We start from the raw sequence: 54,164 nt of genomic DNA, 5'->3' as shown, positions 1-54,164 counted from the left end.
TTGCATAGCAAAATAGCTTAATTATCAAAGAACTTCAAATGGTTACAGCTGGCAAATTTCAAATTGCTGAATTTGCCGTCACGGAGTCAGGGACCTTAAAGAACCCCGCCGCGTTGTTGCAGAATACACCAGCATCAGCCATAGAAGAAAATGATGGCAAGAGTTGGTATTACGAAGAAGATGGCAAAAAAGTTGGGCCAATACCTTCTTCAAAAATCAAGATGTTAGCAAAGAACAACCACACCATCTATCGATTTACAAAAGTCTGGCAAGACGGTATGCCCGAGTGGAAGAAAGCAGAAGAGACAGAACTTAGCCAATATTTTGAAGGACCGCCGCCTCTCATTGGAGACGGTGTAAACAACACATTCGTCTGGATTCTCGCTTTTGCTCCAATTATTGGAGCAATCATTGTATCGATTTTAACCGAACTGTTTCAATCCCATATGTTCTGGATGGTTAATGTGGGACTTAATATCGTGCTTGCACTTCTTGATGAAAGGAAATTAAATGCAGCAGGGCACAATACAAGGGCCTTGAAGCTCGGATCAGCGTGGCTCGTTCCAGTTTATCTTTACAAACGTTCTAAAGCATTAAAACAAAATTTGGCCTATTTCATCGTATGGATTGTGGCATTTATTTTATGCATATTCATTTAAAGCTCGGAGGACACATATATGAGTAACTCACCAGGTTCTGCTGCTTCTGCCACTTATCGTAAGGCGGTAAACGGAATAGCCAAGGCAACTAAACAAAAACCTAATCATTCGCGGTATCCAAGTTTGGATTTAGAAGAGGCACTTGAGTCAATTCCTGAAGCCATGAAACAGAAGGCAATCGAATGGTATATCAGGGGTATCAAGAGAGGTATGGCGAAGGCTACAGATCTTATGGCCGAGCAGGAAATCTATTTCAAAGATGCGGCGGTTTACGCACCCCAAAAGATCAATATATCAGTCCGTACAAAGTTCAAGGGAGAAGATTGGGAACGCCATGAATTAGCCGTTGAATCAAGTGAAATCGGTTTCGGAAAGTAACATACAGGGCACGTTTAACTCTATACGAACAAAAGGATGAAACGGCGAGAACACCGAATGTCCAACTTGCGGCTCGACCAGACCGCCCGGAAAAGCTGGGCGGGCTGGTCAGCTTTATGGCGTTGGAAAAATCAGAGAAGTAAAGGGGTCAACTCTCCAGAGAAGTAAAGCGAGTAAAGGGGTCAACTCTCCATTTTCCATTTTATGAGAGAGAAATGCCGAGATGACCCAACCAGACAGTTAGACGCCGCCGCGAATTCCGGCCGGCTCTGAGGCCGGGAGCCCTCCCCCCCCTTTCAGGCGGTCTCACAGGCCGGAACCAGCGCAACCCGGTCCGTTTCCTCCAGCACCTGCTGCTTCCATGCGTAGAGAGTGTTGCTCAGCTCGATCGATGTGGAGACGAATACGCCCCCCAGATCGGTCATCAGGGCAAGCGCCTCTTCCGGATTCCCCTCCAGCGCGAACTCCAGTATCCTGCCTGCCTCTTTGTGAAACAGTGCATGAAGTCTTTGCACCTTCCCCCAGAGCTCTGCCGGCCGTTCCGCAACAGGAATGGCATAAAACCACTTGCCGAACTCGCATGCTGTGTCAAGCGCTACCGATTCCGGCCGGTATTCGCTCGTCCCGCTCGTTATTGCCTCATGCAGACGCACTTTCCATACACCATGAGCAGCTATCGCCTTGTTGAGTTCCCTGGCTTTCATTTCATACCCTCCATCGTGATTACTGATATAAAGAAGATCTTAAACAGGGAATGCCTGGGTGTCAGGGAATGCCTGGGATCAGACCTACACTTTCAACAAAGCCTTTTCATGTCACGTGTGTAGGTCTGATACCTATGGCTACCGAAGGTCATGCAGCGATCTTGAACTGCCCCACTATATGCTGCAACTCTAGAGCGAGATGTGAAAGCTGTGATGCAGAGCTAGCCGTTTCGGTTGCGCCGGTGGCAGAGCGCTGAACGATGTTGGTTATCCCTTGCATATTACTACTGATTTCGCTGGTAGTGGCGGTCTGTTCTTCGGCTGCGGTGGCAATCTGATTTGCCTGTTGGGTCACCGCATTAATCTGCTCGAGGATCGCCTGGAGAGCCTGTCCCGATTTCGCCGCCTCCGTTGTTCCATTTTCCACCTCCTGGACACCCTCCTCCATGTCGGTGACGGCTACTTTTGTTTCCTCCTGGATCGATTTGATCATCACGCTGATTTCTCGCGTGGCTTTTGCGGTCCTCTCCGCCAGAGCCCGGACTTCGTCGGCTACGACAGCGAACCCGCGCCCCTGCTCGCCGGCCCGGGCGGCCTCGATTGCCGCGTTGAGGGCGAGAAGATTAGTCTGGTCGGCGATGTCCTCGATGGTGCCGATGATCTCACCGATCTGCTCGGACCGAATCCCGAGTCCGTCGACCGATTTCGCGACCGATTTTACCCGTTCCGCAATTGTTCCCATCACCACAACTGTGTTCTCCACCACCTTGACGCCTTCCACAGCAACCGTGTTCGCCTGATTGGCGCTCGTCGCTGTCATATGGCAGTTCTGCGCGATTTCCCCCGCTGTGGCGGCCATCTCCTCTCCCGCGGTGGCTACGGAACTTGCTTGGGCCACCACCTCTTCGGCCCCCTCCACCATCTGGCCCGAAGTCGCATGAAGCTGCGTCGCTGCTGAAGAGATATCCATGGAGGCCTTACTCAGCGTCGTAATGGTTCCCCTCAGGCTATCGGTCATGTGCTGCATCGCCATCATCAGGTACGCCGTCTCGTCATTGCCATCAGCATTTATCTCAACCGTCAGATCTCCTGAGGCGATCCGTTCCGCCACATTTACGCATCGGCGGATCGGGACGGTGATTACCCGGGTTGAGTACCCTGCGACGATAATGCTGAAAATAATTGCCAGAACACTGAAGACAATCGACACCATTTTCGCTTGCCGGTTACTGTTCACTGCGTCCGCATTGCTCGCCACCGACAACTTGTTGAAGTGCTCATATAGCTCCTTGCAGAGGGCGAAGATGTGTTCGTTTTTCGGGTTTGCCTCTTGTTGCCACAGCGTTATGAAACCCTGCCTGTCGTTATGCATTGCCATGTCTATCAGCTTGATACTGGTCTCTTTCCCCGTCGCAATCCCTTCCTGGAGTTTTTCAGCCAACTGCTTGCCTTCGGCGGTTTCCAAATTTTTGAGGAGGGCAGCCATGTCCTCCTTATAGGCTTTTCTGAACCCATCAATATCAGCCAGGACTTGCTTCTTTTGATCCACATTATCGAGAAGAATCAGGCTCTTTGTCGCGTCAACGATTCGGGTGATGTTGTTTCTAATGCTTGATGCATTCTCGGCCGCCTTCTGAGCGTTTCCGATTTCCACAAGGTGCTTGTCGTTACCTGCCAGCGATCGCAGTCCCACGGCGGTAGAGAGGATGAGTATCAATAATACGATCCCAAATCCCATGAACAGCTTGCCACCAATTTTCAAATTTTTCATATTTACACTCCTCATTAGTAAATGGTTATCCAAACTCCAACAGCGCCTGCCTCTCTTACCCTTGTTACCACGGAATTGGTTCCGCCATAGGATGTTCTATGTTGCATGCCACAAAGCAAAAACAAGAAAATTTGCCAAGACCACAACCATAGGCATCACCTCTCTTTCACCAGTAAAAACAGCGTATTAACAAATCAAACTCATATTTTATTTTCGACGGCAACGTTGAAATCTTTAGCAATTAATGAAAGGCGGAAAGATGCTACGGGAGGGGGGTACCCTGGCGGGGTCAGGAAACGGCTGGACAATATTTACATGTTGAACCTGACCCCATGACGAATACCTAGGGAACGTTTTTGCCGCTGACAGCCGCCTTTTAATGGGTGACCGCTGAAGACGGCAGGGGCGCATCTCACACTGTCAGTTGATCTGAAGACGATGACGGTTTAGGTCCGGGCACCTGTAGGACGTGGACAGGCGCAGCGAAAATTCGTCCGGGCTAAGATTGCCGCAGTGACGTTACTACGCAGAATGTAGGTTGTTTTTTCCACCGGATAAGGATAATCTCTCCAAAATTCTGTACACTCCCCTTCAACGAGGAACCTTATCCATGATGACCGTCGAAGAAGCGCGAGCATTCACTGACCGCTGGCTGCCCTGCTGGACAGGAAACAATCCCGAAAAACTGCTGGCATTTTATGCCAACGACGCGTTCTTTCTCGACCCCGGCCGTCCGGCGGGCATCAGGGGAATCGAGGAACTAACCGCGTATTTCGTGAAGGTGCTGGGGAATAACCCCACCTGGGTCTGGACACAGGTGGAACCGATCCCGATCGAAGGCGGGTTCATGAACCGGCTGCAGGCACGGATTCCGGTGGGAGAGAAGATCGTCGAGTGTTCGGCGCTTTGCTTCATGCAGTTCAACGAAGAAGGCAAGATTCGCCGCAACGAGATCTACTTCGACCGGACCGAACTGATCCGGGAGATCAACAAGTACCGGCAGTCCATCGCCCACTGAGCAGACATCCGGCGCTTCAGCCGTCAATGGTCAGATTGCGGCAATGGGTTTCCCTGATCCTGCTGGCTCCGACAATTGCGATTACCGCAAACCCGAGCATGAACAGAAATCCGGAGTGATAGTCACCGGCCGCGTACACGCGCAGGCCGTTCATTGTCCTGCCATCCCAGGCCAGATCCATTGCCCAGCCGAACAGCGGCTGCATCACGGCCGCTCCGAAGAACAGGCCGGTATTGACCATGCCGACCGCCATCCCGGACAGGGCCGGCGCCACCACCTCCTTGGCAGCGGCAAAGGTGACGATGAAGCCGCCGGTGCCGAACCCGAGCAGGGCGAACAGGACCAGCCCCGCCGGCCCGGGACTCCAGGGCGCGTACGCCAGGCCGAGACAGGCCAGGGTGTAGATCAGCGTGCCGGCGATGATGACCGGCTTGCGCCGCCCCATCCGGTCGGAAAACCAGCCGAACAGCATCGAACCGACGGCAAAGCCCGCCAGCGAAATGGTGGTGTACACGGCCGCTGACGAGCGCCCGAGGCCGTGCACATCGCGCAGGTACGGAATCGCCCACAACCCCACGAAGCCAAGCATCCCCCCCACCATCCCCAGATCGACCCACAACACCGGCCAGGCCGCCCCGGTCCTGACAACGCTCTTCAACGCCTGCCACCAGTGCTGGTGACGCGCCGCATGGCTGGCTTTCCCCTCCATCTCCCTCATTGACGGGAAACCGAGGTCTTCCGGTTGGTTGCGCACGAACAGCGCCGTCAGCAGGGCCAGGACGATGGTGACGATCCCCAGCACCAGGAAGACGGAACGCCAGGAGTAGGTCCGGAGCAGCCCGGCCAGGGGGCCGGCCGAGGCGATGGCGCCGATGTTGCCGAGCAGGAGGGTCAGGCCGCTGATCAGGCCGAAATTGCGCTCGCGAAACCAGACGCTGTTGCTCTTGAAGAGCCCGACGAAGACCACCGAAACACCCAGTCCCACCAGGGCACGGCCGGTGGAGACCCCGGCGAAGGTGCCGGCCAGGCCGAACAGCAGGGAACCGGCCCCGGCGATCAGGCTGCCGCCGGTCACCGTGACCCGCGCACCCAGGGTGTCCGCCAGCACGCCGGCCGGAATCTGCATGGCCGTGTAGATGTAGAAATACATGGCAGCCAGCGACCCAAGTGCGGCGCCCGAGGTGTTGAACGCTTTCATCAGGTCGGCCGAGATCACCGCCGGGGCCATCCGGTGAAAGAAGACCAGCATGTAGGTAATGACAAGGATGGTATAGATCGACCAGCGGGCAAGAAGGAAACGGTTACGGTTATAGGAAGGCATGGTCGGGGGCTCCGTCTCGTTTTCGGTCACACGAGCGTGATTCGAGATTTTTTGTGCTCTGCGGCCGCGGCAGAGCCGACATGGTCACCAGCCAGGCCCGACGCCCGGGCTCTCATCTGCCCACGGGGCGCTAGTGGGAGATCAGGACCGGGACCGTCATGTGGGCCATCAGGTGCCGGGCGATCGGTCCCAGCACGAAGGCACCGCGTCGGGTCGGGGCGAACGCCCCCATGGCGAGCAGGTCCATCGTCTGCTCACAGGCGTGATTGAGGAGCACGTCCCCGATCGGGAAATTCGAGGTAGTCAGAATCCAGTCGTGCGTGGCCGTTATGCCGTGCCTGGCCAGATAGGTACAGACGGACCGGGCATCGCGCTCAACGGAGTCATCCTGCTTACCCTGTGCCCCGACGGTCACGATGCTGACATGAGCCGCCTTCCGCAGGATCGGGAGCGAATCGTGGATCACGCGGGACGACTCCCGGCCGGTTTTCCAGGCAACCATGACCCGGTTGACTTCGGGGGAGAAGGTGCCGGCATAGGGGACCACCAGGAGCGGCCGGCCGATTCCCAGCCCCAGCCGCTCGGGAAGGTCGTCGGGGGTTCCGGCGTTCCGGGAGGCGAGATCCGGTTGGCCGACGATCAACAGGTCGGAGTAGTAGGCGTAGAGATCAACCACCTCGGAAACGCCGACGCCGACAACGGACCAGTCCACGTAGAGCCATTCGGCGGAAATGCCTGCCTGACCCGTCTTGTCGAGAAACTGTGCCTTGACCGCTTCGATCTGATCCGATTCGCCCTTGTCGTGGCGCGACGCGTAATAGGGGTGCGTCAATACGTAGAGCCCTTTCAGATGGGCTCCATGGCTGAGCGCCAGGTTGACGGCAAACTCGATCCGTGACGGGCAACTCGGCGAATTGTCCAGATGGAGCAGGATGTCCTTGATTGCCATGGCTGATACTCCTTATCGCATCACGTGCCCGGTACCGGCTTGTCAGGTTCAAGCTGGAACCGTTTGATCATCCGGTGCCGGTATTCGACGATCTCCTGCCGCAACGAGGCCAGCTTGGCCATCTTTTCATCCAGGTTGTTGATATGATGGTCGAGCATTTCGATCAGGCGGGGAATGATCCGGTCGGTTTCCTTTGCCTCGGCGTACACGGCGTCAAGCTCCTGCATCTCCTTGATGGTCAGACCCAGCTCCTTCAACCTGAGGATGAACTTGAGCTTGCGTACGTCACTCGGGGCATATACCCGGATGGCTCCCTCAAGACGCTGTGGTGGCGTCATGATCCCCATCTCTTCATAATAGCGAAGGGTCCTGGTCGTCAGACCGATATCCTTGGCCAGGTTGCCGATCGAAATGTATCCTTCGTTGTTGTCATGCATCATGGGCCTCACCCGTCGCGTCCTGTTTCTCCCGACGCATCCGTCGCAATGAGCAGAGCTGCGTGAACTGCTCCTTAGGTCATGTTCGGCCGTAGTGCCGGCTTCCCGTTACAGCCATCTTTTCCGGCGGCGATACTGCTTGAGATCCCGATAGCTCTTTTTCCCTGCCCCTTCTGCCATCCCCAGATAGAACTCCTTCACGTCCTCGTTGGCCTTCATCTGTTCCGTAGTGCCATTGAGGACGACCCTGCCCCCTTCCATGATATAGGCATAATCGCAGATGCCAAGCGCCACGTTGGCATTCTGCTCCACCAGGAGAATGGTGGTCTTCTCCTCGGTATTGATCTTCTTGATGAGCTGGAATATCTCCTGCACCAGAAGCGGAGCGATCCCCAGGGACGGTTCATCCAGGAGCATCAGCTTCGGCCGCGCCATGAGCGCCCGGCCGATGGCGAGCATCTGCTGCTCGCCGCCGCTCAGGTAACCGGAAAGCTGGTTCCTCCGCTCACGCAGCCGGGGAAAGTAGTCGTACACCAGCTCCCGGTCGCGCTTGAAACCGGCCGCGTCCGTGCGGGTGTGGCCGCCGACGGTGATGTTCTCCTCGACCGTCATGTCCTCGAATACCCGCCGCCCCTCCATGACCTGAAAGATACCCTTGCGGACGATCTCCTCGGGGTGCAGGTTGTTGATCGACTCCCCCATGAACTCGATGGTCCCGTCGGACACCTCCCCCTCTTCCGACCGGAGCAGACCGGAGATGGCCTTCAGCGTCGTGCTCTTGCCGGCACCGTTCGCCCCGAGCAGGGCAACGATCCGTCCTTCGGGCACCTCCATGGTCAGCCCTTTGAGGACGAGGATGACGCGATTGTAGATCACTTCGGCATTGTTGATACGCAGCATGTCGATCCCCTCGCGGCCGGCGAAGAGCGCTGCAGGGAGTCGCCACCTGCAGCGCCGTGATGGTCCTGGTTACAGCCCCAGCCACTCTTTCCTGCGCGGGGTCTCCTGGTCTTCGACCTTGGCCATCTTGCCCCCCTTGATCACGTAGATCGTGGTCTTGGTGGTCGGCCGGTGGTCGGCGGCGGTATAGGTCACGGGCGGGGTCAGACCGCCGGTGTCGAAGTTCTTCAGGGTTTCCAGCGCCTTCTTCACCCCTTCGCCGGTCAGCTGCTTGTTCTTGTCGGCGATCCTCAGCCCTTCGGCCCAGGTGAGGCCATAGGCCCAGCCACGGATATACACGGTGTCGGCGCTGTTGGCCGGGTTTTTCTTGTTGAACTCCAGAATCTGTTTCATGCCGGGAACATTGGCGCCGTAGGGGACATGGGTTGCCATGCCGTACACCCCTTCAGCAGCATCTTTCGCCAGAGCGGGCAACGCCTCGGTCATGCCGTAGTTGCCGAGGAAGAACACGGTCTTGATCCCCAGTTTCTTGGCATCCTTGAGCAGCACCGCACACCAGGAAACCGTGGTCTGCACATAGGCATAGTCGGGTGCTTTCTTCTGCATGTTCAGCAGGTTGGAGGTGACATCCTGGAAGCTGGCAGGGATGATCTCCTCATGCACCAGGTCGATCCCCAGCTCCTTGGCATACTGCCTGCCTGCCTCGATAGGGGCCTTGCCAAAGCCGTGATTCGGATAGATGAAGGCGACCTTGGGGGCACGGGACTTGTCCTTCCAGTTCTTCTTGACATGCTGGAGAAAGCCGCGGATCTGGTCCGAGTAGCTGGCGCCGACGAAGAAATTGTACGGGGTCTTGGCCGGATTGGTCAGATGGCCGGAGAACGAGGCGGAAAAGTACGGAATCTTGTCCTTGGAGATGGTGTCTTTCAGCGCCTCGGTGTCGCCGGTTCCCCAGCCGTTGATCATGACGACCTTGTCCTGCTCCACGAACTTCTTGTAGGTGGCATTGGCCTGGGGAATCTTGTAGGCGTAGTCAACGTTGATCAGCTCGATCTTCTTGCCGTTCACCCCCCCTTTGCTGTTGACGTGGGCGATGGCATCCTGGACCCCTTCGGCGAACGGCTTCCCCACATCGGCGGTGACACCGGTCAGATCCCACAGCCCGCCAACCTTGATCGACTCCGCTCCCCACGCCGGGAGAGCCAGCAGCAGTGCTGCCGCCATTGCCAACATGCCGGTGTACTTTTTCATCTGCTCCTCCTTTTCTGGTTGATACTGCCCACGCTACTGCATCGCCAATCACTGCTCCGTGTCCATGCCTAATACTGTCTTTGTCACATTCGGTTCCGTCCCATCGGGACAGAATGCCTGTAGCCGGGGGATTCATCCCCCGGTAATGGATCAGACTTCCCCTTCAGTCACGTACGTGACGAAAACCATATGACAATCCACGGGCCCCGGCGATAAATCGCCGGGCCACAGGCATTCTGTCCCTACGGGACGGAATCTACTAATGGGAAAACGGGTACAGCTTCCAATAGTTCTTAATGCTGTGCCACCGTGCAGCCATGCCGGCTGGCTCGAAGATGAGAAAGACGATGACCAGGACCCCGAACACCAGCTCCTTCAGGGAGGAAAACACCGTGACCAGTTGCGGATAACTGGCCGACATGGAGGTCGTCACCAGCCGCAGGAGTTCCGGCAGCAGGGTGATGAAGACGGCGCCGAAAATGGAGCCGAGGATGCTCCCCATGCCGCCGATGATGATCATCCCCAACTGGTCGATGGCCACGGTGATCGGGAAGGTTTCCGGGGAGATGATCTTTGCCTGGTAGGCCATCAGGGCGCCTGCGGTGCCCACGAAATAGGAGCTGATGCCAAACGACATCAGCTTGTACTTGAGGAGGTTGACCCCCATGACCTCGGCGGAGATGGCCTGGTCGCGGATGGCGATAAACGCCTTGCCCGGCTTGGTCCGGAACAGGTTGCGACCGAACAGCACGGCGGCAACAACGACAATGTAGATCAGGTAGAAGATCTTCCGGTCGTTGTCGAGGGCAAGGCTCCCCAGTTTCGGGGTCGGCATGGTGAGACCGGCGACCCCGCCGGTGACCGATTCCCATTTTATGATGAGGAATTCGACGATGAAGTGGGCGGCAAGGGTGGCCATTGCCAGATACAGCCCCTTGATCCTGAGGGACGGGATGCCGACGACCATCCCCAGGATGGCGGTCACCATGCCGGCCAGCGGGATGCAGAGATAGAACGGCAGCCCGAACCGGATCCCCAGGTAGCCGGCCGAAAATGCGCCGATGGCCATGAATGCCGCATTGCCGAGGGAGATCAGGCCGGTGAAGCCGGTCAGGATATTGAGGCCAATGGCAGCGATGATGGCGATACCGATCCGGTTGCCGACATCGAGGAGATAGCTCGTCGAGTAGAACGGCACCGAAAATACCAGGCAGACGAACAGGAAGACCATGATCCGGGTCGAGCGGGTCTCGAAGATGGTCATGTCCGCTGCATAACTCGTGTTGAAATCACCGCATTGCATATCAGACCCTTTCTATTTTGCGTTTGCCGAACAGGCCGTACGGTTTGAACATCAGGATCAGGATCAGGGCGATGTACGGGGCGACCTCCTTGATGCCGCCACCGACGAGCGGGTCGAGATAGCCGCCGGAGAGGTTCTCCAGGACGCCGATGATGACCCCCCCCACGATGGCGCCGAGGATGCTGTCGAGCCCGCCCAGGATCACAACCGGCAGGACCTTGAGCCCCATGAACGCCAACGACATGTCGACCCCGCCACGGATCGTCCCCAGCAGGATGCCGCCGACGGCGGACACGACGGCCGAGATGCTCCAGGCAAGGGCAAACATCTTCTTGACGCTGATCCCCATGGAGAGCGCCACCTGCTGGTTCGACGCGGTCGCCCGCATGGCCACGCCGGCCTTGGCGTACTTGAAGAAGAGCGTCAAGAGCGCCACCAGGATCGAGACGCAGACCAGTGCGTAGAGATAACCCTGGGAAACGGGAATCGGGCCGATCTGGACCGGCGTGGTGGGGAATACCTCCGGGAAGGGGATCGTGCTCGTGCCGTAGGCCATCTGCAGGAGCGCTTTCAGGATGCTGCCCAGACCGAGGGTGACCATGATCACCGAGATCAGGTGTGATCCGATCAGCGGCCGAAGGATGGTCCGCTCGATCAGGAGCCCGAGCAGAGCGGAAAATGCCAGGGTGATCAGGAAGGACTGAAAGAAGGGAACGTTGTGCCTGGTCAGCATATCAAGGCAGATGTAGGCGCCGACCATCAGGAACTCGCCCTGGGCCAGGTTGAGCGCGCTGGTTGCCTTGTAGATGATGACAAAACCGGTTGCGACCAGCGAATAGATGCTGCCCACCACCAGGCCGTTGATCAGCAGCTGCAGCAGGAAGGTCATGTCCATCTGGTTTTCCCCTTGGGAGTCGTAAATGAATCAGCAGTTGTCAAGTTAGGTTCTTGCCTACGTCCCGTAGGGACAGAGTGCCTGTAGCCGGGGAATTTATTCCCCGGTCATCTTGGCAAAATGCCACTCCCGTCACATACGTGACGCAGGGATATATCGGCAACGCATCCGGGGGATGAATCCCCCGGCTACATGCGAGCGCCCCTAACGGGGCTTCAAAGCTGTGCAGCCGGACCACGTTGTAAATGAATCGGTTTCGCTCCTTAACTCAAATTCCTGAAATGGACCGTGGAGACGATCCTGGCGCTCTTGCCGTCCTGCAGGTCGATGGTGACATCGATGGGGAGCTGTTCCACGTCCGTATTGAGGGCCTCGATAATCTCCCGGTACCGCTCCGCCACCACTGCCCGGCGCACCTTGCCGGTCCGGGTGAGCTCATCCTCGTCGGCATCGAGGTCCTTGTAGAGCAGGGCGAAACGCTTGATGCGGGAGGCTTCGGGCAGCTCCCGGTTCGCCTTGGCCAGCTCGCCGGCGATGAAGTCCGCCACTTCCGGCTTGGCGACGAGATCGCTGTAAGTGGTGAAGGCTATCTTGTTGTCGCCGGCCCATTTGCCGACGATGCGCCCATCCATGCAGACGAGTGCCGTCAGGAACGGATTCCCCGAGCCGATGACTACGGCCTCCTTGATGTAGGGGGAGAACTTCAGCTTCCCTTCCACGCTTTGCGGCGCCAGCACTGAGCCGTCGGCAAGCGTGAGCACGTCCCGGAGCCGGTCGATGACGACCAGGTGGCCGCGCTTGTCCAGGTAGCCCGCATCCCCGGTGTGGAGCCAGCCATCCTTCAGCGCTGCCGAGGTCGCTTTGCTGTCGTTGTAATACCCGCTGCAGATGCCGCTCCCCTTCAGCAGGATCTCCCCGTCAGGGGCTATGGCGACTTCGGTGCCCTGCAGCGGAAGGCCGACGGTTGCCCCCTGGATGTCGCCATCCCGGTGGATGGAAACAATCCCGGCAACTTCGGTCAGGCCGTAGACCTGCTTGAGGTTGACGCCAATGGCATGAAAGAAGGTGAAGATATCCTCCCCCAGGGCTGACCCGCCGGTCATGGCCGATCGGACGCGGGAGAGGCCGAGACGGTCCCGCAGTGCCCGGAAGAGGCAGACGTGGGCAAACCCGCGCAGGATGCGCGCGGCCAGGGGGACCGGTTTGCCGGCGAGCCGCAGCTCGGCGACCTTTTCCCCCATGGGCATGAAGGTCCGATACATGAACCGTTTGAAAGGGGTCGTCTCCATGATCCTGACCTGGACCGACGAGGCGAGCTCGGCCCAGACACGGGGCGGGAAAAAGATGACCTGCGGACCGATCTCCCGCAGGTCGGCCAGGGCGGTTTCCGGCTTTTCGGGGAAATTCACGGTAAAGCCGACAATCAGGGCACTGGCCAGTGCGGTCAACTGCTCGCCGAACCAGGCCAGGGGCAGAAAGGAGACGAATTCATCGGTGGGCCGCCTGGCATCCACCTGATTCAGGCTTTGGGCCATGCTGAGCATGTTCCGGTAGGTGAGCATCGCACCGCGGGGGGGGCCGGTGGTGCCCGAGGTGGTGCAGATCATGGCGGGGTCGTCGCCGGACCCCGTGGCAATCCTCTGCTCGAAGGCCCCGGGATGCTCCTTGACCGCTACGCTGCCGATTTCCAGCAGCTCGGCGAAGGGGTGCAGGATCTCCTCCCGGTAGCGGCGCATCCCGCGCGGATCGCAGTAGATGATCTTGGCCAGCGCCGGCAGCTCGCTTCTGACGTCCAGGATCTTGTCTACCTGCTCCTGGTCTTCGGCAATGACATACTTCACACTGAAGCGTTTCAGGAGCGCCGCCACTTCCGCCGAGGTGGCGTCATGGTGCAGGCAGATGGCTGCGCCTCCGGCCGCCTGGGTGCCGATGACCGCATACAGGGAGGTGGCCCGGTTGTTTCCGATGATGGCGGCCACATCTCCCTTCCCGAGCCCGAGCCCGGCGACACCCAGGGAAAAGTGCTTCACCTGTTCGTAATACTGTTGCCACGAGGTCGTCTGCCAGATCCCGCGACTCTTTGTCCGCACGGCGGCCTTTGTGTCGCCGAATCGTTCGGCGTTGGCCTTGAGCAGTTTGACGAATGTGGCCTCATCCAGATTGATAGTCAACGGCACCCCCCTTCCCGACCGCACTCACCCCTCGTCACCCAGATAGGCCTTGATGACCTGCGGATCCTGCTGCACCTCTTCCGGTGTGCCGCCGGCGATTTTCCTGCCGAAGTCGAGCACGCAGACGGCATTGGAGATGTCCATCACGACACCCATATCGTGCTCGATCATGATCACGGTAACGCCCCGCTCTTCGTTGGTGTCGAGGATGAAGCGGGACATGTCCTCTTTCTCGCCCAGATTCATGCCGGCCATCGGCTCGTCGAGAAGCAGGATCTTCGGTTCGAGGGCCAGTGCCCGGGCCAGTTCGACCCTCTTCTGGAAACCGTACGGGAGTGTGCCGACCACCTTTTTGCGGATGCTCTGGAGGGAAAGGAACTCGATGATCTCTTCGACGAACTCCCGGTTGACGATCTCTTCCCTGCGGGCCGGACCCAGGAAGATGCCCCCCTTGACAAGGCCGGCATGCTGATGCAGATGGCGACCGATCATCAGGTTGTCGATAACGGTCATCCCCTTGAAGAGGGCTATGTTCTGGAATGAGCGGGCAATGCCCATTTGGGACCGCTGGTAGGGGGGATGACCGGAGATATCGGTGTCTTCGAAAACGATCTTCCCTTTTTGTGGCTGGTAAACGCCGCTGATGCAGTTCAGCATGGAGGATTTGCCCGCGCCGTTCGGTCCGATAATGGCAAATATCTCGCCCTTGGTGACTTCGAACGAAACCCCGGACAAGGCGCGCACGCCGCCAAAATTCAACTGGATATCGGTGCAGGAAAGCTGGGCCATCGTTGCAGTCTCCTCCGATCGAAATAGAACGTATTAAAACGCCGTTAAACCTATTTCTACAGTTACGACTACCCCGGCATCCGCCGCCCAGCGTGCCCCATAAAGCTAACGTAAACCGCAGACAATTGGTCAAATGCGAGCTACCATCAGCATACATGGACATGCCATCCGGTCCAGTTGCGACGAGTATATATCAGATATAATAGAAGTTACAACCAATTTTCGATATAGATAAAAAAATGTTCTACAAATGCTTGACATGTACGTAAACGAAGTATAGTCTAGCAACCATATAAATCTTCTGAATAGCAGATAAGAGCGCTTCGCACACCGCTTACCGAATTAATTGGCACCGTTTAATATAAAATACAAAACAAGGGTTTATTAATTCACACACAACAAAACCATGTAAACAGGAGGGATTTTTAATGCATCAGACGAATCCTCAACCTTACAAGACCACCCACAAGGTCCGCTTTGTGACGGCAACAAGCCTCTTTGACGGACACGACGCCTCCACCAACATCATCCGCCGCATCCTCCAGTCCTCCGGTGCCGAGGTGATCCACCTGGGGCACAACCGCTCCGTGAGCGAAATCGTCACCGCCGCCGTCCAGGAGGACGCCCAGGGGATCGCCGTCAGCTGCTACCAGGGCGGCCATATCGAGTTCTTCAAGTATATCCACGACCAGCTCCGGGAGCAGAATGCCGGCCACATCAGGATCTTCGGCGGCGGCGGCGGGGTGATCATCCCCGACGAGATCCGTGAACTGGAGGAGTACGGCATCGCCAAGATATTCTCTCCCGAGGACGGCCGCCGTATGGGGCTTCAGGGGATGATCAACCTCATGCTGGAGCAGTGCGACTTCGCCCCCAAGCGCGATATCCGGGCCGAGCTACAGAAGCTCCCCGAAGGCGACCTGCGGTCGGTTAACACCCTGATCACCGCCTTTGAGGAGGCTGTCCACGAGGCCACCGCCGAGGTCAGGGAGCTGCGGCATGAGATCCGGAGAATGGCGCGGGAGGTCCCGGTCGTGGGGGTCACCGGCACCGGCGGCGCCGGCAAGAGCTCGCTGAACGACGAACTGGTCCGCCGCTTCCTCAAGGATTTCCCGGACAAGAGGGTGGCGATCCTCGCGGTCGACCCTTCCCGCCAGCGCACCGGCGGGGCGCTCCTGGGAGACCGGATCAGGATGAACGCCATCAACACCAGCCGGGTCTACATGCGCTCCCTGGCGACGCGGGATTCCCGCTCCGAGCTCTCCGCCGCCATCAAGGACGCCATCGACACGGTCCGGGCCGCCGGTTTCGACCTGATCGTGGTGGAGACCTCTGGCATCGGCCAGGGGGACGCCGCCATTGTGGAGATCTGCGACCTCTCCCTGTACGTCATGACCTGCGAGTTCGGCGCCCCGACCCAGCTGGAGAAGATCGACATGCTCGACTTCGCCGACCTGGTGGCCCTCAACAAGTTCGAACGCAAGGGGGCCGAGGATGCCCTGCGTAACATCCGCAAGCAGTACCGCCGCAACCGGCAGCTGTTCGAGCAACCGGACGAGGCGCTCCCCATCTTCGGCACCATTGCCAGCCAGTTCAACGATCCCGGCACCAACGTCCTCTATGGCAGGCTGATCGAGATCCTGAACGGGAAGAAGGGACTGGGCTGGCAGTCAACTCTGCTGTCCACCGGCAGTGGAAGCCGGCAGAATAACGTCATCCAGCCTGACCGTATCCACTACCTGGGGGAAATCGTCCATGCGGTCAGGAACTATAAGAAACATGCGGCCGATCAGGCGCGGGCTGCCCGCTCACTGTTCCAGCTGAAAGGGGCGCGGGAGCTCGTTGCCGGGGCAGGAACGGTGGCCGAACTGGACGACAGCATCAGGCAGCACGATGCCCGGCTCTCGGAGGAGACCCGCGGGATACTCACAGGCTGGCCACGCCTCAAGGAAAGCTACCGTCAGGACCAGCTGGTCACCAAGGTCAGGGACAAGGAGATCCGGACCGACCTCTACACCACCACCCTGTCCGGCACCCGCATCCCCAGGGTCGCCCTCCCCGACTTCGAGGATTTCGGCGAGATCGTGAAATGGAGCTACCGGGAGAACCTGCCCGGCCTCTTCCCCTACACCGCCGGGGTCTTCCCCTTCAAGCGGGTCGAAGAGGACCCGAAGCGCCAGTTCGCCGGCGAAGGGACCCCGGAGCGGACCAACCGCCGCTTCCACTACCTGTGCAAGGACGACGACGCCAAGCGTCTCTCCACCGCCTTTGACAGCGTCACCCTCTACGGCGAGGACCCGGACTACCCGCCCGACGTCTACGGCAAGGTGGGGGAGAGCGGGGTCTCCATCTGCACCCTGGAGGATATGAAGAAGCTCTTTGCCGGCTTCGACCTCTGCGCCCCCAACACCAGCGTCTCCATCACCATCAACGGCCCGGCCCCCATGATCCTGGCCATGTTCTTCAACGCAGCCACCGACCAGCAGGTGGATAAATTCCGCCAGGAACAGGGGCGTGAGCCGTCTGCAGAAGAGTACGGAGAGATCCGGGAGTGTACCCTGCAGACCGTGCGGGGAACGGTGCAGGCCGACATCCTCAAGGAGGACCAGGGGCAGAACACCTGCATCTTCTCCACCGAATTCGCGCTCCGGATGATGGGGGATATCCAGGCCTATTTCATCGACCACAAGGTGCGCAACTACTACTCGGTCTCCATCAGCGGCTACCACATCGCCGAGGCCGGTGCCAACCCGATCTCCCAGCTCGCCTTCACCCTGGCCAACGGCTTCACCTACGTGGAGTACTACCTCTCCCGGGGGATGCAGATCGACGACTTTGCCCCCAACCTCTCCTACTTCTTCTCGAACGGCCTGGACCCGGAATACACGGTCATCGGCCGGGTGGCGCGCCGGATCTGGGCAGTGACCATGCGGGAGAAGTACGGTGCCGGCGAGCGGAGCCAGAAGCTCAAGTACCACATCCAGACCTCCGGCCGGTCGCTCCATGCCCAGGAGATGGACTTCAACGACATCCGGACCACCCTGCAGGCCCTCATGGCCATCTACGACAACTGCAACTCCCTGCACACCAACGCCTTTGACGAGGCGGTCACCACCCCCACCGAGGGCTCGGTACGGCGGGCCATGGCGATCCAGATGATCATCACCAAGGAGCTGGGGTTGGCCAGGAACGAGAACCCGTATCAGGGAGCGTTCATTATCGACGAGCTCACCGACCTGGTGGAGGAGGCGGTGCTTGCCGAATTCGAGCGGATCGACCAGCGGGGCGGCGTGCTGGGGGCAATGGAGACCCAGTACCAGCGCTCGAAGATCCAGGACGAATCGCTCCTCTACGAGCACAAGAAGCACTCCGGCGAACTCCCGATCATCGGCGTCAACACCTTCCTGAACCCGCGGGCCGACGAGGAGGGGTACCAGGTGCCGGGCGAACTGGCCCGGGCCACCAAGGAGGAGAAGGAACAGCAGATCAGAAACCTCCGCGCCTTCCAGGAACTAAACCGGGACAAGGCGGCGCCAGCACTGGCCAAGCTCCAGCAGACCGCCACGAGCGGCGGCAACATCTTCGGGGAGCTGATGGAGGCGGTAAAGCATGCCTCGCTGGGGCAGATCACCCATGCGCTTTACGAGGTCGGGGGGCAGTACCGCCGGAACATGTAGGAGCGGCAGCGAGGTTTCGGCCACCTTGCCGTCCGTCCTCAGAGTTTCCTTGTGCGGCGTAGCGCTGCTACGCCTCCGCGGAACTCCTGCGGGTGACGACAATCTGGCCGAAACCTCGCTGCCGCAAGTACAACCCATCTGCCCTACTTTCCCTGAATCCTTGAGGCCTCAAGGATTCGGCTCTTTACGAATGAGCTGTTCGGTGTAAAATTACCCGGACCGTATTTCATTAAGCTCAGGAGTCATATCATGACAACCCCGCACGAGACCTCTTTCTATCAGACCCTGTCGCTGTCCGACCCGGCGCTCCGCCGGCGCTTCATGGTCATCGACGAGCCGCTCCAGGGGAATCTCCGCTTCGGCCTGCTGCTGGAGATCCTGGACAAGGTAGCCGAGGAGACCGCCCTCAACTACGTCAACCGCTTCTACCCCGAGGCGAGGGTGGTGACCGCTGCCATCGACAACATCCTGGTGCGCCATGCCGCCGATGTCACCAAAGACCTGGTGTTCGAGGCAAGGATCAACCATGTGGGCCGTTCGTCCCTGGAGATCGGCATCCGGGTGGAACAGCCGGGCGAGCCGGCCAACCATATCGCCTCCTGCTACTTCACCATGGTCGCCCGCTCCGGCATGGGGGACAATGCGGTCAGCGTGGCGCTCCCGCCACTGGAGTACCATGAAATGACCGAACAGGCGCGAGCTCGCAAGGCCCTGGAGCGCAGGGAAGAGTACAAGCAGCAGCAGGTGGCCCTCCACGAACCGCCGACCCGCGAGGAGTTCGAGCTGCTCGCCTCGCTCCATGCCGCCCAGGAGGATTACGACTTTCGGGGGCTCCTGACCGGGCGGCTGGGGGCCGATGCCTGGGAGCGGATGTATCCGGAACAGGAGAACGTGCCGAAAAAGATCTTCGGCGGCTACCTGATCCGCCGGGCCTACGAGGTCGCCTCCATCTGCTCAGAGCTGGTGGCGCCGGACCGCTCCATTATCGCCGCCGTGAACCGGATAAACTTCTTCCACCCGGTCAGGATGGGGGACAAGCTCCACCACACCAGCCGGGTGGTCTACACCAACGGCAGTTTCGTCTGCGTGGAGGCGAGCATCGAGCGAATCAGCCGCGAACGGACCGCCAAGGCCCTCTCCAACTCCTGCCTGTTCACCTTTGTGAACGTGGACCGGAACCTGGTCCACCGGCCGGTGCCGCCGGTCTACCCAACCACCTATGCCGAGGACGCCCGCTATCTGGCAGCACACCGCAGCTACCAGGCGATCGTGGCGCACCACGAGATCATCTGAGCTGAAAAAGCTTTTGAAACACGGAGCAACGGAGTTGGATCTTGTAGAAGGTTAACTCAAGACGATTTTGGCACACACCTGGAGAGGAGCAGTACTTTTTTATTCAACTTCCTGATTTCTCCGTTGCTTCGTTGCTCCGTGTTATTCTGACTGCCGTTTTTCAGATTCACTACTCAGGGAGGGAGAACAATGCTTACCAAAATGGAATCGGAACAGCGGATCATCCGCCTGCAACAGGAACTGCGCGCCAAGGGGATCGACGGCGCGCTCATCATCCATGCCATCGATGTCTACTACTTCAGCGGTACCCGCCAGACCGCCACCCTCTGGGTTCCGGCCGACGGCAACCCGCTGCTCATGGTGCGCAAGAGCCTTACCCGCGCCGTAAAGGAGAGCATGATCGAAAAGACCGTGCCCTTCCCTTCCAGCAAGGAGTTCCCGGCCCTGTTCAGCGACACGGTGAAGAAGGTCGGCATCACCTTCGATGTGGTGCCGGTGCAGCAGTACAACTACTTCGCCAAGCTCCTTCCAGGCCGGGAATTCGTCGACATTTCCGGCATCAACCGGGAGCTCCGCTCGGTCAAGACGGCCTGGGAACTGGAGCAGATGCGCCGCTGCGGGACAAAGCTCGCCGCTATCTTCCGGCAGGTGCCGGAATTCCTCCGTACCGGCCTGCGGGAGATCGACGTGGCAGCCGAGTTCGAGGCTCGGCTGCGCAGGATCGGCAGCGAGGGGAATGTCAGGATGCGGGCCTACAACCAGGAGCTGTTCCACGGGTTGACGGTCTCGGCAACCAGCGCCGCCGAGCCCGGGTTCTTCGATGGTGCCGTCACCGGACAGGGGCTCTCCAGCGCCTTCCCCCACGGCGCCTCCACGGCTGAGATCCGGCGGGACACGCCGGTAATGCTCGACTACACCGGCACCTTCAACGGCTACATCGTCGACATGTCCCGCTTCTTCGTGATCGGCACCCTGGCCCCGGAGCTGCGGCACGCCTTCGACACCGCCCTGGCCATCCAGCAACAGATCGTGGAGAACCTGAAGCCGGGCGTCATCTGCGAAGAGCTGTTCCTGAAGTCGCTGGAACTGGCCGAACAGGCCGGACTGGGCAAGAACTACATGGGAGTGCCGGGTGAAAACGCCAGGTTCGTCGGTCACGGCGTCGGGCTGGAACTGGACGAATTCCCGGTCCTGGCCCAAGGGTTCAAGGTACCGCTTAAGGAAGGCCAGACCATCGCCGTTGAGCCGAAGTTCGTCCTCCCCGGTTTCGGCGTGATCGGCATCGAGAACACCTTTGCCGTCACCCCCCATGGCGGTGAAAAACTTACCGACCTGCCGGACGACATCGTCAGCCTGTAACGGGGCTTCTCCGCCAGCAGCCCTTGCAACACGGGGCGGTCGACGGGCCGCCCCTCTTTCCCCAACGTCCTATTCCGCCTGCAGGCACCTCCTGTAGCAACGCCGCAACGGCATCAGACATACCAGGCATCCTCTCGCGGATGTCACAAAGAATACGAAGCAATCAAACAGCTTTAAAAAAACATGTCATCTCTGAAACGTGACATGTCAGTAGTTCCAACCCCTTCTATTATTCCGCGGCCGTTGCGCCTTCGCGCGAGCCAATGTCTTTAGCTAGTCATTTTATGCTCTTCACTGCCACTTCTTCGCGACAGTGCATGCACGAAACATTTTCGCATCACAATAATTGCGTTTTAAAATTGCTTGACTTGTACGTAAACGACGCGTATATTCAACCCCAAAATCAACCCGGAGGAGCAGGATGAACGAACTCTTTGTGGTGGAAGCGTTACGAACCCCGTTTGGCTCGTTTGGCGGCATGTTTGCCGACGTCGAGGCTCCGCAACTCGGTGCGACCGTAATCCGCGGCCTTCTGCAGAAGACCGGACTGGCGGCCGACCAGGTGGACGAGGTCATCGTCGGCCAGGTCCTCTCCGGCGGCTGCGGCCAGGCCCCTGCCCGACAGGCGATGCGGGCTGCCGGCATTCCCGACTCGGCCCACGCCCTGACCATCAACAAGGTCTGCGGCAGCGGCCTCAAGGCAATCATGCTCGGTGCCGACAGCATCCGGCTCGGCGAATCCAGCGTGGTCATCGCCGGCGGCATGGAGAACATGTCCCTTGCCCCCTACATCCTGCCCAAGGCCCGGACCGGCTACCGGATGGGACACGGCCAGCTGCTGGACCTGATGATCTACGATGGGCTGCAGGACCCCTACACCGGCCGTCACATGGGCGATATCGGCGAGGCGAGCGCGGAGCGGGGCGGTCTTACCCGGGAGCAGCAGGACGCCTTTGCCGTCCGTTCCTACGAACTGGCGCGGGCAGCGGTGCAGAACGGCACCTTTGCCGATGAGATCGTACCGGTGGTGAAGAAGGGGAAAAAGGGGGAGGAAACCCTGGCCCTGGACGAGGAGCCGCTCAAGGGGGACCCGGCCAAGCTGCCGCAGTTGAAGGCGGTCTTCAAGAAGGACGGCACCATCACCGCCGGCAACGCCTCCAGCATCAACGACGGTGCCGCCCTGGCACTGTTGACCGACAGCAGCGGACTAAAAAAACATAACCTCACCCCCAAGGCACGCATCGTGGCCACGGCCACGGAAAGCCGCCATCCCGACAACTTCCCCGAGGCCCCCATCGGCGCCATCGAAAAGGTCTGTGCCAGGGCCGGTCTGAAGCCGGCCGACATCGACCTGTTCGAGATCAACGAGGCGTTCGCCTCGGTGGCACTGCTGGCGATCAAGGGGCTCGGCCTGCCGCTGGACAAGGTCAACGTCAACGGCGGCGCCTGCGCCATCGGCCACCCCATCGGCGCCAGCGGCGGCCGGCTGGCGGCAACGGTCATCCGCGAACTGCACCAGAGGAAACAGCGCTACGGTCTGGCCACGCTCTGCATCGGCGGCGGCGAGGCGGTGGCGGTCATTTTCGAACGGACTTAAGAACCATTTTAAACACAGAGCAACTGAGCAACGGAGCAAGACTCTGCCCCCGAATCTTGAATCGCGATTTCTCTGTTGCTCCGTGTTATTCCCTCTTTTAAACGTTATTCGGGAGGTAATTCATGATCACGACAGTCGGGGTGCTCGGCGCGGGACAGATGGGAAACGGCATTGCCCACGTCTTCGCCCAGTATGGGTACCGGGTTTTTCTCTACGACATCTCCGAGGCACAGCTTGAAAAGGCGGTCAATACCATCCGCCAGAACCTGGAGCGCCAGGCCAGGAAGGGTGCCATTGCCGAGTCTCTGGTGGGTGAGACGGTCGGCCGGATCACGGCCACGAAGAATATGGCCGACCTGGCCGGCTGCGACTTCTGCGTCGAGGCGGTCACCGAGCACGAACCGCTGAAGCTGGATATCTTTCGCAAGCTGGACGAGATCGTCCAGCCGGGTGCCATTCTCGCCTCCAACACCTCCTCCATCCCGATCACCAAGATCGCCTCGGTCACCAAGCGGCCCACCAAGGTGATCGGCATGCACTTCATGAACCCGGTGCCGGTCATGAAACTGGTGGAGGTGATCCGCGGCCACGCCACCAGCGACGAGACCTTTTCCCTTACCGCAGCGCTGGTGGCCGGGCTGGAGAAGGAGATGGCGGTTTCCCAGGACTATCCCGGCTTCATCGTCAACCGGGTGCTGATCCCGATGATCAACGAGGCGATCTTTGCCCTTTACGAGGGGATCGCCACGGCCGAGGACATCGACAAGGGGATGAAGCTCGGCACCAACCAGCCGATGGGACCGCTCGTGCTTGCCGACTTCATCGGCTTGGACACGGTGCTGGCCATAGCGGGCGTCCTGTACGACGGCTTCAAGGACCCGAAGTACCGCCCCTGCCCGCTGCTGGTGAAGATGGTCAATGCGGGGGACCTGGGGAGGAAGTCGGGACGGGGTTTTTACACCTATTAACGTCGGACACTGTAGGGGCGAATCTTGTATTCGCCCGCTGCATGGGCGATCACAAGGATCGCCCCTACGGGAGGATCATATGGAATACAAAACCCTGTTGATCGAAAACAATGCCGGTGTTGCCACCCTCACGGTCAACCGGCCGGAGAGTCTGAACGCCCTCAACAGCGAACTCCTGGGAGAGCTGGCCTGCGCCCTGTACGAGCTCGAATACGACCCGGCCGTCAAGGTGGTGGTGCTGACCGGGGCCGGCGAAAAGGCGTTCGTGGCCGGGGCCGACATCAAGGAGATGGCTCCCATGACCTCCTACGAGGGACACCGGTTCGCACTCAAGGGACAGCATGTCATGATGGCCATGGAGAAGATGAAGAAGCCGGTCATTGGCGCAGTCAACGGCTTTGCCCTGGGGGGCGGCCTGGAACTGGCGCTGGGGTGCGACTTCATCTATGCCTCCACCAGGGCCAAGCTCGGCTTCCCGGAAGTGACGCTGGGGATCACGCCCGGCTTTGGCGGCACCCAGAACCTGGCGCGGCTGATCGGCAAGAGCAGGGCCAACGAGCTGATCTTCACCGGCAGGATGATCACGGCCGACAAGGCCCTGGCCTGGGGGATCGTCAACGAGCTGTTCCCCCCGGAGGAGCTGCTGGCCAAGACACAGGAGACGGCCGCCGCCATTGCCGGCGCAGGGGCGCTCGGCGTTTCCTACGCCAAGGACGCCATTGCCAACGGGCTGAACATGACCAAGGAGGACGGCTTCCGCTACGAGGCTTCCCTGTTCGGGGTCCTGTTCTCCACCGAGGACCAGAAGGAAGGGATGGGGGCGTTCGTGGAGAAGCGGAAGGCAGCATTCAAAGGAAAATAATGTAGGGGCGCGGTCGCCGCGCCCTAGGCGGGGAAACCGGGCGGGGAAACCCCGCCCCTACGCACATACGGAGGAGAGACCGATGAATTTCGAACTGAGCCAGGACCACAGGGTATTGCAGGACAGCGTACGCGACTTCGTCAACAAGGAGATCAAGCCGCTCGCCATGCAGATCGACGAGGAGCATATGATCCCCGACGCCTTGGTGAGAAAGATGGGGGAGATGGGATTTCTCGGCAGCTACTTCCCCGAGGAGTATGGTGGAGCCGGCCTGGACATGCTTTCATACTCCATTGTTGTGGAAGAGGTCTCCAAGGCGTGCGGCTCCAGCGGCGTCCTGATCTCGGCCCACACCTCCCTTGCCTGCGGCCCGATCTACACCTTCGGCAGTGAGGAGCAGAAAAAGCAGTGGCTTCCTCCCCTGAACCGGGGCGAGATCATTGGCTGTTTCCTCCTGACCGAGCCGGACGCCGGAAGCGACGCCGGCGCCATTGCCACTACCTACAAGCGGGACGGAGACCACTTCGTGGTCAACGGCTCCAAGATCTTCATTACCAACGGCGGCTACAAGGGAACCGGCGTGCTGTTCGCCACCCATGACAAGAGCCTCAAGCACAAGGGGGTTTCCGCCTTCATCATCGACCTGAACAGTCCGGGCGTGGAGATCCTGAAGAACGAGAAGAAGCTCGGCATCCGGGGGAGCTACACCACCGCTTTTGCCCTGGACAGTGTCCGTATCCCCGCGGAAAACCTCCTCGGCCAGGAGGGACAGGGGTTCAAGATCGCCATGGACACCCTGAACGGCGGCCGGATCGGCATCGCCTCCCAGGCGCTCGGGATCGCCGAGGGGGCCTTTGAGCGGGCACTGGCCTACTCCAAGGAGCGCAAGCAGTTCGGCGCCCCGATCTGCGACCTGCAGGCGATTCAGTTCAAGCTGGCCGACATGTATGCCCGGATCGAGACCAGCAAGCTGATGACCTACAAGGCCGCCTGCCTGAAGGACAGCAAGAAGAACTACACCATGGAATCGGCCATGTGCAAGATGCTCGCCTCGGAAGCTGCCACCTACGTCACCAAGGAGGCGATCCAGATCCACGGCGGCTACGGTTTCATCTGCGACTACGAGGTGGAGCGGATGTACCGCGATGCCAAGATCACCGAGATCTACGAGGGGACCAATGAGGTGCAGAGGGTGGTCATTTCCAAGCTGCTGTTGTCGTAAGGTCTGATGGTTTTTGTAGGGGCGAATCTTGTATTCGCCCGCTGCGTGGGCGATCACAAGGATCGCCCCTACAAGGAATCAATCTATGGAATCAACCCGCGAGATCTACTGGAACGTCGGCCACGGCGTGGTCATCCCCATGTACATCCTGAGCTTTGCCGCCGTGGCACTGCTGGCATGGGGCTTCTGGAAGCGCCTCCCCATGTACCGCCTGGGAAAGCCATTGAATCGCTTCGACCGGTACGAGGAGCGGGTGAAGTTGCTCATTGCCGACGTCTTCAGCCAGGAGAAGATCCAGCGGGTCAAGGACGGCGGCATCCCCCATGCTCTCTTCTTCTGGGGGTTTCTCACCCTGTTTGCCGGCACCACACTGGTGATGTTCCAGGCCGATTTCTTCACGCCGCTGATGCAGGTAAACATCCTGTCCGGCCCTTTCTACGAGGCGTTCTCCCTGGTGCTGGACATCGCCGGCATCGTGGCCATCCTGATGCTGGCCGGCCTCTTCATCCGCCGCTTCATCATCAAGCCGCCGGGACTTGAGACCATCGACCAGGACTACATCATCCACCTGCTCCTGTTCGCCATCCTGATCACCGGCTTCCTGATCGAAGGGGCGCGGATGGCCGTGACCGAACTGCAGCAGAACCCCCGCCTGGCTCACTTCTCTCCCGGCGGCTTACTCGTGGCCCAGCTCTTCACGAGTTTCACCCCGGAATCGATCAGAACCACCCACAAAATCCTCTGGTGGCTCCACTTCGCCCTGGTGCTCGGCTTCTTCTACGCCATCCCGTATACCAAGCTGCGCCACATCTTCACCACCAGCATCAACTCCTTCTTTGCCCCGTTCGAGGACAAGGGATTCATCCCCACCATCAACATGGAGGAAGAAGGGGTCGAACAGTTCGGCGCGGCCAGGGTCACCGACCTCACCTGGAAGGACATCTTCGACGCCGATGCCTGCACCACCTGCAAGCGGTGCCAGGACCGCTGCCCGGCCTGGGCCACCGACAAGCCCCTCTCCCCCATGAAGGTGGTCAAACAGATCGGCGAGGCAGCCCTCGGCAACCCCGCAAGCGACCTCTGTCAGGTGGTGAGCCAGGACGTCCTCTGGGCCTGCACCACCTGCCGGGCCTGCCAGGACATCTGCCCGGCCAACATCGAGCACGTCAACAAGATCCTGGAGATGCGCCGCAACCTTACCCTCATGGAAGGCGCCTTCCCCGGCGACGAGGTAAGGACCGCCACCGGCAACACCGAGGTGAACGGCAACCCGTTCGGCCTTGCCTATGCGAGCCGGGGCGAGTGGGCCGAGGGGCTCGACGTCACCCTCATGGAGAGCGGCGCCGAGGTAGATATCCTCTACTTTGTCGGCTGCTACGCCTCCTTTGACAAGCGAAACCGGGAGGTGGCCAGGAACTTCGTCAGAATCTGCGCCAGCGCCGGGATACGGGTCGGCATCCTCGGCAAGGAGGAGAAGTGCTGCGGCGAGCCGGTCAGAAAGCTGGGGAACGAGTACCTGTACCAGATGGTGGCGGCTGAGAACATCGAGCTGATCAAGGGATATGGCGTGAAGCGGATCGTCACCACCTGCCCCCACTGCTTCAACACCCTGGCCCGCGACTACAGGGACCTGGGGATGGATCTGCCGGTGGAGCACTACACCACTTTTATCCACGCACTGCTGAAAAAGGGAGAGATCAACCTCAAGGCGGCCGAAGAACCGTTCAGCTACACCTACCACGACTCCTGCTACATCGGCCGCTACATGGACATCCTCGACCAGCCGCGGGAGATCCTCGCCCGGGCCGGCGGCAGGCTCACCGAAATGGCCCAATCCGGGTACGACAGCTTCTGCTGCGGCGCCGGCGGCGGCCGGATTCTGGCCGAGGAGAAGATCGGCACCAAGATCAGCGAAACCAGGGTCAGGATGGCCACCGACACCGGAGCACCGCTCCTGGTCTCCAACTGCCCCTTCTGCCTCACCATGTTCGAGGACGGCATCAAGACCGGCGGCGCCGAAGGGGCGATCGTCGTCAGGGACCTGGCGGAGATCGTGGCGGAAAGAATCGCGTTTTCGTAGGGGCGAATCTTGTATTCGCCCATTGAAAGGGCGATCACAAGGATCGCCCCTACCCATCAGAATTAACAGGAGAGTCCATGAACCTTCTTGACGGCATAACGATTGTCAACCTCTCGGTCAACCTGCCGGGCCCGGCAGCGGCGCGGCGGCTGGCGGAGCTGGGAGCGGCCGTGATCAAAGTGGAGCCGCCCACGGGCGACCCGATGGTTCTGTACCACGCCGACTGGCATCGGAACCTGGGCACGGGCTCGACGATCGTCACCCTCGACCTGAAGGCGGCCGAAGGGCGTGCCCAGATGATGGCGCTCCTGGCCGATGCGGACCTCCTCATCACCTCCAGCCGACCGGCGGCCATGGAGAGGCTGGGGCTGGACTGGACAACACTGCACGAAAAGCTCCCGCGGCTCTGCCAGGTGGCCGTTGTCGGTTATCCCTCCCCCCGCGAGAACGAGGCCGGCCACGACCTCACCTACCAGGCCACGCTGGGGCTCCTGAACCCGCCCCATATGCCACGCTCCCTGCTGGCCGACATGGCCGGCGCCGAAAAGACGGTCAGTGCCGCCCTGGCGCTGCTTTTGGCCCGTGAACGGGGCCATGGCGGCGGCTATGCCGAAGTGGCCCTGTCCGATGCGGCCGCAGCCATGGCCGAACCGCTCCGCTTCGGCACCACAGCGCCGGGAGCCATCTTCGGCGGCGGCATTCCCGAATACAACGTGTACCGGACCATGGACGGCTGGGTTGCCGTGGCAGCCCTGGAACCCCATTTCAAGACACGGCTGGAGGAGGCACTGGCTGTGCGAACCAGAGACGAGTACCAGGCCGCGTTCCTGACGAAAAGTTCCGCGGACTGGCAGCAGTGGGGACAGGAGCGGGATGTGCCGATCGTTGCCGCCCGGATGTAACCAACCACCAGACTGGAGGAGAGCAATGTTTCTCGATCTGACGGAAGAGCAGAAACTGATTCAGGACACCGCCCGGGAGTTCGCCAAGGCCGAGCTGGAGCCGGTGGCGGCCCAGCTTGACCAGGGGCACGACCGGGCACCGATGCTCGCCAACCTGAAAAAGCTGGCCGAGCTCGGCTTCATGGGGCTGAACGTCCGCGAGGAGTTCGGCGGCACCGAAGCCGGCACCATCGGCTTCAGCCTGGTCATGACCGAGATTGCCCGGGCCTGCGCCTCCACGGCCGTGACCGTGTCGGTCAGCAACATGGTCTGCGAGGTGATCCAGGCCATCGGCAACGAAGCGCAGAAAAAGGCGTACATCCCGAAGATCTGCTCCGGCGAGTATGCCGCCGGCGGCTTTGCCCTGACCGAGACCGGCGCCGGCTCCGACCCGTCCGGCATGGTCACCCGGGCGGTTGACGACGGGGATAGCTATGTGCTGAACGGCACCAAAATTTTTATCACCAGCGCCCCCTACGCCGGGGTCTTCGTGGTCTGGGCGGTAACCGACAAGGAGGCCCCCAAGGGAAAGGGGATCAGCTGCTTCCTGGTGGAGGCGGGCACCAAGGGGCTGGTCATCGGCAAGGAAGAAAAGAAGATGGGGCAGCACGCCTCGGCCACCAACGAGGTCATCTTCGACGACTGCCGCATCCCGAAATCGGCACTCATGGGGAAACTGAACGACGGCTTCCGCACCGCCGTGGCGGAACTGGCCGGCGGCCGGATCGGCATCGGGTCGCTGGGACTGGGTGTGGGTCTGGCAGCCATGGACCATGCCACCCGCTACACCACGGAGCGGTCACAGTTCGGCCAGAAGATCAGCAACTTCCAGGCGATCCAGTGGATGGTTGCCGACCACTACACGGAACTTGAAGCGGCCCGTCTGCTGCTGATGAATGCGGCCTTCCGCAAGGACAGCGGCAAGACGTTCGCCAAGGAAGCCTCCATGGCCAAGATGTATGCCACCGAAGCGGCCAACCGTGCCTGCTTCGCCGCCGTACAGATGCTCGGCGGTTACGGCTACACCCAGGACTTCCCGGTGGAACGGTATGCCCGCGACGCCCGCATCACCGCCATCTACGAGGGGACCAACGAGATCCAGCGGGTGATCATCTCCCGGGAGATACTGCGGAACTTCAATTGAACGAATATCAGAAAAGAGTTTACCCCAAGCCGGAACCAAACAGAAAAAACCAAAGGCTATTCAACACGGATCAACGCTGATAACAGCGGATCAACGCGGATAAAAGCGAAACAGAAATAGATTTTTCAAGTCCGCGTAAATCCAGTCAATCCGCGTCCATCCGCGTTCAATTGCAGTTCAGGTTTGCTCACTTCTTGTGAAGTCTTACGTCGTAAGCGCCTAAAAGGAGGAATACATGGGCAACAGCAAGCGCATCACCCTGCAGCAGGCCGCCGAGATCGTCAAGGACGGCTCCAGTCTCACCTTTTCCGGCTTCACCATCTGGCGACGCCCCATGGCCCTGGTCTATGAACTGATCCGCCAGGGACGAAAGGGGCTCCACCTGATCGAGGTGAACGGCGGCCCCCATACCGAATTCCTGGTCGGCGCCGGCTGCGTCGATATCTGGGAATCGTGCTGGGTCGGCCACGAACTGTACGGCAAGTATGGCGCCAACCTCTCCCGCCGGGTGGGGAACAAGGAGATCCTCGTCGAGGACTACAGCCACGCGGAGATGATGTTCCGGTTCGCCGCCGCGGCCAGCGGCGCCCCCTATGCCGTCACCCAGACCTCGCTGGGAACCGACATCCACAACCCGGCGTACGACACCCTGGGCAACGCCGGCAGGCGCGACGGCAAACGGATCGCCAGCCAAAAGTACGTCTTCACCGAGGACCCGTTCTTCGGCGCCGGCTCCCAGGTGCTGGTGCCGGCAGCCAAGGTGGACATCGCGATCATGTGCGTGCAGCAGGTGGGGGAAGAGGGGACGGTGCGGGTGAGTGGCCAGTACTATTCCGACCCGGAAGCGGCCCGGGCCGCGGACATCACCATCGTCATGGCCGAGGAGATCGTGCCCGAGGAGTACCTGCGGCGCAATGCCGACCAGAACACCATCGTCAGCTTCGAGGTGGACCACATCCTTGAGTGTCCCTTCGGCGCCCACCCCACCGGCATGTTCGGCCGCTACGACGTGGACGGCGCCTTCCTCAAGGATTTTTACGGCAAGACCCGCACCCAGGAAGGGTTTGACGAGTTCGCGAAGGAGTGGATCTTCGGCCTGGACCAGATGAGCTACCTGGACAAGCTCGGGTGGCCGCGAATGCTGAATCTCAAGGCCAATACCGCGCTCAACTACTCCACATCGGTGAAAAGGGGGCAATGAAATGACCACGAACTATGCGAACCCGGAAGAGTACGGGCTGGCCGATCTGCTCTGCTGTGCCGCCTCCCGCGAGGTGCAGGACAACGAGATCGTCTTTGCCGGCACCGGCCTCCCCATGGTGGCGATCATGCTGGCCCAGAAGACCCATGCCCCGAATCTGAAGCTGATCTTCGAGGCCGGCACCCTGGACGGGCGGCCGCCGGAGATTCCCACCTCCGTGGGGGATGCCCGCTGCGAGATGGGGGCATCCCGCGCCTCGGGGCTCTATGACGCCTTCAGCATCGCCCAGCGGGGGTACGTGGACCTCGGCTTCCTCGGCGGCGCGGAAGTGGACGAGTACGGCAACGTGAACACTACGGTCATCGGCGACTACCTGAATCCGGAGCTCCGCCTCACCGGCAGCGGCGGCAACCCGGACATCAACTCCTTTGCCAAGCGGACCGTCTTCATCATGGTCCACGAAAAAAGGCGGTTCACCCCCCACGTCAGCTACATCACCAGCCCGGGGTGGCGGGTGAAGAAATGGCCGGGCGGCGAGTTCGTCCATCGTCGGGAGCTGTACGGCGCCGCCTTCCGGGGGGGACCGTCGGCGGTGATCAGCACGGCCGGGGTCTTCCGGTTCGACGACGAGACCGGCCGGATCTACCTGGACAGCTGCCACCCCGGCAAGAGCCCGGCAGAGATCCGGGAGATGTGCCACTTCGATCTGGACATCTCCCGCGTCAGCGGCGAAACCCTCCCCCCGACCCGGGAGGAGCTCCGCCTGATCCATGAGGTGCTGGACCCGGAGCAGATCTTCATTCCCAAGGTGAAGAAGGGGTAACACACGGTACCCTTGATGCAAAAAGGCCCCTGTTGCGAACCGACCGCAGCAGGGGCTTGTTGTCGCCCGGACAGCCCGGGAATAAGGGCCCGCTCAACAGAGAGGGAGCCTACTCTGCCACCAGATAGGGGAGTTGGAAATTTCCGGCGACAATGCCGGGCACCGTAATATCTTCATCAAGCGATTCCCAGCGCAGGGCATAGCCATTGAGCCGCAGCGTGACTTCAGCCAGTTGCTCATCGGTGGCAACGGCCAGCAGTTTGAAACGTGCCGCAGGAAAACCGATTATCCTGCCGTCGGTAAGCTCGACAAAGACGGTCCGTTGTTCCGTCCAGGCTCTTATTGCTGCCGGTTCGGTCAGTTCATTTTTTCGTGCCGTGGATTTCATCCCATTTCTCCGTGAGCAGAGCCGCATGCTCATAAACAAGCCATATCATAACGAAACAACCCACGAAACATTCATAAATCAAAGCGCGATCTTCAATAAAGGATCATCCCCTGGCGGGAAAGTTCCTTGCCAGGTACAGCCGGAGCGTGTCCGCGAAATCGGTCTCCTGGTCGCCGCGGTAGACCATGGACGAGGCGATTTCCGCGGCCAGGATGGCAAAGAGGTATTTCCTGGGCATCCGGCCGATCCGCTTGCGGTACCGGGGCTCCTCGCGGATGATCCGCGGCAGGTGGGAGAGAATCGCCCGCCTGAACAGCGGCTGGTCACAGAGGTCGGGCTGCCCCTGGAAGAAGCGGAACAGCCGGGCGTAATGGCCGTTTATTTCACTGCTCAGGCTATCGGATATCTCGGTACAGAGAAGTGTGGGGTGCTCGCGGCGGCGCTTCAGGATCAGCCTGGCCTCGTCCTCGGCCCGCTTCTCCAGGATCGTCAGCACATCCCCCACGTAGTGCTCCTTGTCGGCCAGGAACTCCTGTTCGCTCAGGAGCAGGTTGGCGATGATCTCGTAGGAGGAGGAGATGACGCCGCACTTGTTGGCCGAGGCGTCGCGCATGATCAGGATACCCTTCTTCTGCAGCTGGACGCGGGCCTCGGGGGTGATGAAGGAGTTGGCCCCCTCCACGATCGCCTTGGCCGACGGTGTGCCGTCCGGCTGAAAGAACCGCTCCCAGTTGTCGCTGTCGATGGTCTCGGGACGGCCGCCACCCGGGATGAACAGGTCTGCCGGTACACTGAAGACCAGGTCGCCGTATTCCCGGGAGAACTCGTCAATGGAGATCCATTCCTCCTGCAGGACCGACCCTCGCTTCGTCACCTTCCGGTAGAGCTCCCGGAGCCCTTCCCGGCGGCTGCCGGTGCGAAAGAGCATGAAGCCGCCCGGGTGGAGTGCCTCAGGATCAAAGGCGTCCAGATCCTGCTTGAGCAGAATCCGCTTGAGCGCGCCATGATCGGCCCCCTCCAGGTCGCACACGGCAGCGGTACCGTCCAGGATCAGCCGGATCCGCACCTGGGGACAGCGCTCCAGGATCAGCCGCATGGCGTTCCCGGCCACGTCGCCGTTGGGCCCGCCGGTGAACTTCATCGAGAACGGCTCGGTCCGGATATCGATCCCCAGCTCCTTCATGGTGATCTCGGCGAACTTCACCACCCCGGTGGAGGTGACCCCGTACTCCTTGTGGTTGATCCCCACCTTTTTGCTGGAGATGATGCCGATTCCCAGCAGGTAGCCCCGCTGGCTGGAAAGCTTGGCAATCGCCTCGATCATGCTGTCGTGCATGTTCTCGTCCGGCCCGAGCTCGATCGGCTCCTCCTCCCGGAAGTAGTCCACCACCGCCGGATGACTGGCCACACCGTCTGAAGTGGTGAAGATATCCAGAAAGGCGCTGGTGACGCCGTACTGGAGCTTGAAGAGGCGCCAGTTTTCCATCTCCCGCTCCCGTTCCCGCATCATGTCCGAGGCGTCCAGGATCATCACCAGCTTGGAGCCCCCTTCATAGATATCCTTGTTCTTCAGGTGCTGGGTGTGGGCCAGGACGAAGTTCTCCCGGAACAGGGTATTGGCATTGGTGATGAAGTCATCGGCGTTGCGGGCGATGACCGTCCGCCACCCCCCCCGGGCGATGTCCGAGAAGCCGATGTGATAGCCGAAACCGTACCGGCTGAAGAAGAAGGTGATCCGAAAAGGCACGACCTGGGGGAGGTCGGCAATGAATTCGTGGCCAAGTCCGGCCAGGTAGGCCGGGTCGAGACGGAAGGCCAGGGCCTGCTTCTCGACGACGAAGAAATTGGTCTTCAGGGTGTGGGTAATGAAGGCCAGGCAACAGCGGAAGATGGAGCGCCGCACCTCGTCCAGGTAGCGGTGCCCGGTGTTGTACTCAACGACGGCCCGCACCGTTTCGTCCAGCAGCCGCTCATAGAGCGCGGTCCGGTCGGCAATGGCCGGGTCGAAACGGGCCCGGAAGAGCTGCGCCAGCTGCAGAGAGATCTCGGGATGGGAAAGGAACGCCCCCCGCACATCGTCCAGGCCGAAGCGGTCCGGCTGGTTGTGGGCCAGGTTGGTGTGGCAGAAGGCGATGAAGGCGTTGACCAGCGAGGCGTCCTCGCCGGCCATGAGGCCGGTGGTCACCAGTTCCCGGTAGGCCTGGGAACGGGTGGCCAGGATCTGGGTGTTGGACAGCTCCTGCTGGAGCGCGGTGAACGACCGGTCGCACTTCCCCAGCACCCCGCCATCCCGGCAGCGCACGTAGAACGTTCCCAGGAAGTACGGGTGGATGCCGTTGGAGATGGTGAGACAGTAGGCCCGGTTCACCGCCAGATCGAGCCGGTTGAACACCTCCATCACCTGGAGGAGGAAATCATACTGGGGTGGGTTGCCGACCGCGAAAAAGACCCGCGACTCCCTGACCGCACCGCTGTTTTCCATCTCCTCCACATCCAGGTAGAGCCCGCCCCGCCGGTTCGCCTCCTGGTAGAGGCGGAGCAGTTGTGCCACCCGGCGGGGGGGTGAGATCCGGACGTAGTTCTCGTTGTTCAGCCAGATGATCCTGAGGAGTCGGTCCAGGTTCTTCAGGTCGAATTCGGGATAATATTTCCGCAGCGCCGTTGCCACCTGCCGCCTGATCCGGGAAGGGACGACCACCTCTTTGCCGGCGAGGATATCTTCGTTGCACTTGCGGTCGAACTCGAAACGCTGGATCTCCAGCACCTGGTCGAGCCCCGGGATCTGATCGTCCGAATGGGCGATCATGGCGTAGGAGATCTCCCGCTCCTGCACCCGGCGCAGGGTGTCGTACAGGGTCCCGGGCTGATTGACCAGGGCCATGATGAGGGAGTTGTCCCGGTCGGCCAGGAGAAGGCGGCGGTTCCTGTGCAGGCTTCCCAGCTCCCGGCCCAGCATGGCGAGCGCTTCCGGCTCGTCTTTCATGGCAATGAAGAAATAGGGGTTCATCTGTTCCCGGAGCCAGCGGCGGTTTGCCGCCCGCTCGGAGGCCGGGGTGGAAGCTGCGTTCATAGTGAAGAACTCCTCTCGCTGTTCATATGGCTTACCCAAGTATACACATTTTCCGCGCAAGCATAAGTGAGGAGGCGCCGGTGAACCACACGCCCCAACAGCAATGCAGCACCTGAACCTTGACATAAAAAGAAATGTTCCAAAAGAACGATAAGAGGACAGGTACCAAATTGAGACGAAAGAGCCAAGATCAGTCCGATCGCGGGAGGGGAACTTGCGGAGTGATACAGACTTGATTTCAGCTCCACCCTGGGCTATTATGCGTTCGCTCCAAAACAGTTTCATTGGTATACGATAATACTAAACCATCCGCGAGGATGGGGCGGAAAGCCTACAGGGTCTCACCGAGACAGCCGGGTTGCCGAAATACTCCAGATTTCGGCCCCGGCTTTTTTGTTGCCGCTGGCTGGGGCCAGAGAGGAGGTGATTCCACGTAAAGCGGCATGCATTTCAAAGCCTTATACTATTTCCGGAGGAAGAGATGAAAAAAATAGCCGTATGTGCATGTTTCGCCCTTATTGTGTCCATGGCATCCACTGCCCTTGCAGACAGCATCCAGAACAGGTTCGGCGTCACCGGCCGCATCGGGTTCCTGGTCCCCGCGGACAGCGAATTCAACGACTTCCCGCATTATCGGAAGTCTGATACCGACACGGGCGTGATCGGGGGGGGCGGTTTCATCTATGGTATCGACAAGAACTGGGCAGCGGAGCTGGATATCACCCACACGGAGTTCCGTGCCCATGACGGTTTCGGATTCGAAGAAGGCGATTTCGCCACCACCGACATCTCCCTGGGAGCCCAGTACCGCTTCATCAACCTGCCCGTGAAGAAGCTCGTACCCTATGCCGGTGCCGGCCTCGACATCCTGGTCAACGATTTCTCGCCGGTTGACGGTTCCGGCGGGAGCGCGGACAGCGTCGTGGGGGTCCACCTGTCGGGCGGGGTCGACTACTTCGTGCTCAAGCAATTGGCCGTAACCGGCCAGTTGAAGGGAGTGTTCGCGCCCGATGCGGACATCAGGGATTACCGCGGCGTCAAGGTCGGCAACTTTGCCCCCTCCAGCCTCTCCGTAACGTTCGGCGTCCGATATTTTTTCAACTGACGAGCATCGGCCCCACAGAACGAAGAAAGCCCCGGGTTCCGGGGCTTTCTTTCAGGAGAAACCTGCGGGTCACATCTGTTGGCACCCCGGGGTCATGGCTATCCCGTTATCACTACCAGGTCTGAGTAACGGAATCAAGGGAAACAGCCAATGTGGCGCGCAACCAATCGAATTTTGACTTCATAAGATCAAAGTCCGGTCCGGAGGTTATAAATGTTGCTTTGCCCTTGATCAGGAAACCGGCGCCTGCTCCATGCAAGCCCTGCACTTTGCTGCTCCCCAGGGTAATCAACACCTCAGGGTTGAAGGCAATATTCGCCTCGGTACGATGCATGTATCCGGCAGGGATCAGCAAACGGCCGTCGGGGGAGATGCGCAGGTAACTATTCCAGGTATTGACCATATGCGGCCCATCCTGGCCCAACGTAGCGATGGCAACCACGCCATCTTGTTTCATTATTTCCAGCAGTTTTTCGGGAATCATTGTTACTACCTCCTGTGATTTGATGGTCATGCAGCCTTACACTATGAATTGCATCGGAGCCGACGACAGGCCTTTTCAGGCGACGCTGCCGTTCAGATAGGCATTGATCTCCGCCTCGACCGCCGCCTCCTGCTCCGGCGAGAGGCCGTGGATGCTTACCACGTCCTTGAGCAGACAGATCCCCACCTTGCAGGTGACACAGCCGATGTCGTAACGACCGAGAATCTCCCCCACCGTCGGGTGCTGCGCGATCACATCCTGTATGGCCATCTCCCCTAATCCGTTTTGAAAGGTCATGTGCGTTCTCCTGTTGTTGTTTGTTAGGGATACGCTACACTCTTGCTACGGACAAACAGATGACCAAGGTCAAAAACAGCCGTTTTCCCGGCCAGGCCGGCGATCTGCCGGAACGCACGTCAGCCCGGAAGCTCTACAGTTTTTCCCGGATCTGCCGAAGTAAATGCATACCCTTTTCACCAGAACAGAAGAGCGCGCCATGTTCTATCTTTTCCTTTGCACCGCCATCATGATCAACACCTTCATCGACCTCAGCGTGGTGGAGTCCGCCCTGCTCTGGCTCACCTTCTTCTGTGGCTACCTGGTAACCAGTTACCTGGGGATCGTGCATAACACGGAGCGGTACCGGCGCCGGCTCGGTAACGAGTATCGCAGCCAGCTAAATGAAGTCCAGCAGGAGCTTCTGACCGTCAAGCCCGTCAAAGGGAAAGCAGCAGCCCACTGATTTTCTACCGCAGGATGACCACCGTAACTCCATCCCCCCCCTCGAACGCTTCCCCCGGCCGCGCTCCCTCCACCAGAGGATGGCGCTCCAAGATCTCCCGGACGGCCCGCATCAGGGCACCGGTCCCCTTGCCGTGAATGATCCGCACCTCTCCACGCCCCTGCAACGCCGCCTGATCGAGGAACTTCTCCACGTGGGCCAAGGCAGCATCCACCCGCTGACCAATGATATTGAGATCCGAAGGGAGTTCGGCCGGAGCCTCTGCCGTCCTCCGCCGCTCCCGCGCCGGTGCATCGCGCCGCTGTGAGGGGGCAATATCGGCGGCAGCCACGGCCAGCTCCAACTGACCGGCCCTGACCCGCAGCCGCTTCTGTTTGCGATCCACGCTCAATACGGTCACGTCGTAGCCGAGCGGCCGGACAAAGACCGTATCCCCTTCCCTGACCCGGTCAAGGGACAGGGTCTCCTCCGGATGGAGCGCCTGCATCTGCTCGGTAAGCTGTTCTTCCATGGCAGTCAGCCGTTCCCTGGATGTCCGGCTTCGCTCCCGCCTCGCCTCCTCCAGAATGGCATTGATCTCCCGCCGGGCCGCCGAAACCAGCTCCCGTGCCTCGTGCAGCCCCTTTTCCCGGCTCTCCCGGAGTCTCCGTTCCGCCTCTGTCCGGCGCTCGGCAAGGAGCGTCTCCTGCTGCACCAGCTCCCGCTCGCGTCGCTCCAGATCGGCCAGGAGCGCTTCGTGACGCTGGCGCTGCCCCTTCAGGTCGGTCAGCAGGTCGTGGAACTCGGCCTCCAGCCTCCCCACCATCCCTTCGGCCCGCTCGATGACCGATTCGGGGAGGCCGTAGCGCCTGGCCGTGGCCAGGGCATGGGACTGGCCCGGTTCCCCGCTCTTCAGGCGGTAGAGGGGGGTGAAGGTCCGGGCATCGAACTCCATGGCCGCGTTGACCATCCCGGGCACCCGCTGGACATGGGCCACGATGTCGATCAGGTGGGTCGTGGCCAGGACCATACTCCCCCGCCTGTGCAGCTCCTCCAGCACCGCACAGGCGATGGCCGCTCCCTGGTTCGGATCGGTGCCGGTCCCCAGTTCGTCCAGGAGGACCACGGTACGGTTGTCGGCCCGCTCCAGTATCCGGCTGATGGTCCGGATGTGGGCCGAAAAGGTGGAAAGGCTCTCCTGGATGGACTGCTCGTCGCCGATATCGGCGAGGAGATCGCTGGTCACCGGAAAGACCGAGGTCGCGGCCGCCGGTACCGGCATGCCGGCCTGGGCCATCAGGAGCAGGAGCCCGACCGTCTTGATGGCAATGGTCTTGCCGCCGGTATTGGGGCCGGTGATCAGCATCACCCGGTCCGGCGCGCCGTCGCTGCTGCCACCGAGTGTCAGATCGAGGGGGACCACGTTCTGCCCGCCCCGCTCCCGCTGTAGCAGCACCAGGAGCGGATGGCGGCCGTCCCTCACCATAAGCCTCGGCTCTTCGGTGATCTCCGGCGCCTCGGCCCCCAGCAGGTCGGCCCCACGGGCCAGACTGGCCAGCAGGTCCAGGGCGACCACGACCCGGAACTCCTCGCTGATCCGCTCCGACTCCTCCCGAACCCAGCCGGTAAGCTGGCGCAGGATGCGGATCATCTCCCCCTTCTCCTCGGCAACGAGGTTCTCCAGCTCGTTGGCCAGCCCGATGATCTCCAGCGGTTCCATGAAGGCGGTTTCGCCGGTATTGGAAACGTCGTGCACCACCCCCGGCACCATCCCCTTGGAATCCATCCGGACCGGGATCACCCAGCGGCCGTTCCGTTGGGTGATGAAGTCGTCCTGGAGAAAGATGGCGGTCTGCCGCTCCCGGACGATCTCCTCCAGCCGCTTGCGTATCCGGGCGGTGAGCTGCCGCTTCCGGGTCCGCAGGTCGAACAGTGCCCGGGAAGCGCTGTCCAGCAGCCCCCCCTCCGAGTCCAGGGAGTTTTCCAGCGCCTCCAGGATCTCCGGACAGCCGGTAAGCTGTCCGGCCAGTGCAGTAAGGAGCGGCAGGTCGTTCCGGCTGGCCAGCTGCCGCGCCACGGCTGCGCCGACCCGCAGGAGCGGCAGCAGCACTGCCAGATCCACCGGGTTCAACACCGCCCCGTCCGGTCTGGCCAGGTCCAGCACCGGCTCCACGTCCTCGAAGCCGGCCAGTGGCAGCCCCGTGTCGAAACGGGCAAGTCTCCGGACCTCCTCCACCAGCCCCAGCCGCTCTTCTATCTCCCAACGCCCGGCAAACGGCCTGATCTCCTCGATTGCCGCCACCGTCGCCGGACAGTGGGCAAAGGTGGCGAGCCAGGCCAGAATACGGTCGAACTCCAGTATCCTCAATGTCTCAAGACTCATGGTGCATCGTTCTCCCCCGGACTGCCGCCCTGCTTGACGGCCGTCCGTCGTTTCCTGCGCGCCTTCCGGCGCCTGATCCGCTCCCGTTCTGCCATGGCCGCCGTCGGCAGACCGGCTTGGTCGGCGATCTTTTCCAGGAGCTCCCGCCTGGCCAGGAACCGGTTCACCGACTGGCTCCGCTCCCGCATGCACTTCACTTCCAGGCCGGTTGGCCGATGCCGCAGGACCACGCAGGTGGAGCTCTTGTTCACGTGCTGCCCCCCCTTGCCGGAGGAACGGACGAACTGCTCCTCCAGGTCCTCTTCCCTGACCCCGAGTTCGGCCATTCGGGCGGCCAGCCAGCGGTTCTTCTCGTCACTCACGGCAAAATCGGGCATGGCAATCCGTCACCAGGGTTATTGTAGTGGCAGCCTGACGGCTGTCTCTCAGGTCACCGATTACCACAGATAGAGCGGGATGGAAACAAAAACTGCGGCCTAATATTCGGTTCAGGCTCCCCCACTTAGTGATAAGAGGGGGTTGGGGGGGGGATTGCTGCGATGGGTGCGGGAGGTGCTCAGTTATTTTGCATGCGGGTCAGACAGGCGGGGAGCTTTCGTGCCCGGTGCGCAGGGTTGCCCTCGCTGATCATGTCGGTCACGAGGCGGTCGATTTTCTTTCGATCCCGCTCGTCGATCAGTGAGAACCGGAAACCGGTGATGTAGTTGCCACCCGCCGGCGCGGGATGCGAATAGACCGATGAAGAAAGTACCGGCACCACATGTTCGCTCTCGTCAGGGTAGAAAAACACGGCTATCGCCATGGTGTCCGTTTCGATCCGGAAGGGTGTCTTCACCTTGAACCCGCCGGCGCTCAGGCTCAGATCCGTATTCACATGCCTGCCGTTCACCTTCCTGCCGTCATGAATGACCCGAAAGGCGCCGGTATCGTCCACAACCGAGCAGTACATCGGCAGGTTGATCGAAACACGCCGATGTTGGCGCTTCTCAAGGGCTGGCACACGCTCGAACACCTTGACCGTCACAAAGGGCCGGTCCTTGTGGCTCGCGATCATGCCGTTGTAGGCATAGATCTCGCCGTCAATCTCCGTTGACAGGAAGAGCTGCGTCCCGACCGGGATGTGGTCCATCTTCGGGCTGATAGCCGCGGGAAAGACGAGGCGCAGTTCGCCCCGGTCAGACTTGGCGGCAACGGCGCCTTCAATCAGCGTATAGCCGCAGGGGCTGTTGACGGACACCGAAAGGTTGGTGCCGGTTTTAAAGACGTTCCCAAGTTCTTTCATCGGACCGGACTCCACATATATACACTTTTCCTAATCTATCGTCACCTTACAGCACAGCTTTAGAGCTTGTCCGTAAATAACTGCCGCGAAGAGCGCGCCCGGCTTTGGGGCAGATTTGACTTGGCCGATTGAGCAAAACCGCAGGCATAGCAGGGCCATGTCGAGGATTTTGTGACTGAGGCCGGGGCAAAGATGCCCTGAAGACGGGTTGCGGGATCGCAAAGCTTATTTACGGACAAGCTCTTAATTTATTGTTGCGCCTAACGGCAGGACCACACCACCGGCACCTGACACATGCTCCCTCCATGATCGCTTGTCCCATTTGGTTGACTTTTTCCCTACCGATAATTATACAAATTTAATAATCATCAACCCACATTATGATAGACTTATTTTGATTTCGTAAACAGCTTCAGAACGGAGAATGAGACCCATGGGCTCGTATGCAAACCTCAAAATTGGCAATAAACTGATACTCGGCTTTGCCTCGGTCATTTTCATCTCCTTTCTGGTCGGGCTTGCCGGCATCAAAGGGATGGGCGAGATCGACGACATGCTCGAACAAATCTACAGTACCACCCTCGTCGATTCGGTCTACGTGAACGAGGCATACAGCCAGCTGATTCTCCACAACAGGAGGTTCTATCGCCATGTCCTGGCCGACAACAGGGAGTTGAAAGCAGAGATATCCGCACAGATCCATGCCAATGAAAAAGTGATTACCGATACCTTGGGAAAATACCGAAAGACGAAACTGACGCCAACGGAAACTGAGTTGCTCGACCGCTTCGAAAAGACCTGGCCGGATTACATCGCCGCTACCAACCGAATCCTCATGCTGTCAGATACCGGTAAGGGCAAGGAGGCATTTGACTTTGCCGAGAGAGATATGAAGTCCCTTTTTTACAAGCTGAATGACACACTGACCGAGATGATCCGTTTCAATCTGGTTGAGGGGAAACAACTCAACGAAGAAGCTGCCAATCTTTTTCACAACCTCCGGAACTGGCTTGTCGCACTCACTCTGCTGGCGGCCGGCGTTGGCGCGGCAATGGCATTTTTCATCACCAGGAGCGTAGTTTCTCCGCTTGGCCAGGTCCTCGATGCCGTCCGTTCTCTGGCAGAAGGGAGTGAGAACAAGGCACGCCTGGCGGGGGCGATTGCCGCCGGGGACCTGAGCCAGGAGGTAACCATATCGGAACGGCTGACCATAGATGTTAATGCCGTTGCCCGGGACGAGGCTGGCATGCTGCTCAAAGCCGCGGTTGGCATGAGCGAAGTCCAGGCAACTGTAGACAGGGCATTTGCCGGGATGACCGAGGCGCTGCGCCGCAACCGGGAAGATGAGAAAGCACGCGACTGGCTGAAGAGCGGCACCAACGATCTCAACGCCATCCTGCGGGGCGACCGCAAGGTTGACGAGATGATCGAAAAGAGCCTCGCCTTTCTCTGCGAATACCTCGGTGCCGGTGTCGGGGCCTTCTATTCCTACAACGACAGGTCGAACGAGCTTTCCGTCAGCGCCACCTATGCAATGACGCGGCGCAAGAACCTGAACGAGCGGATTGCCCTGGGCGAAGGGCTGGCAGGCGAGGCCGCCAAGGAACAAAAGATCATCTGCCTGACCAATGTCCCGCCCGACTATCTGCCGATCAGTTCCGCTATCGGGGAGGCAAAACCGCTCAACATCGCAGCTGTACCCCTGCTGCACGACCACCGTCTCGTCGGGGTGCTGGAAATAGGCTCCTTCAAGGAGTTCTCGGACAGGGAACTCGAATTCCTGCAGCAGGCACGGGAAGGGCTTGCCGTCGGCATCAGCGTCAACCTCTCACGCAAACTGGTGGATGACCTTCTCGAACAGACCCAGGCCCAGACCGAAGAGCTGCGGGTCCAGCAGGAGCAGTTGCAGCAGACAAACGAAGAGCTTGAGGAGCGGGCACAGATGCTGGAGCAGCAGCGGGAGCAGATCCGCAACAAGAACAGGGAGGTGGAAGAGGCGAGCCGAGCGCTGAAGCTGAAGGCGGACGAACTCGAGCGGATCAGTACCTACAAGTCCGAATTCCTGGCCAACATGTCCCATGAACTCAGAACCCCGCTCAACAGCCTGATGATCCTGTCGTCTCTCCTGAAAGAGAACCGGGACGGAAATCTTACCGACAAGCAGGTGGAGTATGCGGCGACCATAAACAGCTCGGGTAATGACCTGCTGACCCTGATTAACGACATCCTCGATCTCTCGAAGATAGAGTCGGGACGGCTGGAGTTCCATTACGAATCGTTTCCGCTTCGAGATCTCTGCGAACAGCTCCGGACGATGTTCGGGCCGATGGCCGAGCAGCGCGGGCTGTCGTTTGCAGTCACCGTCGAGGACGGAGTGCCTGAAGAGATAACCACTGACGGCCAGCGGACACAGCAGATACTCAAGAACCTCATCTCCAACGCCTGCAAGTTCACGCAGCAGGGGAGCGTGACGGTCAGGGGATACCTCCCCGACCGAGCAACAAGCCCCCTCTCAACGCCTGCCATTGCCTTTGACGTAGCCGACACCGGGATCGGCATCCCGGCGGACAAGCACGAGCTCGTCTTCCAGGCGTTCCAGCAGGCCGACGGCACCACCAGCCGCAAGTTCGGGGGGACCGGACTGGGGCTTTCCATCTCGCGGCAGCTGGCCCGCGGGCTTCATGGCGATATTCGTCTGGCAAGCAGTGAGGGCAAAGGGAGTACCTTTACCCTGTACCTCCCGCTTGATGCCTCTGCCCACAAAGCGGAGCAGAGGCCGGCCACGCCACTCGTCCCCCCGGCAGTGCCGGCAAGAAAGGAGCCGCAGCAGGGCGAACCCGATGCGTCGCTCCCGCCGGCGGTCCTGCCGGACGACCGTGAACAGCTTCAGGCAGGTGGCGGGTGCATCCTGATAATAGAAGACGACCTCTCCTTTGCCGGGATACTGATGGAGATGGTACGCAGCCGAGGGTTCTCGGCAATCGTGGCCGGAGACGGAGAAAGCGGCATAACGCTTGCCGATCACTACCTGCCGAGCGCCATCATCCTGGATGTAATGCTGCCGCATATCGACGGCTGGGGGGTGATGAGGAGCCTCAAGGACAGCCTCAGGACCAGGCATATCCCGGTACACTTCCTCACCTGCCTGGAGGACCGCCAGAAGGCGATGAACATGGGGGCCATAGGCTTTGTCACCAAGCCGGTGAACAGCGCGCAGCTCGACGAAGTCTTCGGCAATATCGAAAACGCCATCGCCAAGAGGGTCAAAAAGCTCCTGATCGTTGAGGACAACCGGGACGAAGCCAAGAGTATGGAGGCCCTGCTGGGGGAACGTGATGTCGCCATCACGGTTGCCGCGTCCGGTAGCGAGGCAATGCGGCTCTTTACCAGCGAACCGTTCGACTGTATCGTCCTGGATCTGGGGTTATCGGACATGTCCGGTTTCGAGGTACTGGAGAAGATTCAGTCCCTTGACGAAAACCGGCGGATTCCGGTCATCATCCATTCCGGCCAGGACCTTTCGCACGATGACGAGATGCGGCTGCGGCACTATGCCGATAGCATCATCATCAAGGGGGCCAAGAGCCCTGAGAGGCTGCTGAACGAGGTAACGCTCTTCCTGCACCTGGTGGAAAGCGGGATAGATCCGGAAAAGAAACGGATGATCCGCGCCGCCCTGGACAACGAGGCGATGCTCGAAGGCAAGAAGGTGCTGATCGTGGATGACGACATGCGCAACATCTTCTCTCTTTCAAGCGTGCTGATGGAAAAGAACATGGTTGTCATCGAGGCGGAAAACGGCAAGGAGGCGCTGGAACGGCTCAATGAGGACCCGGATATCGACATGGTGCTGATGGATGTGATGATGCCGGAGATGGACGGCTTTGCCGCTACCCGGGCCATCAGGAAGGACCCGCGCTTCGCCCGGCTGCCGATTATCGCACTTACCGCCAAGGCGATGAAGGGGGACCGGGACGAGTGTCTGAAGGCCGGCGCCAGCGATTACATTCCCAAGCCGGTGGATGTGGAGAAGCTGTTCTCCCTGCTGAGGGTATGGCTCTACAGCAATGGATAGAGCGACCATGCCGGACGAAGAACTCTTCGATATCGAGATGCGCCTGCTGCTGCACGGAGTCCGCCAGGTATACGGCTACGACTTTACCGACTACTCCGAGGCGTCGATAAAACGGAGGATCACCCAGTGGCTCGCGTCATCGGAATACGCGAACCTTTCCCACGCCCAGTCCGTGATACTGCGCGACCAGGCGGCATTTGAATCCCTGCTCAGGGGGATCACGGTCAATGTCTCGGATATGTTCCGGGACCCTGCATTTTTCCGGGCCATTCGCGAGCAGGTGGTCCCGCACCTGAAGACCTACCCGTTCGTCAAGATCTGGCATGCCGGCTGCGCATCCGGGGAAGAGGCATATTCCCTGGCCATACTCCTTGAGGAGGAGGGGTTGAAGGGGCACGTCAGGATGTATGCCACTGACATCAACAACGAGGTGCTGCAGAAGGCCAGGGAGGGGATCTATCCGCTCAAGGAGATGCAGCGCTACACCAGAAACTACCAGTCCGCCGGCGGCAGGGGGTCGTTTTCCGACTACTACTCGGCGCGCTACGACCACGCCATTATGATGCAATCGCTCCGGGAGCAGATTGTGTTTGCCTCGCACAATCTGGCAACGGATGCGGATTTCGGCGAGATGCACCTGATCCTCTGCCGGAATGTGCTCATCTACTTCAAGCCAACCCTGAAGGAGCGTGTGCTTCGGCTCTTCGACAGCTGCCTGCTTCCCGGCGGCTTTCTCTGCCTCGGACTGAAGGAGACCCTGGACGGGCGTCGGATCGCCCCTGACTACGGGGAAGTTGCGCAACGGATGAGAATTTACCGGAAACGCTATGGCCAGGAATAGACCGGGAAGATTCAGGGCGGTCGTCGCCGGCGTGTCGACCGGCGGGGTAGAGGCGCTGAAGCTGATGCTGGGCGGCCTCCCCAAGGATTTCCCCCTGCCGGTCATGGTTGTAGCACATATCTCGCAGGAGGCGGATAACGGGCTGGCGCTGCTTCTGGACGACCTGTGCGGGATCAGGGTCAAGGAAGCGGATGAACTGGAGGAGGCTGCAGCCGGGACCGTTTACCTTGCCCCTCCCAACTATCATCTTCAGGTGGAGAGGGATGCAACCCTGTCACTATCGGTGGACCCTCCGGTACGGTTTGCCCGACCGTCGGTGGACGTGCTGTTCGAGTCCGCTGCCGACGCCTTCGGCTCGGCCCTGATCGGAGTCGTGATGACAGGTGCCGGCTCGGACGGGAGCAATGGACTGAAACGAATAAAGGAGGCCGGAGGGGTCACGGTGGTGCAGGACCCGGCAACAGCCGAGGCCGACCCAATGCCAAAGAGTGCCATCGAAACAGTCTCTCCGGACTACATCGTGCAACTCGCGGAAATTGCACCCTTACTGGTCAGGCTGGCATGTTTGTAGGGGCGCACCCGTGTGTGCGCCCTGGTTTTCATGGGTCTGCCCCTACGTTGGTGTCATGTTGAGTGCAACGTGGATTAAGGAGAAAAGATGGACGAACTGCTCTCCCCTACAAAACCGTTGATCCTTCTGGTAGATGACAAGCCCGAAAACCTTGCGTCATTGGAAGGGATACTTGATGAACTCGATCTGGAGATGGTCCGGGCGCTATCCGGGAACGAGGCACTTCGCCTTTCGCTGAAGCACGATTTTGCACTCGTCCTGTTGGATGTCCAGATGCCCGGCATGGACGGCTTCGAGACCGCCGAGCTGATGCGTTCTAACCCGAAGACCAGGCATCTCCCGATAATCTTCGTTACCGCAGGGATGAAGGAGCTCCAGTACCAGTTCAAAGGGTATGACGCCGGCGCGGTCGATTATATGACCAAGCCGATTGAACCGGTCATCCTCCGGAGCAAGGTAACGGTATTCCGGGACCTCTACCTGCAACGCAGGGAGCTGGAGGCCCATCGCCAGCACCTGCAGACCCTTGTGGATCAAAGGACGTCCCAACTGGTGCGAGCGGCGCAGGAACTGGAACAGAGGGTCATCGAGCGGACCGTAGAACTGCAACAGGTGAACCTTCAACTGGAGAGCTTTGCCTACTCCGTCTCCCACGACCTGCGGGCACCGCTACGGCATATCGACGCATTCAGCCAGATCCTCATGAGCGACTATGCGGACAGACTCGACGAAGAAGCACGGGAGGTGCTGCAGAGGATTGTTGCCGGGTGCGGACATATGGAACAGCTGATCGATTCTATCCTGTCCCTGTCACGAACGGCCCGGCAACCGCTCAACAAAATAACCGTGAATCTGGAAGGGCTTGCCCGGGAAGCCTATGGCGAGGTGGTGCCCCCCGAGGAGGGGCAAAACATCGACTTTGTCACAACCCCCATGCCGCCCTGCCTTGCCGACCCGATTCTCCTTCGCCAGGCACTGGCAAACCTCATCGGCAACGCGGTCAAATACAGCAGAAGGCAGGAGGCACCCAGGATCGAGGTGGGCTCACGCCTCCAGGACGGCACGACGGTCTACTTTGTGAGGGATAACGGCATTGGGTTCGACATGAAATATGCCGATAAACTTTTCGGCGTCTTCCAGCGGCTGCATAGCCTCAAAGAGTTCGAAGGTACCGGTGTCGGCCTGGCAATCACCCAGAATATCGTCCAGCGCCATGGCGGAAAGATATGGGCCGAGGCAGAAGTCGACAAGGGGGCTACCTTTTTCTTCACGCTATGATCGCCCCCCCTGGCTGTCGGGAATTTTGACATGGCTGGTCTCTCGGCATGCCCAAAGCGAACTGGATCTGTCAGGTTTTTTTACAGAAGCGCTTACGTCGACATCATCACAAAGGGCAATCACCAACCGAAACGGAATGTTACGACGTTGGCACGTCATATGCTCATTATAAACCCGATCCCGTAACCGCTCCCCGGGGGCCGAGATGTTACCGATAGCTGCCATGATATATGCATTCTGCCTGGGCGCATTTTTCTTTGCCCGTTCCCAGTACCTGGCAGGTCTGCTCGTCTTTCTGACCGTTTCGGTAGGTGGCGTTATCGTGGGCTGCTACCTTGAATTTCGGGCCAGGGAACTGCTAAAGGAACTCGTCCCCAGGACCAGGGAATTTCACCCATCGCTGTTCAGGACGCGCAAGCCGGAGCCTGCCACTGTCACATCGAGCAATCCGCCTTGATTACCCTCAAGTCATCCTGACGCTACGCCCCAGAAACAACAAAACCCGCATTAAAGCGGGTTTTGTTGTTTAAATATAGACCGGTAACAGACGCCCGTTCAAAGGCTATTCGACGCCCCTGATCCCGGTAACGAAATACTCCGTCTCGCCAAAACAGTTGGTCGGCACCCCCTTGTGCTGCTCGTAATGGAGGGTGACCTTTCTGCCAACCGCAACGTTCAGCGTCCGGGCAACGGCCTCGTCCCGGACGCTGAACAGGAACTTTTCCGGTGTCGAGCCGGGAACCGGGATCATCTGCAGCTCCCCTTCCCAGGTCTTGCACAGCCACCCTTTCTTGGAGAATTTCTGGACGTAGCCGGCTCGATCACCGGTAGAATAGCTCCAGGTAAGGGCAAACCAAGTATAGCCGGCAAAGAGAACGACCGCCGCCAAGACGATGCCGACAACACCACCCAACATCTTTGTCTTGCTGAATGCCACGAAAACCTCCCGGTCCTGAAAATCACTTGGTCAGCGCACCGACAGTAGCACATGGCGCCGGCTCGTTCAACACCGCATTCGGCAGAGGTAGACTGTCACCATCTGTCGATCTTGCCCTTCTCGTTCAGCAACCTCCCCGTGGCAGCATCGACCGTGAAGCTGCCCAGCCAGTTAAAGCTGTTATTACCCCCTTCATCAACACGGTAGCGGATCTGAAACCTGAGCAGATCCCCCGATGACAGGACAACGTTTTTCAACACCAGGTCAAATGGACTGTAATAATCCATTTTAATCTGCTGCGGAATGGGGAAGGTGGTCGCATCGGCCAGCCGCTTCCCCTCCCTGTTCAGCAACGAAACGGTCAGTACCACGTCATCCACGCTGGCATAACGGACGTTCTTCAACACCCCGTCAACAGCCAGCCCACGATCAACCTGCACTGTCCTCCAGGCATACTTGAAATCGAAATCGGCATACCGGTACGGCATGGCGGCTACCGGATCCGCATCGGCGGCATGAACGGTCGGGGCCGCCATCAGCGCGGTCAGCATGACCAAGACAACAATTCTCAACACGAGTGACATCATCCTCACCTCCTTGCTTCATTCTACCCCTGAACACCGAAAATGCCATGAACGAAACCAGCCGCCCGGTCAGCGTAATGCTTGCCCGGGCGGCTGGTTTAATTGCTACATGATACTATTGACTCAGATGATCTTGCTCAGCGGGTACTCCACGATCCCCTCGGCGCCGAGCTTGAGCAGTTCCGGGACGATGCGGCGGACTTCCTTCTCCGGCAGGATACTCTCAATGGAGACCCAGTCGGAGTTGTACAGGTGGGCAACCGTAGGCGCTTTCTGACTCGGCAGCACCCTGGTGATCGCCTCCGCCTTGTCGCCGGGTGCGTTCATCTTGAGCCCCACCATCCCCTCGGCCGCCAGGGCCGACTGAAGCAGGGTAGCGATCTGTCGGATCTTGGCCCGCTTCCAGGGATCTTCCCAGGAAGCCTTGTTGGCCACCATCACCGGCACCGAAGTCATCAGGTCACAGACGATCCGCAGGTTGTTGGCCCGGATAGTGGAGCCGGTCTCGGTCACCTCGACAATAGCGTCGCACAGCCCGTCGACCACCTTGGCCTCGGTTGCTCCCCAGGAAAACTCCACGGTCACCGGGATGTTACGATCGGCAAAGTAACGCTTGGTGAAGCCGACCAGTTCCGTGGAGATGGTGGCGCCGTGTAGATCCTCGGGCTTCTGCACCTTGGAATCCCGGGCCACGACCAGGACCCAGCGGACCGGGCGGCGGGAGACCTTGGAGTAGACCATCTCGCAGACCTCTACCACGTCCGAGTCATTCTCGCGTATCCAGTCACGACCGGCGATCCCCACATCAATGGTGCCGCGCTCAACGTACTTGCCCATCTCCTGGGGCCGGATCAGCTTGCAGTTCATCTCGTCATCGTCCACGGTGGGAAAGTAGCTGCGGGACGAAATCCCCACCTGCCAGCCGGCCTGCTTGAACAGGTCTACTGTAGCCTCTTCCAGGCTCCCCTTGGGGATGCCGAACTTGAGTAGATTACTCATGCGAACCTCGTATCAATGAAATGTGTTCCCAACCTGCGCGTTGCATGTAGGGATGGTTTTTACGACTTTTTGTAGACCTTGTCCGGATCGAACAATGGGTTTGAATGCTCGACCCACTGGCCGTTCTCCCACTTGACGTAAAAGCAGCTCCGGTTGCCGGTATGGCAGGCAGCCGGGCCGTTCTGCTTCACCCGGATGACCACCGAGTCGGCGTCGCAGTCGGTGTAGACCTCCACGACCTCCTGGGTGTTGCCCGACTCCTCACCTTTCATCCAGTACTTGTTCCGGCTCCGGCTGAAGAACCAGGTCTTGCCGCTCTCCAGGGTCAGGTTGAGGGTCTTCTCGTCCATGAATGCGACCATCAGCACGTCGCCGGTCGCGTGATCCTGGATCACGGCAGGAATCAGGCCGTTCATCTTGGTGAAATCTATGTTGATCATGTTCGTGTCCTCTGTAAGGGGAGCCGCCGCTTATCCAAGCGGCTTCCACAGGCATTTGCGTACAAAAAAGCCGGCGCGGATGCTCTCCACGCCGGCTTGTCCTTCGTGCCGTCCAGCTTAGGCGGCGGTGACCGTCACCTTCAGGGTGGCGCTCACATCGGACTGGATCTTCACAATGGCGGTGAACTCGCCCACATGCTTGATCGGCTCGGCCAGCACGATCTTCTTCCGATCGATATCGAACCCTTTGGCCTTGAGCAGTTCGGCCAGCTCCATATTGGTGACGGCGCCGAACAGCTTCCCTTCCTCGCCGGCCTGGTGGGCGACGCTGAGGGCCAGTGCCTCGATCCTGGCAGCCAGCTGCTTGGCCAGTTCCAGGGTCTTGCTCCGCTTGTACTCCAGGTGACGGCGGGCATGTTCCATGGCCTTGGTGTTCCGCTCGTTCGCCTCGATGGCCAGCCCCTTGGGAATCAGGAAGTTGCGGGCGTAACCGGGGGCCACCTTGACGACTTCGCCGATGTGGCCGAGATTTTCCAGATTTTCCTTGAGAATTACCTTCATGTCATTCCTCCTAGCCTGTTTACAGGTTTTCTGGACGCCGCGGGGTACGAAAATTTCCCCACAGGTCGAATACTCCCAGCACGGCAACCCCGATCAGCAGGTAGGGTTGCAGCACCAGGAAAAAATAGAGTAAAAACCGCATGGCAGCCGGGACAACGAAGCGTCCCAGCAGGTACTGCACGATCGCCATCCCCTGGAGGAGATAGGCGAACAGGGTGACAACCAGGATATTGAGGGCCACCCGGTGAACCGCCTCACTCGGTACCAGGAGGGCAAAACCGGCTGCAATCAGTATCCAGACCAGCAGGTCCGGATTCTTGAACTGACGGAAGTCGCCAAACTCCGGCAGGTTCGGCAGACGCGTCCGGAGCCGGTTCACAGCAAACACATTGAGCCCGGCGATGCCGGCCAGGCTCACCAGGGCCATGGCAGGAAAGATCCGGGCGATCAGCGCCCCCCCCTGCTGCATCGCCTGACGCAGCGTTGCCAGGTCATCTCCCGTAACCCCGCTCTGCTGATAGAGAGCGATGGTCTGGCTGACGCTCTTTTCGATCCCCTTCACCAGTTGGGTCTGGAGATCGATGCCGGTTGTCACGCCGTAGACGATGGCAGCCAGCAGTATGGCAACGAAAGTGGCAGTCACCGCAAGCATCAGTGCCCGACTCACCCCTTTTCCCGACCCGAGCAATGGCGGCAGGAGCAGGGAAAGCAGACCGTCCTGGAACAGGTAGATGAGACTGGAGCCAGGGTCAACAACGACGGCCAGGGCCGCCGCGCTGATAAGGACGATGCCTGCCCCGAGCTTCGAGCCGTGCTTCACTGCATAGAACATCGCCGGTAAGGGGACAAATATTCCGGGCAGCAAGCCGGCCACCGGCACCGAGAGATAGACGAGAAACAGGGCAAGGGTGCCGCAGCTCCCCTTGCCCAGATCAAGCCATATCCCAGCACCGGGATGCTTCATCAGACCCATTTGTGGTTAGGGCATGACGTGGGCGCTGGCAATCGGCAGCAGCGCGATATTGCGAGCCCGCTTGATCGCCTCGGTGATCTCCCGCTGGTGGGCGGAGCAGTTACCGGAGATACGGCGCGGCACGATCTTGCCCCGCTCGGTGATGAAATAGCGGAGGGTCCGGGGATCCTTGTAATCGATGGTTGCCTGCTTATCGGCGCAGAAACGGCATACCTTCCGCCGCTGGAACGGTCTCTTCTTCCGGGGGCCCGACGGGCGCTGGCCAGCCGGTCTTTCCGGTCTTTCGGGTCTTTCGGTTCTCTCTTCACTCATGACTGGTCACCTCCCTTATTCGTTCTCTGCCGGGGCAGCTACGGCTTCGGCAGCCGGCTCGGCAGGCGCAGGGGCCTGAACTGCCGGGGCAGCCGGGGTCACATCCTTCTCCAGTTTGACGGTCTGGTAGCGAATGACCCGGTCGTCAATCCTCAGACGCCGCTCCAGTTCGGCAACCATGGTTGCTTCGCCGTCAAAGCGGAGATACATGTAGCGACCGCGGGCAAGCTTCTGGATCGGGTAGGCCAGCTTGCGCACACCCCAGTCCTCAAGGCGCTTGATGTCGCCCTTCAGGCTGGTGATAATCTCCTGAACCTTGGTGCTGAGGGCCTTGCTCTCCTCATCGACCAGTTCCGGCTTGACGATGTAAATCGTCTCGTACATCCTGCTCATAAACATCCTCCTCGCGGATTTGTAGCCCCGGGTCCGGCCCGGAGCAAGGAGATGCCGCATCGCTGCGGCTTCGTGGAAATTGGAATTTTTAGCACAACCCACTGTGAAAAACAAGATTTATTCGGCTGTTGTTTCTGGTTTTCTACAGGCATTGTGGCGCAGGCGCGACCTGCATCTCAACTTCGATGCCGTGGCCCTGGTGATGGAGCCCCTCGAACGGGTCGAGAGGCTGGAGGGGGGAAGTGACAGCACTCTTCTGCCTTCAGGTCTACTTCAATTCAAACGACACCAATTCCCATTTCCATCCCTTCACAGTATTGTGGCTGTACTGATCCTCACCCTTCAGCTTCACAATCGTTTTGACCGAAGGGGCGTACCAGATGGTCACGTCTATGCCGTAGTTTTTGTCATCCCGCTTATCCAATCCTTCAACACGGGGCATCGAAGGTCCCCGCCCGGACAGTGACTTTTTCATATGCAATGACCCGATAGTTGGCAGTTCTGGGGATGCCGTCGTTCTGATAAGGATGTGTCCAATTTTTACCAATGGATAAGGGAGAGCGGAGAAACCCCATGTCGGGTATCCGGGTGTTTTTGACTTCTCCGTTCTTGATATCCTTGACCGAGTTGTGATCTTTTGACTTGTAGCGCTTTCCGCCCTTGCCGATGTCGAATACCAACAGTCCGCTCTCTTCACCAATGAACGTTGAAGTAAAGGGTGATTCGAACTGCCAGCCGTCAATGGTCCAGGTATCACCAAGGGTCAGCACCGGGGCCTCGGCAGAAGGCGACTCGCCCATTACCTTCTGGTCGGCGGCATGAAGCTGTCCTGCTGCCAGGAACATTGCGAAACAAAGGAAGACAACTTTTTTCATGTTTGCTCCCATTTCAAGGTGAGACCCCATTTGCGCTCCGTCCCAGGAAGTCAGAAAGTCTTACCTCCACTACCTCTTCCCGTGCAATCCGATCCCTCCTCAAAACAAACGTTTTGACGTTACAACACCATAACGCTATAGTTAAATACAGGAGGTATTATTCATGGGCGCACTCACCA

General features: G+C 59.7%; 50 protein-coding genes and 1 riboswitch. Of the genes, 22 read left to right on the top strand and 28 right to left on the bottom strand.

Going from position 1 to position 54,164, the window contains the following annotated elements; translation table 11 throughout:
- Positions 1 to 38 precede the first annotated feature (38 nt).
- On the top strand, positions 39 to 659 hold the full coding sequence (locus JN12_RS17050) for a DUF4339 domain-containing protein (protein ID WP_145024967.1): 621 nt from the start codon (positions 39 to 41) through the stop codon (positions 657 to 659).
- Positions 660 to 677: 18 nt separating this feature from the next.
- The gene (locus tag JN12_RS17045) at positions 678 to 1,037 is read left to right on the top strand and encodes a hypothetical protein (RefSeq protein ID WP_145024965.1); all 360 of its coding nucleotides are present in this window, start codon (positions 678 to 680) and stop codon (positions 1,035 to 1,037) included.
- A gap of 296 nt (positions 1,038 to 1,333) precedes the next feature.
- Here the strand turns inward: JN12_RS17045 and JN12_RS17040 are convergent, their stop codons facing one another.
- The gene (locus JN12_RS17040) at positions 1,334 to 1,741 is read right to left on the bottom strand and encodes a CZB domain-containing protein (protein ID WP_145024963.1); all 408 of its coding nucleotides are present in this window, start codon (positions 1,739 to 1,741) and stop codon (positions 1,334 to 1,336) included.
- Between the two features lie 148 nt (positions 1,742 to 1,889).
- A complete protein-coding gene (locus tag JN12_RS17035; RefSeq protein WP_145024961.1) occupies positions 1,890 to 3,512 on the bottom strand; it encodes a methyl-accepting chemotaxis protein in 1,623 nt (540 codons plus the stop codon).
- A gap of 610 nt (positions 3,513 to 4,122) precedes the next feature.
- Here JN12_RS17035 and JN12_RS17030 point away from each other — a divergent pair.
- The gene (locus tag JN12_RS17030; RefSeq protein WP_145024959.1) at positions 4,123 to 4,530 is read left to right on the top strand and encodes a YybH family protein; all 408 of its coding nucleotides are present in this window, start codon (positions 4,123 to 4,125) and stop codon (positions 4,528 to 4,530) included.
- Positions 4,531 to 4,546: 16 nt separating this feature from the next.
- Here JN12_RS17030 and JN12_RS17025 read toward each other — a convergent pair whose 3' ends face one another.
- The 9 genes from JN12_RS17025 to JN12_RS16985 form a co-directional block, all read right to left on the bottom strand.
- A complete protein-coding gene (locus tag JN12_RS17025; protein WP_145024957.1) occupies positions 4,547 to 5,851 on the bottom strand; it encodes an MFS transporter in 1,305 nt (434 codons plus the stop codon).
- 130 nt (positions 5,852 to 5,981) lie between these two features.
- Positions 5,982 to 6,800, bottom strand: coding sequence for a universal stress protein (locus JN12_RS17020; protein WP_145024955.1), 819 nt, complete (start codon positions 6,798 to 6,800; stop codon positions 5,982 to 5,984).
- A gap of 20 nt (positions 6,801 to 6,820) precedes the next feature.
- On the bottom strand, positions 6,821 to 7,240 hold the full coding sequence (locus tag JN12_RS17015; RefSeq protein WP_407925392.1) for a MerR family transcriptional regulator: 420 nt from the start codon (positions 7,238 to 7,240) through the stop codon (positions 6,821 to 6,823).
- 105 nt (positions 7,241 to 7,345) lie between these two features.
- Complete coding sequence (locus JN12_RS17010; RefSeq protein ID WP_145024953.1) at positions 7,346 to 8,137, bottom strand: ABC transporter ATP-binding protein; 792 nt, start codon at positions 8,135 to 8,137, stop codon at positions 7,346 to 7,348.
- A gap of 69 nt (positions 8,138 to 8,206) precedes the next feature.
- Positions 8,207 to 9,388: an ABC transporter substrate-binding protein gene (locus JN12_RS17005; protein WP_145024951.1), complete on the bottom strand. Its 1,182-nt coding sequence runs from the start codon at positions 9,386 to 9,388 to the stop codon at positions 8,207 to 8,209.
- Positions 9,389 to 9,647: 259 nt separating this feature from the next.
- Positions 9,648 to 10,691, bottom strand: a complete 1,044-nt coding sequence (locus JN12_RS17000; protein ID WP_145024949.1) for a branched-chain amino acid ABC transporter permease — start codon at positions 10,689 to 10,691, stop codon at positions 9,648 to 9,650.
- Position 10,692: 1 nt separating this feature from the next.
- Positions 10,693 to 11,586 carry a branched-chain amino acid ABC transporter permease gene (locus JN12_RS16995; protein WP_211360575.1) on the bottom strand — a complete coding sequence of 298 codons (894 nt, stop codon included), beginning with the start codon at positions 11,584 to 11,586 and terminating at the stop codon, positions 10,693 to 10,695.
- A 263-nt stretch (positions 11,587 to 11,849) separates the two neighbouring features.
- Positions 11,850 to 13,757, bottom strand: a complete 1,908-nt coding sequence (locus JN12_RS16990) for an AMP-binding protein (protein WP_211360574.1) — start codon at positions 13,755 to 13,757, stop codon at positions 11,850 to 11,852.
- Between the two features lie 24 nt (positions 13,758 to 13,781).
- Complete coding sequence (locus JN12_RS16985; protein WP_145024947.1) at positions 13,782 to 14,546, bottom strand: ABC transporter ATP-binding protein; 765 nt, start codon at positions 14,544 to 14,546, stop codon at positions 13,782 to 13,784.
- A 428-nt stretch (positions 14,547 to 14,974) separates the two neighbouring features.
- Here JN12_RS16985 and icmF point away from each other — a divergent pair, with 428 nt between their 5' ends.
- The 12 genes from icmF to JN12_RS16925 all read left to right on the top strand — a co-directional run bounded on the left by icmF (position 14,975) and on the right by JN12_RS16925 (position 31,713).
- On the top strand, positions 14,975 to 18,223 hold the full coding sequence (gene icmF, locus JN12_RS16980; RefSeq protein ID WP_145024945.1) for a fused isobutyryl-CoA mutase/GTPase IcmF: 3,249 nt from the start codon (positions 14,975 to 14,977) through the stop codon (positions 18,221 to 18,223).
- A gap of 249 nt (positions 18,224 to 18,472) precedes the next feature.
- Positions 18,473 to 19,516, top strand: a complete 1,044-nt coding sequence (locus JN12_RS16975) for an acyl-CoA thioesterase (protein ID WP_145024943.1) — start codon at positions 18,473 to 18,475, stop codon at positions 19,514 to 19,516.
- A 189-nt stretch (positions 19,517 to 19,705) separates the two neighbouring features.
- Complete coding sequence (locus tag JN12_RS16970; RefSeq protein WP_145024941.1) at positions 19,706 to 20,875, top strand: M24 family metallopeptidase; 1,170 nt, start codon at positions 19,706 to 19,708, stop codon at positions 20,873 to 20,875.
- 421 nt (positions 20,876 to 21,296) lie between these two features.
- Positions 21,297 to 22,472: a thiolase family protein gene (locus JN12_RS16965; RefSeq protein ID WP_145024939.1), complete on the top strand. Its 1,176-nt coding sequence runs from the start codon at positions 21,297 to 21,299 to the stop codon at positions 22,470 to 22,472.
- Between the two features lie 122 nt (positions 22,473 to 22,594).
- Positions 22,595 to 23,440 (top strand): 3-hydroxybutyryl-CoA dehydrogenase, encoded by an 846-nt coding sequence (locus tag JN12_RS16960; protein ID WP_145024937.1) that lies wholly within the window; start codon positions 22,595 to 22,597, stop codon positions 23,438 to 23,440.
- A 79-nt stretch (positions 23,441 to 23,519) separates the two neighbouring features.
- Positions 23,520 to 24,302, top strand: coding sequence for an enoyl-CoA hydratase-related protein (locus JN12_RS16955; protein ID WP_145024935.1), 783 nt, complete (start codon positions 23,520 to 23,522; stop codon positions 24,300 to 24,302).
- 82 nt (positions 24,303 to 24,384) lie between these two features.
- Positions 24,385 to 25,524, top strand: a complete 1,140-nt coding sequence (locus tag JN12_RS16950) for an acyl-CoA dehydrogenase (protein WP_145024933.1) — start codon at positions 24,385 to 24,387, stop codon at positions 25,522 to 25,524.
- An 85-nt stretch (positions 25,525 to 25,609) separates the two neighbouring features.
- Positions 25,610 to 27,604 carry a heterodisulfide reductase-related iron-sulfur binding cluster gene (locus JN12_RS16945; protein ID WP_145024931.1) on the top strand — a complete coding sequence of 665 codons (1,995 nt, stop codon included), beginning with the start codon at positions 25,610 to 25,612 and terminating at the stop codon, positions 27,602 to 27,604.
- Between the two features lie 77 nt (positions 27,605 to 27,681).
- Positions 27,682 to 28,506 carry a CoA transferase gene (locus tag JN12_RS16940; protein WP_145024929.1) on the top strand — a complete coding sequence of 275 codons (825 nt, stop codon included), beginning with the start codon at positions 27,682 to 27,684 and terminating at the stop codon, positions 28,504 to 28,506.
- 25 nt (positions 28,507 to 28,531) lie between these two features.
- Complete coding sequence (locus JN12_RS16935) at positions 28,532 to 29,689, top strand: acyl-CoA dehydrogenase family protein (protein WP_145024927.1); 1,158 nt, start codon at positions 28,532 to 28,534, stop codon at positions 29,687 to 29,689.
- A gap of 235 nt (positions 29,690 to 29,924) precedes the next feature.
- Entirely contained in the window at positions 29,925 to 30,890 is a 966-nt protein-coding gene (locus JN12_RS16930; protein WP_145024925.1) for a CoA transferase subunit A, read from the top strand.
- 1 nt (position 30,891) lies between these two features.
- A complete protein-coding gene (locus tag JN12_RS16925) occupies positions 30,892 to 31,713 on the top strand; it encodes a CoA-transferase subunit beta (RefSeq protein ID WP_145024923.1) in 822 nt (273 codons plus the stop codon).
- 109 nt (positions 31,714 to 31,822) lie between these two features.
- On the opposite strand, the gene JN12_RS16920 is transcribed toward JN12_RS16925, so the two are convergent.
- The gene (locus JN12_RS16920; RefSeq protein WP_145024921.1) at positions 31,823 to 32,101 is read right to left on the bottom strand and encodes a DUF2442 domain-containing protein; all 279 of its coding nucleotides are present in this window, start codon (positions 32,099 to 32,101) and stop codon (positions 31,823 to 31,825) included.
- Positions 32,102 to 32,204: 103 nt separating this feature from the next.
- Entirely contained in the window at positions 32,205 to 35,171 is a 2,967-nt protein-coding gene (locus tag JN12_RS16915) for an NAD-glutamate dehydrogenase domain-containing protein (RefSeq protein ID WP_145024919.1), read from the bottom strand.
- Between the two features lie 289 nt (positions 35,172 to 35,460).
- Positions 35,461 to 35,537: riboswitch (cyclic di-GMP riboswitch) on the top strand.
- 115 nt (positions 35,538 to 35,652) lie between these two features.
- Here JN12_RS16915 and JN12_RS16910 point away from each other — a divergent pair.
- The gene (locus tag JN12_RS16910) at positions 35,653 to 36,276 is read left to right on the top strand and encodes an outer membrane protein (protein WP_145024917.1); all 624 of its coding nucleotides are present in this window, start codon (positions 35,653 to 35,655) and stop codon (positions 36,274 to 36,276) included.
- Positions 36,277 to 36,388: 112 nt separating this feature from the next.
- On the opposite strand, the gene JN12_RS16905 is transcribed toward JN12_RS16910, so the two are convergent.
- A complete protein-coding gene (locus JN12_RS16905; protein ID WP_145024915.1) occupies positions 36,389 to 36,760 on the bottom strand; it encodes a pyridoxamine 5'-phosphate oxidase family protein in 372 nt (123 codons plus the stop codon).
- 75 nt (positions 36,761 to 36,835) lie between these two features.
- Positions 36,836 to 37,057 carry a hypothetical protein gene (locus JN12_RS16900; RefSeq protein WP_145024913.1) on the bottom strand — a complete coding sequence of 74 codons (222 nt, stop codon included), beginning with the start codon at positions 37,055 to 37,057 and terminating at the stop codon, positions 36,836 to 36,838.
- A gap of 199 nt (positions 37,058 to 37,256) precedes the next feature.
- Between JN12_RS16900 and JN12_RS16895 the strand changes: the two genes are divergently transcribed.
- Positions 37,257 to 37,502 (top strand): hypothetical protein, encoded by a 246-nt coding sequence (locus tag JN12_RS16895; protein ID WP_145024911.1) that lies wholly within the window; start codon positions 37,257 to 37,259, stop codon positions 37,500 to 37,502.
- A 4-nt stretch (positions 37,503 to 37,506) separates the two neighbouring features.
- Here the strand turns inward: JN12_RS16895 and JN12_RS16890 are convergent, their stop codons facing one another.
- From JN12_RS16890 to JN12_RS16880, 3 genes are all read right to left on the bottom strand, one after another.
- Positions 37,507 to 39,864 (bottom strand): endonuclease MutS2, encoded by a 2,358-nt coding sequence (locus JN12_RS16890; RefSeq protein ID WP_145024909.1) that lies wholly within the window; start codon positions 39,862 to 39,864, stop codon positions 37,507 to 37,509.
- Positions 39,861 to 40,241: a peptide chain release factor family protein gene (locus JN12_RS16885; RefSeq protein ID WP_145024907.1), complete on the bottom strand. Its 381-nt coding sequence runs from the start codon at positions 40,239 to 40,241 to the stop codon at positions 39,861 to 39,863. Before JN12_RS16885 ends, JN12_RS16890 begins: the two co-directional genes overlap by 4 nt.
- A gap of 179 nt (positions 40,242 to 40,420) precedes the next feature.
- Entirely contained in the window at positions 40,421 to 41,146 is a 726-nt protein-coding gene (locus JN12_RS16880) for a PilZ domain-containing protein (RefSeq protein WP_145024905.1), read from the bottom strand.
- 433 nt (positions 41,147 to 41,579) lie between these two features.
- Between JN12_RS16880 and JN12_RS16875 the strand changes: the two genes are divergently transcribed.
- The 5 genes from JN12_RS16875 (at position 41,580) to JN12_RS16855 (ending at position 48,368) form a co-directional block, all read left to right on the top strand.
- Positions 41,580 to 45,221 carry a response regulator gene (locus JN12_RS16875; RefSeq protein WP_145024903.1) on the top strand — a complete coding sequence of 1,214 codons (3,642 nt, stop codon included), beginning with the start codon at positions 41,580 to 41,582 and terminating at the stop codon, positions 45,219 to 45,221.
- Between the two features lie 7 nt (positions 45,222 to 45,228).
- The gene (locus JN12_RS16870; protein WP_145024901.1) at positions 45,229 to 46,062 is read left to right on the top strand and encodes a CheR family methyltransferase; all 834 of its coding nucleotides are present in this window, start codon (positions 45,229 to 45,231) and stop codon (positions 46,060 to 46,062) included.
- Entirely contained in the window at positions 46,049 to 46,633 is a 585-nt protein-coding gene (locus JN12_RS16865; RefSeq protein ID WP_145024899.1) for a chemotaxis protein CheB, read from the top strand. The genes JN12_RS16870 and JN12_RS16865 overlap by 14 nt, the downstream gene beginning before the upstream one ends.
- An 87-nt stretch (positions 46,634 to 46,720) precedes the next feature.
- Entirely contained in the window at positions 46,721 to 47,911 is a 1,191-nt protein-coding gene (locus tag JN12_RS16860; protein WP_145024897.1) for a sensor histidine kinase, read from the top strand.
- 205 nt (positions 47,912 to 48,116) lie between these two features.
- Positions 48,117 to 48,368, top strand: coding sequence for a hypothetical protein (locus tag JN12_RS16855; RefSeq protein WP_145024895.1), 252 nt, complete (start codon positions 48,117 to 48,119; stop codon positions 48,366 to 48,368).
- 105 nt (positions 48,369 to 48,473) lie between these two features.
- Here the strand turns inward: JN12_RS16855 and JN12_RS16850 are convergent, their stop codons facing one another.
- From JN12_RS16850 to JN12_RS16810, 10 genes are all read right to left on the bottom strand, one after another.
- The gene (locus JN12_RS16850; protein WP_145024893.1) at positions 48,474 to 48,848 is read right to left on the bottom strand and encodes a hypothetical protein; all 375 of its coding nucleotides are present in this window, start codon (positions 48,846 to 48,848) and stop codon (positions 48,474 to 48,476) included.
- Positions 48,849 to 48,943: 95 nt separating this feature from the next.
- Positions 48,944 to 49,435, bottom strand: a complete 492-nt coding sequence (locus JN12_RS16845; protein WP_145024891.1) for a hypothetical protein — start codon at positions 49,433 to 49,435, stop codon at positions 48,944 to 48,946.
- Positions 49,436 to 49,555: 120 nt separating this feature from the next.
- The gene (gene hisG, locus JN12_RS16840; protein WP_145024889.1) at positions 49,556 to 50,431 is read right to left on the bottom strand and encodes an ATP phosphoribosyltransferase; all 876 of its coding nucleotides are present in this window, start codon (positions 50,429 to 50,431) and stop codon (positions 49,556 to 49,558) included.
- A gap of 59 nt (positions 50,432 to 50,490) precedes the next feature.
- Positions 50,491 to 50,871 carry a phosphoribosyl-AMP cyclohydrolase gene (gene hisI, locus JN12_RS16835; protein WP_145024887.1) on the bottom strand — a complete coding sequence of 127 codons (381 nt, stop codon included), beginning with the start codon at positions 50,869 to 50,871 and terminating at the stop codon, positions 50,491 to 50,493.
- Between the two features lie 117 nt (positions 50,872 to 50,988).
- On the bottom strand, positions 50,989 to 51,432 hold the full coding sequence (gene rplI, locus JN12_RS16830) for a 50S ribosomal protein L9 (RefSeq protein WP_145024884.1): 444 nt from the start codon (positions 51,430 to 51,432) through the stop codon (positions 50,989 to 50,991).
- A 19-nt stretch (positions 51,433 to 51,451) separates the two neighbouring features.
- Positions 51,452 to 52,396 carry a YybS family protein gene (locus JN12_RS16825; RefSeq protein ID WP_170242008.1) on the bottom strand — a complete coding sequence of 315 codons (945 nt, stop codon included), beginning with the start codon at positions 52,394 to 52,396 and terminating at the stop codon, positions 51,452 to 51,454.
- A 15-nt stretch (positions 52,397 to 52,411) separates the two neighbouring features.
- Positions 52,412 to 52,717 carry a 30S ribosomal protein S18 gene (gene rpsR, locus JN12_RS16820; protein WP_145024880.1) on the bottom strand — a complete coding sequence of 102 codons (306 nt, stop codon included), beginning with the start codon at positions 52,715 to 52,717 and terminating at the stop codon, positions 52,412 to 52,414.
- Between the two features lie 15 nt (positions 52,718 to 52,732).
- Positions 52,733 to 53,110, bottom strand: coding sequence for a 30S ribosomal protein S6 (gene rpsF, locus JN12_RS16815; protein ID WP_145024878.1), 378 nt, complete (start codon positions 53,108 to 53,110; stop codon positions 52,733 to 52,735).
- A 268-nt stretch (positions 53,111 to 53,378) separates the two neighbouring features.
- On the bottom strand, positions 53,379 to 53,552 hold the full coding sequence (locus JN12_RS20560) for a hypothetical protein (protein ID WP_170242006.1): 174 nt from the start codon (positions 53,550 to 53,552) through the stop codon (positions 53,379 to 53,381).
- On the bottom strand, positions 53,539 to 53,985 hold the full coding sequence (locus JN12_RS16810; protein WP_145024876.1) for a hypothetical protein: 447 nt from the start codon (positions 53,983 to 53,985) through the stop codon (positions 53,539 to 53,541). The genes JN12_RS20560 and JN12_RS16810 overlap by 14 nt, the downstream gene beginning before the upstream one ends.
- Between the last annotated feature and the right edge of the window lie 179 nt (positions 53,986 to 54,164).

The organism is Geobacter argillaceus (assembly GCF_007830735.1).
Classification (GTDB): Bacteria; Desulfobacterota; Desulfuromonadia; order Geobacterales; family DSM-12255; genus Geomobilibacter; species Geomobilibacter argillaceus.
Note: the sequence above shows the minus strand (reverse complement) of the source record. Positions and strands in the feature narration are given on the sequence as shown.

Coding starts and splice junctions, on each gene's coding strand:
- JN12_RS17050 (WP_145024967.1), top strand. CDS start 39: ATGGTTACAGCTGGCAAATTTCAAATTGCTGAATTTGCCGTCACGGAG.
- JN12_RS17045 (WP_145024965.1), top strand. CDS start 678: ATGAGTAACTCACCAGGTTCTGCTGCTTCTGCCACTTATCGTAAGGCG.
- JN12_RS17040 (WP_145024963.1), bottom strand. CDS start 1,741: ATGAAAGCCAGGGAACTCAACAAGGCGATAGCTGCTCATGGTGTATGG.
- JN12_RS17035 (WP_145024961.1), bottom strand. CDS start 3,512: ATGAAAAATTTGAAAATTGGTGGCAAGCTGTTCATGGGATTTGGGATC.
- JN12_RS17030 (WP_145024959.1), top strand. CDS start 4,123: ATGATGACCGTCGAAGAAGCGCGAGCATTCACTGACCGCTGGCTGCCC.
- JN12_RS17025 (WP_145024957.1), bottom strand. CDS start 5,851: ATGCCTTCCTATAACCGTAACCGTTTCCTTCTTGCCCGCTGGTCGATC.
- JN12_RS17020 (WP_145024955.1), bottom strand. CDS start 6,800: ATGGCAATCAAGGACATCCTGCTCCATCTGGACAATTCGCCGAGTTGC.
- JN12_RS17015 (WP_407925392.1), bottom strand. CDS start 7,240: ATGATGCATGACAACAACGAAGGATACATTTCGATCGGCAACCTGGCC.
- JN12_RS17010 (WP_145024953.1), bottom strand. CDS start 8,137: ATGCTGCGTATCAACAATGCCGAAGTGATCTACAATCGCGTCATCCTC.
- JN12_RS17005 (WP_145024951.1), bottom strand. CDS start 9,388: ATGAAAAAGTACACCGGCATGTTGGCAATGGCGGCAGCACTGCTGCTG.
- JN12_RS17000 (WP_145024949.1), bottom strand. CDS start 10,691: ATGCAATGCGGTGATTTCAACACGAGTTATGCAGCGGACATGACCATC.
- JN12_RS16995 (WP_211360575.1), bottom strand. CDS start 11,586: ATGGACATGACCTTCCTGCTGCAGCTGCTGATCAACGGCCTGGTGGTG.
- JN12_RS16985 (WP_145024947.1), bottom strand. CDS start 14,546: ATGGCCCAGCTTTCCTGCACCGATATCCAGTTGAATTTTGGCGGCGTG.
- icmF (WP_145024945.1), top strand. CDS start 14,975: ATGCATCAGACGAATCCTCAACCTTACAAGACCACCCACAAGGTCCGC.
- JN12_RS16975 (WP_145024943.1), top strand. CDS start 18,473: ATGACAACCCCGCACGAGACCTCTTTCTATCAGACCCTGTCGCTGTCC.
- JN12_RS16970 (WP_145024941.1), top strand. CDS start 19,706: ATGCTTACCAAAATGGAATCGGAACAGCGGATCATCCGCCTGCAACAG.
- JN12_RS16965 (WP_145024939.1), top strand. CDS start 21,297: ATGAACGAACTCTTTGTGGTGGAAGCGTTACGAACCCCGTTTGGCTCG.
- JN12_RS16960 (WP_145024937.1), top strand. CDS start 22,595: ATGATCACGACAGTCGGGGTGCTCGGCGCGGGACAGATGGGAAACGGC.
- JN12_RS16955 (WP_145024935.1), top strand. CDS start 23,520: ATGGAATACAAAACCCTGTTGATCGAAAACAATGCCGGTGTTGCCACC.
- JN12_RS16950 (WP_145024933.1), top strand. CDS start 24,385: ATGAATTTCGAACTGAGCCAGGACCACAGGGTATTGCAGGACAGCGTA.
- JN12_RS16945 (WP_145024931.1), top strand. CDS start 25,610: ATGGAATCAACCCGCGAGATCTACTGGAACGTCGGCCACGGCGTGGTC.
- JN12_RS16940 (WP_145024929.1), top strand. CDS start 27,682: ATGAACCTTCTTGACGGCATAACGATTGTCAACCTCTCGGTCAACCTG.
- JN12_RS16935 (WP_145024927.1), top strand. CDS start 28,532: ATGTTTCTCGATCTGACGGAAGAGCAGAAACTGATTCAGGACACCGCC.
- JN12_RS16930 (WP_145024925.1), top strand. CDS start 29,925: ATGGGCAACAGCAAGCGCATCACCCTGCAGCAGGCCGCCGAGATCGTC.
- JN12_RS16925 (WP_145024923.1), top strand. CDS start 30,892: ATGACCACGAACTATGCGAACCCGGAAGAGTACGGGCTGGCCGATCTG.
- JN12_RS16920 (WP_145024921.1), bottom strand. CDS start 32,101: ATGAAATCCACGGCACGAAAAAATGAACTGACCGAACCGGCAGCAATA.
- JN12_RS16915 (WP_145024919.1), bottom strand. CDS start 35,171: ATGAACGCAGCTTCCACCCCGGCCTCCGAGCGGGCGGCAAACCGCCGC.
- JN12_RS16910 (WP_145024917.1), top strand. CDS start 35,653: ATGAAAAAAATAGCCGTATGTGCATGTTTCGCCCTTATTGTGTCCATG.
- JN12_RS16905 (WP_145024915.1), bottom strand. CDS start 36,760: ATGATTCCCGAAAAACTGCTGGAAATAATGAAACAAGATGGCGTGGTT.
- JN12_RS16900 (WP_145024913.1), bottom strand. CDS start 37,057: ATGACCTTTCAAAACGGATTAGGGGAGATGGCCATACAGGATGTGATC.
- JN12_RS16895 (WP_145024911.1), top strand. CDS start 37,257: ATGTTCTATCTTTTCCTTTGCACCGCCATCATGATCAACACCTTCATC.
- JN12_RS16890 (WP_145024909.1), bottom strand. CDS start 39,864: ATGAGTCTTGAGACATTGAGGATACTGGAGTTCGACCGTATTCTGGCC.
- JN12_RS16885 (WP_145024907.1), bottom strand. CDS start 40,241: ATGCCCGATTTTGCCGTGAGTGACGAGAAGAACCGCTGGCTGGCCGCC.
- JN12_RS16880 (WP_145024905.1), bottom strand. CDS start 41,146: ATGAAAGAACTTGGGAACGTCTTTAAAACCGGCACCAACCTTTCGGTG.
- JN12_RS16875 (WP_145024903.1), top strand. CDS start 41,580: ATGGGCTCGTATGCAAACCTCAAAATTGGCAATAAACTGATACTCGGC.
- JN12_RS16870 (WP_145024901.1), top strand. CDS start 45,229: ATGCCGGACGAAGAACTCTTCGATATCGAGATGCGCCTGCTGCTGCAC.
- JN12_RS16865 (WP_145024899.1), top strand. CDS start 46,049: ATGGCCAGGAATAGACCGGGAAGATTCAGGGCGGTCGTCGCCGGCGTG.
- JN12_RS16860 (WP_145024897.1), top strand. CDS start 46,721: ATGGACGAACTGCTCTCCCCTACAAAACCGTTGATCCTTCTGGTAGAT.
- JN12_RS16855 (WP_145024895.1), top strand. CDS start 48,117: ATGTTACCGATAGCTGCCATGATATATGCATTCTGCCTGGGCGCATTT.
- JN12_RS16845 (WP_145024891.1), bottom strand. CDS start 49,435: ATGATGTCACTCGTGTTGAGAATTGTTGTCTTGGTCATGCTGACCGCG.
- hisG (WP_145024889.1), bottom strand. CDS start 50,431: ATGAGTAATCTACTCAAGTTCGGCATCCCCAAGGGGAGCCTGGAAGAG.
- hisI (WP_145024887.1), bottom strand. CDS start 50,871: ATGATCAACATAGATTTCACCAAGATGAACGGCCTGATTCCTGCCGTG.
- rplI (WP_145024884.1), bottom strand. CDS start 51,432: ATGAAGGTAATTCTCAAGGAAAATCTGGAAAATCTCGGCCACATCGGC.
- JN12_RS16825 (WP_170242008.1), bottom strand. CDS start 52,396: ATGAAGCATCCCGGTGCTGGGATATGGCTTGATCTGGGCAAGGGGAGC.
- rpsR (WP_145024880.1), bottom strand. CDS start 52,717: ATGAGTGAAGAGAGAACCGAAAGACCCGAAAGACCGGAAAGACCGGCT.
- rpsF (WP_145024878.1), bottom strand. CDS start 53,110: ATGAGCAGGATGTACGAGACGATTTACATCGTCAAGCCGGAACTGGTC.
- JN12_RS20560 (WP_170242006.1), bottom strand. CDS start 53,552: ATGCCCCGTGTTGAAGGATTGGATAAGCGGGATGACAAAAACTACGGC.
- JN12_RS16810 (WP_145024876.1), bottom strand. CDS start 53,985: ATGAAAAAAGTTGTCTTCCTTTGTTTCGCAATGTTCCTGGCAGCAGGA.